The sequence below is a fragment of the Bacillus sp. V5-8f genome, assembly GCF_002863565.1.
In the GTDB taxonomy this organism is placed as follows: domain Bacteria; phylum Bacillota; class Bacilli; order Bacillales; family DSM-1321; genus Peribacillus.
In genome coordinates, this window is record NZ_PGUW01000022.1 from 1 (window position 1) to 57,671 (window position 57,671).

Sequence of the window (57,671 nt, forward strand, 5' to 3'; positions counted from 1 at the left end):
CTGAGCTAATCCTCCATAAATGGTGACCCCTACGGGATTCGAACCCGTGTTACCGCCGTGAAAGGGCGGTGTCTTAACCGCTTGACCAAGGGGCCAAATATCTTTCTTTTACTCATGTTCCTTCAAAGCTGGATAAATTTTTTTCATCGACTTGATCTATTATACTCTTATGTTTATTAAAAGACAATAGTTTTTTAACTATGTTTATTAATAAAAAGGCTGTTTTTGAAGCAGCTCATTTATAATACTACCGATAAATAATAAAATCAACACCTAAAAAAGAAATAATCCATTCCTTAAATTAGATCAAGATTAAATTGTGTACAAATAGAAAACAAAGAGTTTCATTTTCACTTTATTATTGTAGACAACAAGGAGGCCTGCATTTGCAGGCCCCAAGGTTTTTATCTCCACCAATCCTGAAAAACGTCAATTGCTGGATTACGTTTATGTTCTGTTTTCAGGTACCAGCCTTCGATTTTTGCTGCTGCCTCTTCGCTGATTTCTTTGCCTTCCAGGTAATCGTCGATATCATTATACGTGACTCCCAGTGCTACTTCATCAGGAATCAATGGCTTATCATCCTCTAGGTCTGCAGTAGGAGTCTTCAAATAAAGCCTTTCAGGCGCTCCTACAAATTTCAGGATTTCCCGTCCCTGCCTTTTATTCAAACGGTATAAGGGAACCAGGTCGGCGGCGCCGTCTCCATGTTTTGTAAAGAACCCTGTAATTGCTTCAGCAGCATGGTCCGTTCCTAACACAACGCCATGGAAAATTCCTGCAAGATCGTATTGTACCTTCATACGTTCCCGCGCTTTTACATTTCCTTTTAAAAAGTCAGAAAGTTTCTCTCCAGTGGCTTGTTCCACTGCCTGGACACTGGCGTCCACCGCGGGCTTGATATTAACTGTAGTATTGCGGGTTGGATTAATGAACTGCAATGCTTCCTGTCGATCCGCTTCGTCTACCTGGACGCCATATGGGAGGCTGACAGCAATGAACTGATATTCATTCGTTCCACTTTCTGTATTTAATTCATTTACTGCTGTCTGAGCCATATACCCTGCAAGGGTAGAATCCTGGCCTCCAGAAATCCCGAGTACCAGGCTTTTTAAGAACGGATATTTTTTTAGATAATCCTTTAAGAAGTCTACGCTTCTCCGGAACTCTTTTTCCGGGTCAATTGAAGACTGGACCAACAGTCTTTCGATAATTTCTTTTTGTAATGGGCGCATAAAGAACTCCCCCTTTTGTTTTATTAAGCACTTATTGGTAGTCTTGCTCTTTCAGTGCATCTACTTTTTGCTTTACTTCTTCAATGTTTCTCATTTTATTTTCCCAGCACTTTTCACTTAGATCGACAGGATATTCTTCCGGGTTTAATGCACGCTTGTACTCTGGCCATAACAACCGTAGATTTTCTTGTGTAAACTGGCGGATTTCATCCATGGATGGCGGATTGTATAGTAATTCTCCGTTATGGAATATGTCCTCATGGAGTTCAACCGCATCAAAATCTGTTACAAATTTGCTTAAGAACGTATGAACAGGATGGAACATTTTCAACTTTTTTTCGTTTCCCGGGTTTTCGTTCTCCAAGGTGATGTAATCACCCTCTGAGTACTTATTCGTTCTGTTAATGATTCGGTACACCCGTTTTAATCCTGGTGTGGTCACCTTTTCAGGATTGGAGGAAATTTTGATTGTATCTACCATATTCCCTTGTTCATCCTCGATTGAAACCATCTTATAAACCGCTCCCAGCGCAGGCTGGTCATAGGCTGTAATTAATTTCGTGCCGATGCCCCAAATATCAATTTTTGCCCCCTGAGCCTTGAGGTTGATAATCGTGTATTCATCTAAATCATTTGAAGCGACTAATTTTGTGTCTGTAAATCCCGCCTGATCCAGCATTCGTCTGCTTTCCTTCGATAAATATGCAAGATCTCCGCTATCAAGGCGGATGCCTTTAAAATTGATTTTGTCGCCAAGCTCTTTTGCTACTCGTATTGCATTCGGCACTCCTGAACGGAGCGTATCATACGTATCGACAAGGAATACACAATCTTTATGGGAACTCGCGTATTCATGAAAAGCTTTATATTCATCTTTATAAGTCTGGATCATGGAATGGGCATGTGTACCGGATACAGGAATTCCGAACAACTTCCCTGCCCTTACGTTACTTGTTGAATCGAACCCTGCGATATATGCGGCGCGAGCCCCCCATACAGCAGCATCCATTTCCTGAGCGCGGCGCGTACCGAATTCCAGCGCCGACTCATTTCCAATCACTTGTTTGATCCGGGATGCTTTCGTGGCGACTAGAGTTTGGTAATTGACGATATTTAACAGTGCCGTCTCAATTAACTGGGCTTCTCCAAGCGGCGCCTCAACGCGAAGGATCGGTTCATTGCCAAATACAAGCTCCCCTTCCTTCATGCAGCGGATGTTCCCGGTAAAACGTAGTTCACTTAAATACTGCAAGAAGTCGGGTTCATACCCCAAATCTTCCCTCAAATATTGGAGATCCGAAACTGAAAAATGGAAGTTTTGAATGTAATGAATAATTTTTTCGAGTCCGGCAAAAACACCATAGCCGTTTTTAAAAGGTAGCTTTCTAAAATAAAGATCAAATACGGCTTTACGTGTATGTACCCCATCCTGCCAATAGGTCTTTGCCATGTTCACCTGGTACAAATCGGTGTGTAATCCGTAGCTGTCATCTACATACTGTGAATACATGTGTTTTTTCCTCCCATTATAAACATCAAACTAAAGAAAAACTTTTCGATGTTACAATGTTGATTCCATATTGTTCTTGCAATTGTTTAAATTCTTCGTTTGTACTCTCTTCAAAGCCTGTTATCGGTGACATACAATCTTCCAACAAATAAATCCTTGAGGTTATTTCCTTGTTTGTTGCAAAATGTTCTAAAATTTGTTTTACGGATTCAAGTACACAATGGGATTTTGCTTCTCCAGCAACGATAATTTTGTCATATCCCTTTAGGGAACGTAAAAACTCATGATTGCAATAATCGCTGCGGTCAAATTCCGCTTTAATGATCCCGTACATTTCACTCATCGGGTCTAGTCCTTTAACGATCTTTTGTATCTTTGATTTCCTTGCAATGGAATGGAAATGAATCATGTTAGAGAATTGGCTCTCAAGAGCTGCCCCATTTGTGCCTTGAAGACAATGGTACGGCCATATGCATAATTGCTTCTTTCCTAATTTCTTAAGATTATGTACATACTGTCTGCTTTCGTCGTAATGTTCTACGGGCGTCCACTTGCCATTCTCAACATCTTCAGCTGTGATGATTGTTAGTGGGTCGGGATGGCTGCCATTCTTATCGACCCACCAGGACGGGTGAAAGATCTGCTGAGGCTCGTGGGTATCAATAGACACTGCTATAGTAGTTATTCTTTCCATATTGTCGTAAATGAACCTCGTAACATTTTCAACATCACGATAGGAATTAGGAACTGCAAGCCCGCCATTTTCCATGAAATCGTTTTGAAAATCGATGCCGAGGAATAAAACCTTGTCGGTATCATCAACTGAGGGTCTAAGATTCTCTTTGCTTGCGAGTGTTAATAACTCATGTATGTTTGTTGGATTTTGTCCACCAATGGCAGTTACATCAACAATGTTTTCAAAACTCGTCTTCATATTAATCCTCCAACTCACAATAGAGATTTTCTTACTAATACCCCCACTGCTACCTTGTCATGCATAAGTGAAGGATTGAACAATTATATGGAAAAATATACTATACTTCATTTTATTTTCAACTATTTTGTTTGCAATCATGCCAAAAAATGAATCCGGACCAAAAAGTAGAATGCCGTTATCCTTAACGATCAAGGAATCCCTTTTACTTTCTGTAACCGGATTCATAATTTTTATACGGGATAAACTCCGTGTTTGCGAGTTGTAAACATAAGCTGCTTGGAGATATATGCTCCGAACCTATTGATTAGTTCGTTGCGAAGTTCATCCGGCTGGACTATCTGGTCAATAATCATTTCAGAGGCTAACCGATAAATATCGATATCCTTTTTATATTCTTCCCGTTTTAACTCGATAAAAGCAGCTCGTTCTTCTGGTGGGAGTTCCTTGATTTTATTTGCATAAACTGCATTTACTGCCGCTTCAGGTCCCATAACAGCAATCGATGCTGACGGCAAGGCGAGGCAGCAATCGGGTTCAAACGCAGGCCCTGCCATAGCGTACAACCCGGCACCGTATGCTTTCCGCACTACGACAGAGATTTTCGGAACAGTCGCTTCACTCATCGCTGAAATCATTTTGGCCCCGTGGCGGATAATGCCTGCCTGCTCAACTTTCGTCCCAATCATGAAGCCTGGTATATCGGCCAAAAACAATAGAGGGATATTAAAGGCATCACATAGTGTAATGAACTTTGCCGCTTTATCGGCTGAATCTTGAAAAAGCACTCCACCTTTTACTCTGGGCTGGTTGGCTATTATTCCTATTGTATTTCCGTTTAAACAGGCGAGGCCTGTTATAAGTTCTGGGGCAAACATTTTTTTAATTTCACAAAACGTTCCTTCATCGATAATTCTTGCAATGAAATCATGCATATTAAAAGGTGCGTTTTGGTTGGCTGGAAGGAGCTCCTCAAGTGTTTTTTCAAATTCTTCCGGTAAACGGGGTTCTTTTACGGCTGGCTTTTCCTGGAAATTTGCCGGAAAGTATGAAAGATAGCGCCGGGCAAATGCAATGGCTTCTTGCTCTGTTTTTGCTAACACGTCACCGCACCCGGAAACGGAACAATGCATTTTTGCTCCGCCCATTTCCTCTTCACTCACCTTTTCACCGATGACCATTTCAGCCATCCGCGGAGAGCCAAGGTACATGGAAGCATTCCCTTCGACCATGACCACGATATCACAAAAGGCCGGGATGTATGCACCCCCTGCTGCGGATGGTCCAAACAATAAACAGACCTGAGGTACTTTACCAGATAGTTTCACTTGATTATAAAAAATCCGGCCAGCGCCCCTGCGACCTGGAAACATTTCAACCTGATCAGTAATGCGGGCCCCTGCAGAATCGACCAAATAAAGCATCGGAACCTGCAATTTTTCTGCCGTTTCCTGGATGCGGAGAATTTTTTCTACTGTTTTGGCTCCCCATGAACCTGCTTTTACGGTAGAGTCATTTGCCATCACACAGACTGTTTGTCCTTCTATTTTACCAATTCCTGTTACTACACCGTCCGCTGGCAAGCCTCCGCTTTCACAATTAGCAAAGAAAGCATCCTCGACTTCCAATCCTTCATCAAAAAGCAGCTTAAGGCGTTCGCGAACGAATAACTTCCCTTTTTCTGCATTCTTTTCATGGTATTTTTCAGGACCGCCTTTTTTTATCCTATCTGCGGTTTCATTCCATTTTTCTTTCAAAGACATGATGGTTCCCTCCCGGCATATCAGGTCATTTGCCTATGAAATTCGGCGTTCTTTTTTCTTTGAATGCGTTCAGCCCTTCTAACCTATCAGTTGTAGAAATTGTTCTTTCATAGCAGAGCTCTTCTATTTTCAAACCCGTTGCAAGGTCTGTCTCCATTCCTTGATTGATCGCCTGTTTTGCTGCCTGCAGGGCAACGGGTGCATTACGTGCAATTTCTTTTGCGAGGGAAACCGCCGTATCCAAGAGTTCGGCGCTATTTACAATTTTACTGATTAACCCTAGGCGTTCTGCTTCAGCGGCATCAATACGCCGTGCTGTAAATATTAGCTCTTTCGCCTTGGCAGTCCCTATGATTCTTGGAAGTCTTTGGGTTCCGCCTGCACCCGGTATAATTCCGAGTGATGTCTCGGTAAGTCCTATTTTGGCTGAATCGGCTGCAATCCGTATATCGCATGCAAGCGCAAGCTCTAGACCTCCGCCGAAAGCTGAACCATTAATGGCGGCTATCACAGGCTGCGGCAGCTCTGCAATCGAAGAAATTGTGAATCCAATTAATTTAACCGTCCTTTTTACTTCTGTCTCATTCATGCCTCTTCGTTCTTTTAAATCCGCTCCCGCACAAAATGCCTTTTCTCCTGATCCAGTCAATATAATGCATCTTAACGATGGGTCATACCGGAGTTGTTTCATCACCCCGTTCAATTCTTTTAACATGTCCAGGGATAAAGCATTAGCCGCGTGCGGCCGGTTCAATGTTATAATGGCGGTGCCCGTATTCTCTCTACTCATCTCAATCACTGAAGACATAGCAACACTCCTTTGAAAAAGTGTTAGGTCAATTGTTCTGAAAAGACAGCCATCTGATGGCTAGTGAGCTTCTTTCCGAGTGCATGCTGGATCTTTACCGCTGCATTGGCCAGCTTATTCTGATTTACACCTGTTGAAATCCCCATCTCTTCAAGCATGTGGACGAGGTCGTCGGTGGCGACATTACCGCTTGCCCCAGGTGCATAAGGACAGCCGCCAAGACCTCCAAGCGAAGAATCAAATGAAGTAATCCCATATTCTAAAGACGTCAGGACGTTGGCCAATGCCATACCTCTTGTATTATGAAAATGCATGGTTATCCTTTTAGTGTCATATCTTTTTAGTGCAAGGTCCAAGACTTCTTCAACTTGACGTGGATTGGCTACCCCGATTGTGTCCCCAAGTGACAGTTCTCCAATACCCATTTCAAAAAGTTTGTCGCATACCTTAAAGACTTGTTCGATAGGTACTTTGCCTTCATATGGGCAGCCGAATACGGTTGAAACATAGCCTCTAACACTCTTTCCCGCAGCAATCGCTCCATTAATAGTTTCCTGAAAAACCGGAAAGGTCTGATCAATCGATTTATTGATATTTTTTTGATTATGGGTTTCACTCGCCGACATGAACACAGACACTTCGTCTATATTAGACTCTAACGCTGATGCTAACCCACGCATATTTGGTACAAGTGCTCCATATTTGACACCTGGATATCTCTTAATCCCCTTCGCTACCTCTGATGCATCACAGAGTTGTGGAATCCATCTAGGATTTACGAAGGATGTGATTTCTATATATGGCAATCCGGTTTGGGATAAGTCATCAATCCATTTGATTTTTTCTGCGGAAGGTATAATTTCCTTTTCATTTTGCAGTCCGTCCCTCGGGCCGACTTCCTTGATTGTCACCTTATCTGGCCATTTCACCTGCATTCCTCCGCTTTCTATTCGATTATAGCTAATACATCACCTTCATTTACAAAGTCGCTTTCATTCACCCTGATCTCTTTTACTGTGCCATTCGCTTCAGCCGTAATTGGTATTTCCATTTTCATAGATTCCAGAATGACAATATCCTGGCCTTCTGTAACATTGTCACCGACCGAAACCACAATTTTCCATATGCTTCCTGCCATACTTGCTTTTACTTCTGCCATCTCTACTTCCCTCCGCAGCGCTTAAGTTGGTGTTGACTGCCTTTTCTGACACAAAATAAGTTTCCTTTTCTAAATTCGACATCTATTTGCTGCCTAAAAGAAGCTCTCCATAAGGGTTTTTCTAATAGTGCAACTTAACAAAATCAGTGGTTGTATCTCCCTGCTGAAACGCTTTACATGAAATAATGTCGTAAAGCATTGGTATATTGGTTTTGATTCCTTCAACTTTATAAGCAGCAAGTGCTGCACGCATGCGGTTGATTGCTTCTTTTCGCGAGGCCCCTGTCACAACCAGCTTGGCGATCATAGGATCATAGAAAGGTGATACTGTACTGGATCCGTTTACTGCTAACTCATGCCTTACCCCTTCACCCTTGGGAAGACGTAGCGCTGTAATGGTTCCTGGTGAGGGATAGAATGTGATGGGATCTTCTGCATAAATACGTGCTTCAATGGCATGCCCTGCCCGTTTCACATCTTCTTGAGTAAAAGAAAGGCTATCCCCTGATGCAATCAGAATTTGCTGTTCAACCAAGTCAAGCCCGGTTATTTCCTCAGTCACCGGATGCTCCACTTGCAAGCGGGTGTTCATTTCCAGGAAGAAAAAATTCTTGTCCTGATCCACTAAAAACTCCAGGGTACCTGCATTGGTATAGCCGATTTCCTTTACAGCCTTGACGGCGGCTTCACCCATTTTGTTCCTTGTTTCCTCATCCAGAAAAGATGAGGGCGCTTCCTCGATTACTTTTTGGTGCCGTCTCTGAATAGAACACTCCCTTTCCCAGAGATAAACGGCATTTCCTGCTTGATCGGCGAGAACTTGAATTTCGATATGCCGGGGCTTATCAATAAGCTTCTCAATAAACATATCTCCGTTGCCAAAAAACATTTGTGCCCGCTTTTGATTGCCTTCATAAGCCTTAATCAGCTCTTCTGTGCTATAGACCGCCTGCATGCCGATTCCACCTCCGCCGGAAGCCGCTTTTAGCATGACAGGATATCCGATTCTTTCAGCTTCCAAAATCGCTTCATTTACATCGACTAATGGGCGCGATAGCCCTGGCACTAGTGGTAGCCCGGCGGCCTCCATTGTCTTTCGCGCTTCAACCTTATTGCCCATTTTCCTTATGACGGAAGAAGCCGGACCGATGAACGTAATCTCTTCTGAAGCGCACCGGTCAGCAAAGTCTCCGTTTTCACTTAAAAAACCATACCCGGGATGGATGGCATCACAACCCGCTTTCTTTGCAATTTCTATAATCTTTTCCACATTCAGATAGCTTTCCTGAACTCTTGGCCCGCCAAGCAGGTATGCTTCATCAGCCATAGATGTAAAAGGTGCTTGTTTGTCCGCTTCTGAATAAACCGCAACGGCTGTGATCCCCATTTTCTTGCAAGTCCTGATTACCCGGGCTGCGATTTCACCGCGATTGGCAATAAGAATTTTATTAAACAAGCAAATCCCTCCCTATAGGATTTTTTCCGCCAACAGTTCGAGAGATTGTTCCCGCAGCTTATATTTTTGGATTTTTCCCGATGCGGTCATTGGGTATCGGTCTGTAAACCGGATATAACGCGGAATTTTATGACGGGATATCTTGCCTTGACAATACTCCCGAATTTCTTCAGCGGTTATCCTTGCCCCATCTTTCGGGATGATCCATGCCATAACTTCTTCTCCATATTTTTTATCAGGCACACCAATAACCTGGACATCCAGGACAGAAGGATGCTGATACAGAAACTCTTCAATTTCACGGGGGTATATATTCTCCCCGCCGCGAATGACCATATCTTTCAGCCTTCCTGTGATCCTGCAGTAGCCGTTTTCATCCATAACAGCGAGGTCACCGGTATGAAGCCAGCCGTCTTGATCTATTGCTTCCTTGGTCGCATCTGGGTTGTTGTAGTATCCCTTCATCACGTGGTATCCCCTTGTACATAATTCACCCTGCTCGCCAGCCGGCAGCTCCCGAGAGGTTCCCGGTTCGACGATTTTAACCTCAACATTAGGCAGTGCCCTTCCCACTGAGGAAACACGCAGCTCAATTGGATCATCCGTCCTTGTTTGTGTAATTACGGGGGATGCCTCTGTTTGTCCGTATGCGATCGTCACTTCTGTTGCCCCCATTTTCGCTACCACATTTTTCATCACTTCAATCGGGCAGTTGGAGCCAGCCATGATTCCTGTCCGTAATGAGTTTAGATTATAGGATTCAAAATTTGGCAGATTTAGTTCGGCAATAAACATAGTTGGCACACCATGGAGGCCAGTACATTTTTCTGCTTCAACCGTTTGAAGTACCTTTTCCGGATTAAATTCCACTAGGGGAACCATTGTGGCGCCAACCGATACACACGCCATGGTACCAAGCACGCAGCCAAAGCAATGGAAAAAAGGGACGGGAATGCATAAACGGTCATTTGAAGTCAGCTCCATACACTTTGCGATATTATAGCCGTTATTGACGATATTTGAATGTGTGAGCATGACCCCTTTAGGAAAACCGGTTGTACCGGACGTGTATTGCATATTGATCACTTCATCTGGATGCAGGGAGGCCATACGGGCTTCCAGCAGTTCTTCGGTAACACTTTCTTTTCCAGCCATCACGTCATCCCAAGAGTAAGTCCCGGGAAACCTTTTTTCTCCTAGTACGATCACATTTTTTAATTTTGGCAGTTTGTTAGATTGCAGCTTTCCTGGTGCACAGGTTTTCAATTCAGGCACTATCTCATAAAGCGTGTCAATATAAGAGTGATCTTTGAACTTTTCCATAAGAATAAGTGTAGAGGTGTCAGATTGCCTTAATAGATACTCTAATTCCGCCGCCCGGTAATTTGTGTTGACCGTAACGAGAACTGCTCCCATCTTTGCAGTGGAAAACTGGGTGATCAGCCACTCCGGTTTATTCGTTGCCCAGATGGAAATATGACCCCCCTTTTCAATGCCTAAAGACATGAACCCCCTTGCAGCTTCACGGCACACTTGTTCAAATTCTTTGTACGTGTATCGAAGTCCGAGCTCATGATAGACAACTGCTTCCTTTTCTCCCTCTCTTGATGCGGTTTCTTCCAAAAGCCCGCCAACTGTAACATGCAATAAATCAGACATTTCATTCCTCCTATATTGTAATAAGGACGAACGCTATCAGTTGTTTATACAATCATGTCATGCGTTCTTCAAAAGACATATAGCATGTTAACAACCTAGTTGCCTGGCAATGACGATCCTTTGAATCTCTGAAGTGCCTTCACCGATTTCAAGCAATTTCGCATCCCGCAAATACCGTTCGACTTCGTATTCACGCATATAACCTGACCCACCATGTATTTGTATCGCCTGATTGCTCGCCCTGAAGGCCATTTCCGACGCAAAGAGCTTTGCATAGGCAGATTCCTTCGTAAAAGGTTTGTTATGATCTTTAAGCCATGCCGCTTTATACACCATGTTCCTGGCTAGCTCTATTTCCATGGCCATATCAGCCAGCTTGAATTGAATGGCCTGGAAGTTAGATATCGGCTGGCCAAACTGCTTGCGTTCCTTGGCAAAGCTGAGTGCGCGATCGAAGGCAGCCTGCGCCACTCCTACAGCCAAAGCGGCAATTGAAATCCTTCCTCCGTCAAGCGTGTAAAGGAATTGCTTAAACCCTTTTTGTGAATCTCCTAAAATATTTTCCTTTGGCACGCGGACATCCTGTAAAATAATTGCGCAAGTGTTGGAAGCACGGACACCCATCTTCTCATAATTGCAATTAATCGTTACACCTGGTGTATCCGTCGGGACGATAAAAGCAGAGATAATATTTTTTCCTCGTTCATCTTTTCCTGATACAGCTGTTACAGTGACTGTCCTGGAATATCCGGCGTTTGTAATCCAGCATTTCTCTCCGTTAATGATATATTCATCTCCATCGAGAACCGCCTGAGTCTGGGTGCCGCCCGCGTCACTGCCGGCATTAGGTTCGGTCAGCCCAAAAGCTGCAAGTGTTTCCCCTTTGGCAAGCGGAACGAGATACTTCTGTTTTTGTTCCTCCGTCCCGAAATAATAGATTGGGCTAGCACCGAGAGAGACCGCTGCCGCATAGCTTAATCCCGTTCCACCACATGCTTTGCCAATTTCTTCAACAGCAATTGCATAAGAGATGGTATCACCGCCGGCTCCCCCATACTGTTCAGGAAAGGGGATTCCCATGATCCCAAGTTCCCCCATCTTTTTGAATATGTCTTGTGCAAAGCGGGATTCTGCATCAAGCTCGATTGCAATCGGCTTAATTTCCTTTTCTGCAAATTCGCTAACCATCTCTTTGATCATCTGCTGTTCTTTCGACAGTTCAAAGTTCATAAAAGCCCTCCTCGATTGTGTAGCAGACGGCCTATAGACCGACTGGTTGGTCTGTCCTGCACAAATGTAAGCGCTTTACATTGTATCTCTAGATGATTCGTATTTTAAAAAATAATCCCGGAATCTTACGTCCTGTTTGGCTTGGTCAGTTAGAAGTGAAGTCAAAATAAGGTCTACATAAATCGCCGCAATTTCCTCGATAGACTTATCACCGTCCTTTTTGTACCATTTATAGGACCAGTTCACCATCCCTAAAATAGACATACCTGTAATTTCAACAGGCAATTCGGAGCGGAATTCTCCCGTATTGATTCCTTCCCGGATGACAGCAAATATGATTTGCTTATAGGTTTGCCGCTTTTCTTTGATAACTTTGACATATTGGCGTTTTAGGTAGATGCTTTCTTGGGAAAATACTGAAATATGTGGTTTATACAGGTCAAATACTTTCAGAAAGGATGTAATGATCTCCTGCATTTTTTCTGTAGGGGTTTGGTTTGATTGTATAGCTTCCTTTGCTTTTTTGAGTGCATAAGAAATGAAGTAGTCGTGGATGACATAAAGAAGTTCGTCCTTGGACGCAAAATGATGGTAAAAGCCTCCCTTTGATGTGCCGCTTTCATGAACAATTTGGTTGACTGTAACACCATGAAATCCGTACTCCTCAAACAAAGTGAGTGCTGTTTCTATTATGCGGTTTTTTAAATCCGTAAGGCATCACCTTCCTGAAAAAGGCTTTACGGCTAAGAACCCGGTCGTAGCCGGACCCTCACCCTGATTTTATCAAATTTTTCCAAATTGTCAATTTTCGAATATTGATACTCTGTAACATTCCTTACTTCAAATCTAGTTATGATATCTTTATTTATTTTGTGAGCGCTGCTTTAAAGCCTGCCTTATTTTTCGGTGAAATGATCACTAAATCGCCGATGTTGTAGGAAATTTCAAGCCGGTCCAAGGGAAGTGCCGGACTTAACAAAGGCTTCCGCGTTTTCGAAGTTTCCTGATCGTTTTGATGTGTATCAGCTAATTAAGTTGGCCTGATCGAATATACAACGTATCTGCTTTTATTTCATAATAGGTTGTAAGCCAAAGCTAGCTGCGAACATAAGAATGACTAATTCAAAACTATTTGCTTCCCGTTTTCCTAAAAATAGCTGGTAAAGATTAGTTCCTAGACCTGCTAGTATAACGCCCCATATTATAACTGACATGAATGGTCCTTTTTTAATAAATCTAAACCTTTTGAGTACCCCACATCTATAGACTATATAAGAATGACAATAAAAAAGCTGATTCATGCTCTAGAATCAGCCTGTATTTTCTATACTTGAAGTGTATTCGCATGGGTGGGATTCTTTCCGTTGAGATATTTCCTTGGGGTACCGTATACAAGTAATTTCTGGTATTCCGGATAGATAGAGTCAAATTCTATTGTAATCGGGCTGTCCAGAAGCCATGGGAAATTTCGGAAGAATTCCCGGTCGCCATACATAATGGCTTCAAGTGCCAAATCAATGTCTTTTTTAAAAATCAGGTATCGAACCCTGGATATATTTTTATCAAACTCCCCTCCGCTAATGTATATTCGTACGGAAAGAATATACTCCCCCATATAAGGACCCCATTCTGCCAGCACTTCGTCCCTCATTCTCTCATCGATCTTCTCGCAGTCGTATTGATTTCCTATGCTTAAAAAAAGTTCTCCTGTTGTGTCCGAATGAGTAAGTGTATATCTTCGTCCTTCAACGGGCATGTTAGGCGTCGCAGGAGGAATAACAGTTACAGTCAAATTCTCGGGATTAAATGTAGACATGGCAGACATTCTCCTTTCAGACAAAACTTATTGCCTGCCTTATCATATGATTTATGCCTATTAGCTGTGAATCCAGCCTACAGGCCACGCATGGATTTTTTCGTAATTTCCTTCGTTTTTGTCTTAAGAAGCTGCCAATTTCCATCACGGTACTCCCATTCGGAATATATATCAGTTAGAGCATCTGCATGATAGGCCCCACTTACCCGCTGGACACCTTTTAGCCCCTTACGTTTACCAGAAATTTTGGTTATGTTGAATAAAGAATAGGGATCAACCATTACTTCTGTCGGTTCATTCAGCTTTCCATTCTTTTGGTACATCCCCAATTTTATATAGTCTTTTTTCCTGTTGCTTACATCAAGCACTAGGGGTTTCTGGAGAGGGACTGACATAACAATCTTATAGTTATCTAAAAACTGCCCGGTTATGGATACAGGTGGTGGCACGCTCAAATCCTTTGCTTTTCCTCCAGTGAAGGTGTAGGCATAACTGTTAATGAGCCCGCCACTTGATCCTGTTGAGATGGTCACATAAACATCCTTCAATCCATCCCCGTTAAAGTCTGCAAAGTGCAGCTTGGGGTCAAAGCCTGCATCAAGAGGGAGATTAACTTTTTTACCGTCTTTGACTTCCACTACAAGATTGATTTCTCTTAAAAACGCGCTGTCTTGTTCATAGGGAATTCCAACAATTGAAATCCGTTCCTTTTTTCCATCACCAGTCACATCACGTTTTTTTGTAACAATGATCTTTTCCTCTGGTTCTGAGTCAAACTGGGCCGATACCGCTCGATAGCCAAATACTGACAATGCTAAGACAATGAACATGATGATATTTATCAGCTTTTTGACTCGCAACATTCTTTAACCTCCTTTCAAGGGATTTTTCGATTGCTTCTTCTGTAAATAGTGTTTATCGTTCATAAACATCCTCCAGAAATAAACAAATCCCGGAAACAGAATTACGAAACCTGCAATATAAGTATAAAAAACGGCACGGAACGAATTAGGATCCGTGAATCCCGATTGAATGGTCATCTCGGGATATACCATATATGGCAAATGTGCCTTGCCATAAACATAACTGGCAATCAAATATTGAATCGTGATGGCTACTACTGCTGCCCGAGGCATCCCGGAGATATCATGTTTCGAAAAGAAAGGAAGGTAAAGCGCGACGCCCCCTATCAAAAAGAAACAAATGGAAGCAATTAACAAGGGCAGGTCATCCATCATATTTTCATAAATCCAATTCGCTTCTGTTCTAAGAGTCATCATGATCAAAAACGCCATTATCAATGAAATGGGACCAGCAATCATGGCATCTTTACGGTAAACCCTGTAAGCTTCAGGCTCATTGGAAACCTTTGAATAATCGGAAAGCAACAAAGAAGACAAAAATAAGGTGCTGCTGATTGCAAAACCGATAAATGCATATTCGTTCGGGCTGGTAAACAGCTTGCCTAAATCAAGGCTTACACGATCCTCGCCAAAATTCACATATTCTCCATGTGAGATAGGTAAGACGCTAATTAATAAAGCAGGTATTAGAATTCCGGCAATACCGGAGATGTAGGTAAGTATTTTCCGATATTCAAGTGCCACATTAGAAAATACAAGAAAGGCGCTCCGGAGAGCAAGCAATAGCAAAATCATGCTTCCGGGAACTAAGAGGATCGTTCCAAGTGTGTAGGCTGCTCCTGGAAACATGCTGTAGATTGCGATTACAAGAGCAACAATAAACGTATTCGTAACCTCCCAGGTAGGAGAAAGGTAACGATTTGCTATGTTCGTTGTACCCGTTTTTTCCCTATTGATATAAACCATTGACCAAAAGCCAGCGCCAAAGTCCATTGTAGCCATAACCGAGTAAATAAACACAAATCCCCACAGTACGGTACTGGCAATTATTGCATCCGCCACTTAATCTCCTCCTTTATGAATTTGAACCGAATAGTTGCACTCCTTTTTGTTCTGCCCGATGAATATCATCCAACACAGTATTTCTCTTAAAGTAATAAAGCAGTACAAACACGACTGCAGCCCCTAAAATAGCATAAACAATGATAAATAATGTATAAAGGATCCCAAGATTGCCGGTTGCAGTAACCGAGTTTGCAGTGGACAGCGTCCTATATATGCTCCACGGCTGTCGTCCGCTGCAGCCCAAGATCCACCCGCTTTCAATAGCAGCAACAGAAGCCGGTCCAGACAATACAAAAATCCATAATAAAAATTTCGGGAACCTGTCTTTTTTTAGCCATTTATCCCAAATCACAGCAACAATGGCCAGTAAGATTAACAGCGATCCTGTAATAAACATGATATTAAACATGGTATGGACCCATAGTGGCGGCCACAGCTCTTCGGGATAGTCGTTTAACCCTTTCACTTCAGTGTCAAAGCTGTTCCCTGCCAAAAAGCTTAAAAGCCAGGGAATTTCAACGCCCCATTTCACTTCGCGGTCCTCTCTATCGGACCATCCCAGTACCGTTAACGGCGCATGGGTTTGGGTTTCAAATAATCCTTCTGCAGCAGCCAGTTTTTCAGGCTGATCTTCAAATACGTGCTGTGTCGTAGCGTGTCCGTTGAGCGCTGTAAGTAAAGCGAAAATCCCTCCGGTTATAACCGCCATCATCAATGCTTTCTTGTGAAATCCATACAACATCGAGCCTGCACCTGCTTTTAGCATTTTAAATGCAGCAACCGATGCCACTACAAACGCGCCTGTTGTATAGGCAGAAAGCGCAACATGGCCAGCGGTAACAAGAAAGCTTTTATTGAAAAAAGCTTGCCATGGTTCAACATCGACAATGCGTCCATTCTCTACCCTGAAACCTGCAGGAGTTCCTTGAAATGCATGCACATTGGAGATCAGCACAGCTGAGGCAACAGCCCCAAATGCCACCAGTGTTAAGCTTATGATTCTCATCGAAGGGGGAATTCTGTCAGCTGCGTAAACATAAATCGACATAAACAAAGCTTCGATAAAAAAGGCATATATTTCAATTTGAAAAGGCAACGCCATAACGCGTCCGATTACCTCCATAAAACCTGGCCAAAGCAGAGAAAGCTGCACACCGGCAATTGTACCGGTTGGAATGCCAACACCAAGCAGAACTGCGAAGGCCTTTGTCCAACGCTTCGCCATCACTGCGTAGTGAAAATCATTTGTTCGCTGGTACATCAGTTCAGCCAGCAGCATCATAAGCGGCAATCCGACCCCAATTGTTGCAAAAATAATATGAAACCCCATCGTCGTACCAAACATCGCGCGGGCTATAACTACTTCATCCATAATATCTTTCCTTCCCTAATTTTTTTCTTAGTATTTTCCAAAGGAAAAGAAATTATTGAGGAAGTTTCCACTATTTATGATGAGAGTGTGGGAAAATTAAAAAATCAGCATGGCCTAAGTTGCTTTTACGAGGAATAAAGCACAAATTGGCAGGATGTACTCATAAATGGAAAGTAGTAAGTAATGAGCTAATGTCGGGGGATAAAAAGAAAAGCCTGTTATCGATAAAATAACAGACGTTTTACCATCAAAATCGCTATAATTTTAAATCAGGATATGTAACATTCAAAGAAAATAATACTAATTACCTATAAACTAAATATTTATTAATCAAATGCCTTTTCAACAACCATAAAAGAACGGTTATGCTACAGATTAAGAAATATTCTACCCTAACTCAAAAAGTCCCCTCCAAGTATGCTTTGTACTAAAGGGGACCAATTTTTAAGTCGTTTATTGTTTTTGTCTTAATTTGGCTCTATACGATAGGAAGCCAGCCTGGAATACTTGTATAGTACTCCCACATTTGATCTGAGATCGCCAACTCTTTCTGATCTTTTTTCGATAGAGTGGTACGAATATTTTCTTCTTCGCCAGCTTGGACTTTTTGTACCCATTTTGGTTCCATTATCAATTCGCGGCCTAGCGCAATTAAAGGAACACCCGATCCAAAAGCCTCCATTACTTCATCAGGTGTCCGCAGCATGCCAACACCGATCACTGGAACTTTGTCGCCTACACGCTCGTGAATCATTACTACGCGTGACGTTTTATCATTCTCATCACGTATGGATCCGTTCCAAAATGCACCCACAGAAATATGGAGATAATCCAGTTCTAGATCAGCTAATCTATCTACTAATTGAAGGGTGTCGTCCATGGTGATTCCAGGATTTTCTCTTTCTTCAGGAGATAAACGATAACCAACTAAGAAAGGTTTTGTTGCATGATCAGCAACTGCTTTCTTAACAGCGTCTACAACGGCCAGCGGGAAAGCCATACGCTTTTCGAGTGTTCCACCCCATTTGTCTTCCCTTCTATTGGAATGCGGGGAAAAGAATTGCTGGATTAAATAAGTATTGGCGCCATGGATTTCAACTCCGTCATAACCCGCTTCAATGGCTCTTCTTGTTGCCTCGCCAAACGCATTAACCATATCAGTGATCTCTTCAGGCGTCATTTCTCGCGGCACCATAGCATCCTCGCGTTCAGGTGCTACTGCGCTCGGCGCTATAGTCTGATGGTCAAGCAATTCCTCGGGGGGACACATTCTACCTCCATGAAAAATTTGCAGGATGGCCTTGGATCCTCTATCCTGGATTGCTTTCGCCACCCTCCTGAGGCTCGGAATTAATTCATCAGAATCCGCTCCAAATTCACCAGGAAAACCTTTTCCGTTCCTTCTAACGTATGTACAAGCTGTGATTACCGCTCCAACACCGCCCGCACGTTCCTCATAGTAAGCAATTTCTTCATCTGATACTTCACCATTTTCATGGGATGCAGTATTCGTCATAGGTGCCATTACAATACGGTTCTTTATTTCAATACCTGAACGGAAAGTAAATGGTTTAAAAGCAGCTTCATATTTAGAATTCATTGTTTGATTTCTCCTTTTTTCAAATAATTTCTTAGGTCTATATGCTATCTGATAACTATTGTTAATGAGGGGCTTAGGGAAATCAGGACCCTTTCTAGACTTCCCTCTGCAGGCATAATGATACCTGTTCCCCTGTCCCCTGCAAGATCTAATCTTATTAATTAGGTTACAACTGTAATCAATGGCAGCTGTGTTTCTAAAAAGACTAATCGGCTTAAACTGGTCTATTCACTTTTGGTAATATCCGCCAAAATTTCATAAGAACGCAGGCGGGCACTGTGATCATAAACCTGGGCTATTGCCATGATTTCATCGTAATTACTGTCTTTTATAAATTTCTCCAGCTTTTGTTTCACAGTTTGAGGACTGCCCACAATAGAAGTTCCTAATTGATTCTGAAGAGCAGCTATTTCGTAATCGCTCGCTATGTCATGAATGTTATCAACTGGCGGCTGAAGCGGCACTTCATTACCGCGCATCAGATTCAAAAATTGTTGCTGCAAGGTTGTAGCCAGGCGCTGTGCCTCTTCGTCCGTGTCTGCTGCAATAATGTTTAGCCCGACCATTGCATATGGCTTTTCCAATGCTGCAGAAGGCTTAAAGGAACGGCGATATAACTCAAGAGCTGGTTTTGTATTATGCGGTGAAAAATGGCTGGCAAAAGCAAATGGCAATCCAAGCTCTCCTGCCAGTTGGGCACTGAATCCGCTTGAACCAAGCAACCATATTGGAATGTTTAACCCTTCACCTGGAACTGCCTTAACATGATTGTTTCCTTGTCTTAAAGCCGGGTCGAAATAACCACGAAGTTCAGCAAGCTGTTCAGGGAAGTCATCTCCGGTACTTCTCAGGTCGCGTCTTAATGCACGGGCGGTAAGCTGATCTGTACCAGGTGCCCTTCCAAGACCAAGATCGATCCGGCCAGGGTATAAGGATTCAAGAGTTCCAAACTGCTCAGCGATTACGAGTGGTGCGTGATTCGGCAGCATGATTCCACCTGAACCTAACCGGATTTTTGATGTACCTGCTGCTACATGCCCAATAACTACAGAAGTAGCGGAGCTTGCGATAAACGGCATATTATGATGTTCAGCCAGCCAATATCGGTTATAACCAAGTTTTTCCGCAAGCTGTGCAAGCTCCAAGGTATTACGAAAAGAGTCAGCTGGGGTACTTCCCTCAGTAATTGGAGAAAGATCCAGGACTGAGAACGGAATATCACTAAGTTTTATAGGGTTTTCATTTTTGGACATACATTCATCTTCTTTCTCTAAAAATTTTTGTAATAATCTAGGTCGTCATATTTCCCTTCAGTAACTGGGATCAATGTTTAACTTTTTGCAGCTTGTCCCAAAATTTCATAAGAACGCAGCCGGGCCTCGTGATTAAAAATTTCTGTATGGGCCATTATTTCATCGGCACCCGTCTTTTCTATTAATTCATGTAATTGCTGCTTTACACCGGCAGGATCCCCAATAATGGAAGTGAAAAGCTGTTCTTCTACAATCTTGCGTTCCTGCTCGCTCCAGTGCTGATCCATATCATCAACAGGAGGCAAAATAGGAGACGGCTGTCCACGGGTAAGTAATAGAAATTTTTGGTACATTGATGTCGCAAGCCTTTGTGCCTTCCGCTCATCGTCGGCTGCCACCACTTGAACAGCCAACAACACATACGGTTTTTCCAGAAAACTGGATGGTCGAAAACGTTCCCGGTATAGATTGATGGCCTCCATCATATTTCCTGGGGCAAAATGGCCTGCAAAAGAAAAAGGCAAACCAAGCATCCCGGCCAATTCCGCACTATACAACCCAGATCCCAAAAGCCAGATCGGCACATTTGTTTTTTCGCCAGGAATGGCGTGAAAACTATGTGACCCATTTCTCATGGTTGTGCCTGAACCATATAAATATGCGATAAGCTCTTGCAGCCGTTCATCAAATTCAGGTTCCCCAGCCACCCGTTGCCGCAAAACATTTGCCGTAAATTGATCGGTACCAGGTGCTCGTCCCAAACCAAGATCGATCCGTCCTGGAAAGAATGCTTCTAGTGTCCCGAATTGTTCAGCTACGGAAAGCGGTGAATAATGGGAAAGAAGCATCGCTCCGGACCCAATACGCATTCTCTCTGTAACAGAAGCTACTCGTCCAATCACGATGGGTGATGCGGAACTGGCCATCCCCACCCAGTTATGATGTTCAGCCAGCCAATACCGATTATACCCCCACTTTTCGGCCTTCTGTGCCAAATCGAGCGTATTATGAAGGGAAAGTTCTGCCGATCCTCCTTTTAGGATCGGTGATGGATCAAGTACAGAAAGTTCTATTTTGTTCGTCATAAGTCATCTGCCTTTTCATAATTTGAATGTCTAAGATTGATCCGTACCTTGATGAGTTGGAAAATGTGGCAGTACAAATTCTCCAAGTTCCTGAATTACTTCAGCAGGAGGGCGTTTTGAAAAATACAAGACAAATGCCAGATGATTAACACCAATCGATTGGAATTCATAAAGCAAATCCACTAAATGATTTCGTCCCACTGCAAAACCAAGGGGTATGGGTACCGGTAACGCATCGGGATTTTCCGATAAGTCGATAAATAAGCTCTGGGAAAAAGGTTTAAATATCCCTGGCGCATGGAATTCAGTTAATGTCCTGTAATCGTTTATCAGTCTAGCTTGCTGTTCTATGCTTCTCGGATATTGAATCCAGCCGTCCCCGTGCTTGGCAATCCATACCATTGACTGATTGCTGAACCCGGTCACCATGGTTGGTATCGACGAAACAGGCTTTGGGATCAATCTCATATCTGTGCCATTTATGACACCAGAATCACTATGGATTGTTGGCCGATCCTCTTTTAATAGCCTATCAAGGTCTTGAAAATGCTGTTGAAATAACGTGCCACTTTCACTTTTGTCTACCCCCAGAGCGATGAAGTCTTTTTCCCGGTCACCTGATGCCACTCCCATAATCAAACGCTCTGGAAACAGTTTATCAATAGAGGTTGCTTCCTTGGCCACTCGTACGGGATGCCGCAGAGGAAGAACTACGCTTCCTGTCACTAGTGCAATTTTCTTTGTATGTGCAGCAAGATATGTTAAATAAATCCATATATCATACATTTGACCGTTATCATCGATATTTAGATTCTGGATTGTAACATCCCGGAGCCATAGTGAAGCGAAGCCATATTCCTCGATTTTACGGGCAAGCTCCAGTTGATTCTCCATAATGGGATTTTTGGACATTCTAGCAGTGGGGAGGACAAATTCAAGTGACATTTTGTCTTTTTGGTAGATGCTGTTATAAGCACGGTGATGTAGTAAGCTCACTCTCATCCTCCTTTATTAGTGGTTATATTTTCAATCCGATATACTTTTCAAGCTGTTTTATTGTTTCCTCATTGCGACGATAGTATGTCCATTGACCAATTCGTTTCATTTCCACTAGACCGCTTTGCAGCAGGATTGTTAAATACTGTGAAGTAGTGGACTGTGAAATGCCTATTTTGCTTCGAATATCACTTACACAAATCCCTCCTTCAAATCCTTCATCCTTAGTGACATGGGCCTGTGATGAAAAATTGTTTTCAGGGTCTTTTAACATTTGAAGAATACTAACTCTTGTCTGGTTTGACAGAGCTTTAAAAATTTCAATCGCCTGTTCATCATCTATAGGAGTTAATTCCTGATTCAACTTGGCTGCCCCTTTCTACTTGCTATAAGGATGTTCAATTGATTGGAGGGTGAATGCATATCTATAATTTGCGATATTTCTATATTATCCTATCGCTGTTTATTTATGAAATCAAATGAAGTGCTTGCAGGATTGATAAATAAGAGGCAGGTATTAATAGTGGTGACCCATTCATAATAATTTGCTTGTATTAATTGGTTTAGTCTTGGTAAAACTTCCATGTTACATAATTTTTCATATGTCCTCCCCTCCAATCTTACACATCCCTAACAAAATCACAGCGCGTATGGCGAAGTGTTAAAAAGGGACGGTGAATTTTTTTCTTCAATCGATGAACCCAAACAAGACTTAAGCATAAAATGAATAATGGCCTTTATTTGAAACTGATTATAATCTAACGGAATCTGAATGGATGAGTACAAGCTTTTTTGATGGACGACAGTCTTTTGTGTTGATAGAACTGGTATTTAGTCCATATGGCATCAGAACTTGTAAATATAACTTGTATTGATATCTCCTATGAATTAATTGAAATATGTTGTATTTGAAACTATCTAAGGTGCATTTTTAAAGTATTTTATTAAGTTTGTCGTATTTTTGCAGCCACATGGAATATGTATGATGTATAGCAACTGATTGGCACTTTAAGAACCGTATAAAAACCGTTTTAATTTGAGGAGGAGTTAATCCATGTTTTTTTATACACCAATGATAATCAATCTTATCGGATTTAAAATTAATACGGTTGATAACGCATCAGTGGTGAATTCAGGATCCCTTCAGTTTGTTGACCAGCTTATTTCCTATAAGAGGAATCAGGCAGTAGGAGAACAGAATGGCGATTTCTCACCGATTAATATACCAATTGCCACCATTACCGACCAAGATGGAGTTGATAGCAATACGAATAAAAACAGTGGTGTATAACGTTTCAATCATAATCTTGCTATAGGGGCCGCGCCTAAAGGTATTGATGCAGTCGGGGTTCACTCTTTTCATAAAACTTATTCAGGTGGTAGTCTTTTAGGCTACCACCTGAACTTATTAATCTCCTCTTTTATAGCACTTCATAAAAGAAGGAGAGCAGAAATAGTTTGATATAAAATAGAAAAAAGCCCCAAATGGAGCTCCTCGCCATGTAATATTTATACTCTGGGTCCAGATCCAGAAACGAATGAGGAAGGTGCGTCTACCTGATCACGGTCGTCCACGAAGCTTCGTGTTCCAATAAACCCGCTGCCATCTCCCATATTTTGGCCAAGGCCCATTGTTTTCTTATCTGAATTATGCCATTCCGCCAATAAATTTTGGCCGATATTTACCGCCGAAGCATTCTCAAACGAATTAATCTTTATGATATTTATATTGATATTAATGTAAGGTACAGGTGATGGCATACGAATTCCCCCTTGATAAATTCCCGAGCAGAGGTTACGAAGATTTCATTTCTGAATAAACATCTAAAAAATCATCATCTAACATTATCTTAAAGGAAGACGCGACAACGGTATGATCAGACAATTGCTGCCCAAATCCCTGGCTCTTCTTAGCTACCACATTTCTATCTATTTTTGATGTGGATCCATAAGAAACAGAGCTTAAATGGTCTGCATTGTTGATGATAATATTTCCAATATTAACTTTTGACGGGATGAAAGACATGTACCTACCTCCTTATTCTTTAAATCTACTAGTTGGAATGCGTTTAAATCACACTGTTTTTGATGGTAGGGCTGTCGCTTAAATCCGCATCAACCAATAAACAAAATGGGAGAAAATAAGGTGAAAAATCGCCATTTTGTTCACCGACTCCCTGGTTCCGTTTATAGGAAACAAAAAAGTCAAGCTGCTGGATAGGACCCATATTCACAGCGGCACCATTGTCAACTGCATTGATTTTATATGCTAAAATATTCACCACCATCGGCGCGAAAATCACCATGATCACTCCCCATTACGTAATGATGGATCAGCAGTATAGTTTTAAGTTTATTCTGGCTATCTTATAAAAGAATAAAATTATCACAATTCCATAAAACTTTTTTTCACTCAGCTTGAAAGGTCGGGACCGTTTTCTATATTGATCTCTGTGTAAAAGTTATCAGGTTCATCAGAATCTGTCTCTGTCCCGCCTTGAGGAGCTTCCTCAGGATAATCTCCTGAACCTGTTACGGAGCTGTTTTTTATCTCTTTTAGCTCCTCCATGTCCTGTTTCATTTTTTCATTAGCTTCCATTGGCACATGACCCGTCCCGTATGTAGCACCAATATTTAAAGCTCCGCTAAGTTCTTTGATGCCCAATTGGGAAAAAGTATTGTTCTGTTCATACTTGTCTACAAAAAGCTTGTCTATATGAAGCGCTTTAATAATTACATTTTTTTCGCTATTTAGTAAACTGTCCTCGAGAGTTGTTCCGCCATTATCCGGGCTATTAGAATCTGGCAAAAATTCCGGATTGTGACTGGCTTTTATTTCCTGTAAAGAAGTATTGTTTTCCAGTGAAGTAATTCTACTATCCAATTCTTCCATTTTATGAAAGTAAAAGGAAAGTTTATTCAATAAGGCAGACGACTCAAGGCCCTCAGCCGGATCATGGGGATCTTGTCTGACGTTTGATATTGTTGATTCGCTTTTCGTATACCTAACATGATCTTGATTGTAAAGATTGACCAGTTTTTCTTCCATGTTGTTTATTCTTTCATCTAGTTGCGATAATTTCTGACTATATGTAGACCGATGTGCGGCCTCTTGGTATGGTTGCTGCACATTATTTTGCTCAAGTATGGAGATCTTTTGGGTTAACTGATCCAGTCTATTTTGGTATGAATAAAGCAACTGAAAAATTTTCTGCTCGGAAACCATTTTTTTCTGCTGCCGTTCCCTTAAAGTCTCATTTCCATCAGTTGTATTTTTAAAAAAATCTTCAATCTGATTTCTTAAGAATAGAAGCGGCTTTACATTGCTCTCGAGCTTTAAAAAACGCTCCATATGCACTTCAAGTGTATTGATTCTCCTGACCTGTTTTTCTAATTCCATCAATGTATGATGCAGCAATTCATTATTCGATCTTTGGTTGAACATTCCTTTTAAAGGCATGGACCATCCCCACATTTTTAAGTTGTTTTATTCCCGGACTTCGCAAAAGAGTTTTAAAAATAAGAGATATTTATAGAAATAAGCGAGCGTGTTAAGGTTAAGGTTTGGTCAAAAATGTTTACAGGATATTAACCGGTTGCTCTTCATTAAATTGCCTTCTATATGTCAATATTAGCAGCCCATTCTCAAATTTCGCCTGTATCAGGCTTGGTTCCGCAGGTTCAGGGAGTGTTATAATCCTTTGGAAATCTCCATGGTTTCTTTCTTGAATGATAGGCTGCCCGGTTACATATTGTTTCAATGAACCTTTCAGCATAAGTTTATTTCCTGAAACAGACACCTGGAGATCTTCTTTTTTATATCCCGCTAAATCAGCGAGAAGAATAATATCCTCTTCATTCATATAAATATCAATATAAGGAAAATTCTGATTCCGAGATGAATTTGGAGACGGGTTAAATGGTGTGCCATTTTCGCCCGAATCATTCATGAACTGAGACATGGTGGATTGATCGAACACGCTATTCCAGAAATCCGTAGTTTGATATTTTTTGGCTAACTCCATCCATTGCATTATCTTTTCAAAATCCAAGTTGCTAACCTCCAGTAAGTTCCTAGAATATTGGATTGGCATAACCGGGAGTTTTCTGGAACGGAAAGAGCATTTACAATACTATATGTCCGAAAATGAAATAAATTACCAGGAACAAGGGTGGCTGGGAAGATTTGAAGAATAGACAGAACGAGCCAAAAGCGTACTCTTGGCCCTCTTAGCTAGCTATAAATTGTCTATAGGGTGTTAACTCTTTGTTCCCGCCCTATAATCCTCATACGCTTTAAGCATAAAGTGGAAATAATGTTCGAAATTCTGTACCCGACGGTTTATAATTTGCTCATACGTACTTTGATCTGGAAGGAGTGAGAAGAGATGCCGATCAGGGTTGCTCAGTGCATCGTCTGTATTCACTTCGATTAACCATAATTCTCCATTTTTATCCACCCCGTAGTCAATGCCTACCTCTACAAATGGGTGGTACTCATCCAATTTTTCACAAATGCTTACGGATGCATGAGAAATGCGTGTATTAAACAATTCATGTTTCTCTCCAGGAAACAAAGCAGTTAGCACTCTATCTGTTGGAACAACGGAACCATTGCTAATCTTTACGTTTGAAACAATGGAACCTTCCCCGCCAACCCGGACTAAACTACCTTCATAAATCCATTTTCCCTCTAGATCACGCTGTATATGTGCCCGTATATCAAAAGCATGACCGTTAAAATCCATTATAGGGGCATGTTGTTGGACGATGACTTGTTTTTCACCATAGATATAGTCAAGTTCTTCATAGAACTGCTGAAATTTAGGGAAATGTTTGGTAGCTCCATTCTGAAGCTTCCAAACATAATGGCCCTGTTGTAAACGGACCGTACTAATGAGTTCTCCACCCCATGTTGATACCGGCTTTATATAGATATTTGTATGCTTTTCTAACAAACTCCTTATTGACTCTTCTGAAAAAAGCTCTGTTTCAGGCAGATGAAATGCCAAGGATTCTAAGGAATTGAATATTTTGTACATCTCCCATTTGTTAATAAACGCCCTTTCCGGGTCGACGATTGACGACAAACTAATCACCCCACGCTTCTGTTAGTTCGTTTTCCCAAATTTTCACTATTTCGTTTAAATTGTTTACATGTACGATCTTAGTTCTTAATCGCTTTAATTCTTCCTCATCAAATACTCCCATACTTAAAATGATCACCAAATCGTTTTTTTCAAACAGAAGGGCCGGCGGGCCGTTAAGGCAGATCACCCCTGAATTGGCCTCACCGGGAATTGCATATGTTTTCCACCTTGCTGCATTACGTAAATTTGTGACCTGAACGATTTCATAAGGTAAAATATCAGCCGCTTTCATCAGCACTTTATCAATTGTTATGCTGCCGGGATAATCAAGCTCCGCCATCGTAACAGTCGCTCGATGGATTTTGCCTTTACACATATAACGCTGCATCCTGCACCTCCAAAATCATGGGCTTATAACTTTAAGTATGCGACTTATCGGAAATTGTGCATCATTTTTAACTTTTTATGGTAGGAAAAGAAACTGGAAAACAGGAAGCCCATAGCTTGCAGGCATGTAATTTATCGCGCACCCTGAACGCTGTGTGGTTAGAATGCTAGGATTATTTTTAAAAAAAGAAGTTTTTTATTCACTGAGACATAAAGGACAAGATTTCTGAATCATGCAAGTAAATTGTCCTTCATAGCGGATATGAGAACGAAATTTTTGAATCAACCAAGTGAAATGTCCTTCAGCGCTCTAAAGTCATGCGCTGCAGTTACTAAAAAACTGCATCTTAACATTCAGCGCTTTTCATAGTCTTTTAATCATGAAAAAGGCCAAACCCCGTAGGATTTGGCCGCTTATCATTACCTGCTTATGAATCTTGGGAACCGGTATCTTCTTCGATACTGACTTTCCAGATTTCCTTTGCTTTGCCGCTTTCACTTTCATCAACTACAAATGATCCGTTTGTATAACGGTCACTGTATTTAAGTGCAGAAACATGAATGGTTTCAATATTTCCTTTTTCTGTTTCAATAAAAATGGAATCTGACATTCGTACCGTTTTAAATCCAATAATTCGGTGAGGGTTCGATTTTAATTCTCTTAATACAACAACACCGCGTTTTGCCCTGCCGGATTTTTCAAATTCGGAGAGCTTCATTTTTTTGACAGCTCCGCGTTGGGTAACAATTAAAATCGCTTCTTCGCTATCCTTCGTTAGGACCTTGCCTCCTATGACATGGTCTCCCTCTTTCAGGTTAATGCCCTTAACACCTGCCGCCCGGGCCCCTACAATGCTGACTTCTTCTTCATCAAACCATAGGGAGAAGCCAAAATGAGTAACCAGGAATACTTCGCCCTGTCCATTTGTCAGGTGGACATCGATAAGCTCATCGTCCCCTTTTAGGTTTAGCGCTACGAGTGACTTTGAATAACGCTGGGCCTTGTACGACGCAAGCTCCGTTTTTTTGACCATGCCGTTCTTGGTAATAAATAATAAAAAGCCCGGCTGTGTAAAGTCTTTGACTGGGATCGCTCCCACAATTTGTTCATCACGCTCGATCGGAATAATATTAGCAATATGCTGCCCCGTTTCCTTCCAACGGATATCCGGAAGCTGATGGACCGGGCAGTATAAATAATTCCCTTTATTAGTAAACAGGAGGAGCACATCAGTCGTGTTGATTTCAAACTTCTCCAAGAGACGGTCCGAATCCTTCATGCCGAAATCGAGCCCGCCGGATGCTGCGTAAGACCGCAGTGAAGTTCGCTTTACATACCCTTCCTTCGTGACCGTAACCATAACATCTTCACTTGCGATGAGAACTTCCATGTTGATCTTGATTTCTTCGATTTCTTGCTCGATTTTAGAACGGCGGACATCATTGAATTGCTTTTTTACCTGTTTTAGCTCTTTTTTAATGACTTGGAAGAGCACCTTTTCGCTCTCAAGGATCGCTGTAAGCTCGGCGATTTTGGAGTTTAATTCCTCTGCTTCAGCCTGAAGCGCTGTAATATCCGTATTGGTTAAGCGGTATAACTGCAATGATACAATCGCTTCAGCCTGAGGTTCTGTAAACTGGAACCTTGCAATTAAATTATCTTTTGCGTCCCGCTTGTCATTGGAAGCGCGGATTACCGCTATTACTTCATCCAGAATGGATAGTGCCTTCATCAAACCTTCAACGATATGGGCACGGTCATGCGCCTTTTTTAATTCGTAGCGAGACCGGTTTAATATGACTTCCTTGCGATGCCCGATATATGCATCAAGCATCATGGGCAGTGTCATTAAAGTCGGGCGTTTTTTATAGATGGCCACCATATTGAAATTATATGGAACCTGCAAATCCGTATTTTTGTATAGATATTGCAGTACACCGTTTGAGTCCGCATCTTTTTTCAGCTCGATTACAATCCTTAGTCCCGTCCGGTCGGTTTCATCCCGGACCTCCGCAATCCCTTCCACCTTTCGATCAATACGAAATTCATCAATTTTTTTAACGAGATTCGCTTTATTGACTTCATAAGGGATTTCAGTGACTACGATTTGCTGCTTTCCGCCCCGAATTTCTTCGACCTCGGCCTTCCCTCGGATAATTATTTTACCCTTTCCGGTTTCGTAGGCCTTCTTTATTCCATCTACACCCTGGATAATCCCGCCTGTTGGGAAATCTGGACCCTTAATCACCGTCATCAGTTCATCAACAGTAGCTGCAGGCTTCTCAATGCGCATAATCGCTGCATCAATCACCTCACCTAACTGGTGCGGCGGTATTTCGGTCGCATAACCAGCAGAAATGCCGGTAGACCCATTGACGAGCAAATTGGGGTACATAGCAGGAAGGACAACAGGTTCATTGGAAGTATCATCGAAGTTTGGAACGAAATCAACCGTATGCTTTTCGATATCTCGCAGCAATTCAGATGCAATCGCAGAGAGCCGGGCTTCCGTATAACGCATGGCTGCAGGTGGGTCTCCATCGACGCTCCCGTTGTTTCCGTGCATTTCAATCATGACATTTCTCAGCTTCCAGTCCTGGCTCATCCGCACCATTGCTTCATATACGGAAGAGTCACCATGCGGGTGGTAGTTACCTATTACATTCCCGACCGTTTTTGCCGATTTCCGAAAAGCCTTCTCATGTGTATTTCCTTCCACATGCATCGCATACAATATCCGTCTCTGTACAGGCTTTAGCCCGTCGCGGGCATCCGGAAGTGCCCGGTCTTGGATGATATATTTGCTGTAGCGGCCGAACCGGTCGCCGATTACCTCCTCAAGGGGCAGGTCCCGGAATTTTTCACTTAATGACATTAGTTAGCCTCCTCTGCAACCGACATATTTTCATTATCTAAAATATTCGATTCTTCTTCGAGACCAAACGCAACGTTTGCTTCAATCCACTTTCTCCGGGGTTCTACCTTGTCACCCATTAACGTGGTGACGCGCCTTTCAGCACGTGCCGCATCATCGATTTTGACGCGGATTAGCGTTCTGGTCTCAGGATTCATCGTTGTTTCCCAAAGCTGGTCGGCATTCATTTCACCAAGGCCTTTATAGCGCTGAATCATATAGCCTTTGCCGACTTTCTTGATCGCTCCTTGGAGTTCGTCGTCACTCCATGCGTATTCCAGCACTTCTTTCTTCCCCGTCCCCTTGCTCACTTTATATAAAGGCGGCAGCGCAATATACACTTTACCACCCTCGATCAACTGTTTCATATACCGATAGAAAAATGTTAAAAGCAGAACCTGAATATGTGCTCCGTCCGTATCTGCATCCGTCATTATGATCACCTTGTCGTAATTTGTGTCATCCAAAGCAAAGTCCGGTCCCACGCCAGCACCGATTGCGTGAATAATCGTGTTGATTTCTTCATTTTTGAAGATATCGGCAAGCTTTGCTTTCTCCGTATTGATCACTTTTCCCCGGAGCGGGAGCACTGCCTGAAAACGCCGGTCACGGCCCTGCTTCGCTGAGCCTCCAGCTGAATCCCCCTCCACGAGGTATAATTCATTTTTTTGTGGATTTCTAGATTGAGCAGGTGTTAGTTTACCAGATAGGACCGCCTCGGATTTCTTGCGTTTCTTGCCGCTTCTTGCATCCTCCCTGGCTTTTCTTGCAGCTTCACGGGCCTGGAAAGCCTTGATTGCCTTTTTTATGAGTAATGTAGCGGTCTCTGGGTTTTCCTCCAGGAAATACGCGAGATGTTCAGAAACGATAGAATCAACCGCGGAACGAGCCTCGCTTGTCCCGAGCTTGCCTTTGGTTTGGCCTTCAAATTGCAGCAGTTCCTCCGGTATTCTTACGGAAATGATTGCAGCTAATCCTTCTCGGATGTCAGAGCCTTCCAGGTTCTTATCCTTCTCCTTAAGCAGCCCCGTTTTTCTAGCGTAATCGTTGAATGCACGGGTCATTGCCGTCTTGGATCCAACCTCATGCGTGCCTCCATCCTTTGTCCTGACATTATTCACAAAGCTCAATACATTTTCTGAATAGCCGTCATTAAATTGGAAGGCAAACTCCATTTCAATGTTATTTTGCTCACCTTCAAAGCTTACTACGGAATGAAGGGAATCTTTTTCTTCATTTAGGTATTGCACAAATGCCTCAATGCCGTTTTCATAATGGAAGACCTCTTGCTGTCCATGACGTTCGTCAATCAGTTCAATCTTCATGCCTTTTAAAAGAAACGCCGACTCCCTCAATCGTTCACATAAAGTTTCATAGTTATAAGTTGTTGTTGAAAAAATGGATCCGTCCGGCTTGAAATGGATTTTGGTACCGGATTGATTGGTTTTACCTTGCTTTTCAAGGGTCGTTTCGGGTTTTCCGCCGTTCTGGAACCTTTGTTCATAAATAAAGCCATCACGTTTGATTGTAACAACTAGCCATTCGGACAGGGCATTGACGACCGAGGCACCTACACCGTGCAAGCCTCCGCTTGTCTTATATCCGCCCTGGCCGAATTTACCACCAGCATGGAGGATCGTTAAAATGACTTCGGGGGTAGGCTTACCGAGCTTATGCATTCCGGTAGGCATCCCCCTGCCTTTATCAGCCACGCTGATGCTATTGTCTTTATGGATTTTTACGATGATATGGTCTCCGTATCCGGCCAATGCCTCGTCAACCGAGTTATCAACAATCTCATACACTAGATGGTGCAGGCCCCTGGCATCGGTGCTCCCAATGTACATCCCCGGGCGTTTCCTAACTGCTTCAAGCCCTTCCAGAACCTGAATCGCATCATCGTTGTATTCAATTGGTTTTGCGTTTTTTGCCACAGAAATTCCCCTTTCCTTGCAACACACAATTTCCGGGCCAGATCATTCTTATGATATGACTCTTTTGCTATTCGCAGGAAATATGATATTTAGTTATACTTTATATCTTAAGTATAAATGATATGCTAACAAAGAACAAATGTTCGCTTTTTTGCGTTGTTCTTCCAATTACAAGCTGAAAATGGTGTAATGAAAAAAATATACATTCAGCCCTTTAGTGTCTATGACTTATTGTAGCGATATTTTTTTATTTAGCAAATACCGATTTACAAAACAAAGTAATTTCTATCAGTCTGCTGCTCTTTTTTACCCATTAAAAAAAGGAGCTCCAATGCTCCTTTTCTCTCCTATTTTACCTGCTTAGCGCATGCTCCACTTTAATGCAACGGTCCATGATCACGGTGTAGCCCTTTTCCTTCAGGAAATTGTAAGCTTCTTCATTTTCCAGACCAAGTTGCGCCCAGAAAACATCAGCATCAATTTCCGTAAATTCCCTTGCTACCTCAGGCAGATATTCGGACCTTCTAAATACATTTACGATATCGACATGACCTTCTACTTCTTTGAGAGATGGTACCGCCTTTACACCCAGGACTTCGTTCACAGAAGGGTTGACCGGTATGATTTCATATCCATTATCCCGCATTGCCTTAGAAACCATATACGAGGTACGTTCCGGATTGTCGGAAAGCCCGACAACCGCTATTCGTTTTGCTTTTTTCAAGATATCCCTAATTTCTTCACGGCTTGGGTTTTCAATAGTCATTCTGCCATCCCCTTATTCATATTTTAATTTCTTAAACTTGCTTTGCTATACTTATACATACCCTTAGTCTATAAATTAAATCAACAAAAATGATTTATACCGCCACGTCCTTCTCGGCAACTTTTTCTTTTTTCGCAGCAAAATAGCGAGTAAACTGGTCTGTGATGATTGCTACGATTGACCCAAAAATCAGCCCATTGTTTAGGAGAGAAGCGATGATGGGAGGTAGACCGGTGAAGGCCTCAGGCGGAACGAACATCAACCCGACACCACTTATCAGCGATACACCCAGCACAGTCCGTATTCTTGAGGTTTCTGTTTCCCTGTCAATCTCAGAGAAAGCTATACCAATCATAGTTGTAAAAACGGCAAACATAACCGCATAGCCCACAGGCACCGGCAATGCTACTAAAAAGCCCATTACACCAGGGATAAAGCTTGTAACGATGACAAGTAGCGAACCTACAAGAAACGGAAGCCTTGCTGAAGCCCCCGTTGCCGAAATAAACCCTGCGGCTCCGGATATTGGCACAGGCCCAATTGCCCCGAATGCCCCACCAATCATTTGGTTGATTCCGGTTACGAATCCGCTGGCCTTCAAATTTGCTTTTATGGGCTTCTTTATCTGATGATTTACAACAGACTCAACAACACGTATGCTTGCTATCATATTTGTTAATAGGAGCAGCGTGACAAAAACTGCAGTCATTGTCATTCCGGCATCAAAAATAGGCGGGCCGAATGCAAACAGCTTTGGCAATGAAATGACGGTACCGTAATCCATTGAGACCGGTTTTGTTTCACCAAAAACCGCGAACAAAATCCAGCCTCCAGCTATTGCGATCAATACACCAAATTGGCGGATGAAACGATTCCTATGCCTTGTTAAATAAAATGTGCATACAACGGTAATAATGCTTAATCCTGCTATTTTTAAATCTACTTTGCTGCCAGTAAATCCGATGCCAAGCATTCCAGCTAAAAAAGATTTGCTTAACTGTAAAACAAGCAGCAGCAAATAGGCTCCCGTTACAACTGGGGAAAACAGCCTGCTAATTTTTTCAATTAGACCGGCCGCACTTAAGAGTATAAAAATGACGCCGCTTACAAAAAGGGCCCCTTGTAGCACCCTAAGCGTTTCTGCTTGCGAATTGAACAGAGTTTCGCTCAAACCTGCATACAAGGCAAAAACACCCCACCATAAGCCTGCAGGGCCTTCATTGACAGGAAGCCTATGGCCCAGAAGGATTTGCAGTAACCCCGCGACACCCAAAACAAACATGGTGCGCTGCACAAACCCAGCCGCTTCCGTACCTGATAATCCAAACAACGAAGCTACAGCTATGGGCGCAACAATCGAAGAAGCAAAGATAAAAGCTGTCCACTGGATTCCCGCCAATAAAATTTTCATAGTTTCGACTCCCCACCGTCATTATATGACTATTTATACATCACAAGGATCCCGTATGTTTTTTCCATTTTAATAGCGTTTCCTATGCCAGGGTACTTTTTAGAAAGTTTATTTGTTTGAAAAAGCAACTATTGATGGAGCGAAAATTTTTGCAGCTATGGAATGGTTTTTTCTCGTTAACATGTTAAAATAAACTCGGAACTTATAAAAGAGGTTTGTTATATCTATTTAGTTAAGAAAGGGCAATTTTATGAGTATTATTATCATTACGATTCTTTTGGCTTATCTTATTGGTTCGATTCCATCGGGCTTGATTATTGGAAAGGTTTTTTATAAAACCGATATTCGCGAGCACGGCAGCAAAAACCTAGGCGGTACCAATACTTTTCGCACACTCGGTGTGAAGGCCGGGTTAGTAGTCACCGTCATGGATATCCTGAAAGGTACGCTGGCAACAAAACTACCCGACATCCTTGATGCCGACATCCATCTGCTGATAGCCGGCGTAGTGGCTGTAATCGGCCATATGTACCCAGTCTTTGCGGGCTTTAGAGGCGGAAAGGCCGTTGCGACATCTGGCGGCATTTTACTGGCATACGAACCCTTGTTGTTCTTGCTGCTGGTATTGGCTTTCTTCCTATCCCTATATCTGACAAAATACGTATCTTTATCTTCTATGATTGTTGCGATTATCGCTTTAGTGTATACCCTGATTACAGACATAACTGACATACCCTTGCTAATTGTGCTAACAGTACTTGCAATCTTTATTTTTTATAGGCACAGAGCAAATATTAAACGGATCATCGATAAAACTGAACCTAAAATTAAATGGCTGTAAAAAACGCGGAAAGCCCCTGGATGGGACTCTTCCGCGTTTTTTATACCTTTAGCAAGACAAATTTCTTTTTCCCAAAAATGTCTTCTTCTACATCTATTTTTGTATCCTGGAAATACGGTTCATCCCGTTTGTGAATAAGAATCTCGATATCCTCGAAACTATGGACCGTATCTTCATTTAGCGGCTTCTCTTCCAGAGAAAGCTTTAGTTGGGGTCCGCCTCAGCCAATTCCCATCGATGCGCGCAGGTATAATTTATCACCTGGATGCTGTTCACTTTCCATAATGGAGCGGATTTTGTCATAAGCGACGGCAGTTAGTTTTACCATTTGAATTCCCTCCCTTTTGTAACGTTTAAAACGATATAAAAATATCATTTCCTTTGGCCTATTGCAATTAAACCGCCTTTAAATAGTGACGAGAATTATCCTATTGGTATGTAAAAAAGGGGAACAAAAAATCGCCCTTTTTTCTCAAAACTTTTGACAAAAAACTACAGTTGAATGAATTCAGGCCATGTTCAATAGTTATCTTTAGCCCCTGAAAGATACATTTCATGCAATTCCTGATCTGTTTTTATGACAGTCTGTCCATCCTTTTCTAATTTTTGATAATGTTCAGGCTTGAAGCTTGAATTTCTTGCCTTTGTGGATGCTTTGCCCATCTCGGAGCGATTTGAATAAGGATGATTTCTCATTGCTATCGAACTCCTTTACATTTATCTTTTTATATGGTTATTATCCCTTTCATCCAACTGCTAAACATGTTCCCTACAATACCAATCTGTTAATGACCATGTTATATTGTTAACAATCGCCCCCGGATAAAAGCTAAACGACCAATAAAGATTCCAGTTCTTTTTACATTAAAAGTCATTTACGAAGGAAACAGCCTTTTCCATAATTGGCAAAAGGCTGTATATTTCTGCTTATATTAAGTCATTCCCAACTCTTGATTTCTACTCCTCTTGGTACGCACAACATCTGCAGTTTGCTTAGTATCAAGTTCCAATTTTGTTAAGGCTTGATTAATCGCGGAACTTGTTCTGGAATAGAAATTGCTTTCACCTATCAAAGCAAATAAACCAGTCTTTTTAAATAATTCTTTGGGCTGTTTTTGCAGACCGGAAATCATTACTAGCCGCTCTTGTTGCTTGAATTGGGTTACTATTTTAGTAAGCAGTGCTTCTCCCGATGTATCTAGAAATGAAACTCTCCCCATTCTTAAAAGGAGAACCTTTGGCTTAGAACGAAGAATTTCATCTACTTCTTCTTCAAGACGTTCAGCTGAACCAAAGAATAGAGGCCCTTCCACAGAATAAATAGTCATCTGTGGATGCTTTGATCCTTTTTCAACGATTTCAGGCTTTAGCAGTTGATCGTTCGGGTCCGTTAGACCCTTTGATACCTTAAGCGTACTGCTCATGAGTTTCACAAATGCTAGCAGAGCTAACAAAAGGCCTACCCCAACACCCGTAGTAAGGTCGATAAAAACTGTCAACAGGAAGGTAACAACCAATATAAGTGAATCCATCGTTTTCGTTTTCAAAATATGTGCAAATTCCTTGCGCTCACTCATGTTCCATGCGACGAACATCAGAATAGGCGCCATGCTGGCTAATGGAATCGCGGAAGCATATGGGGCAAACACCAGCAAAATTAGCAATACGACAATGCCATGTACTACACCGGACAACGGAGAAGCGGCATTATTTTTAATATTTGTTGCGGTGCGTGCGATTGCACCAGTAGCCGGTATCCCTCCAAATAGTGGAGTGACCATATTAGCTACCCCTTGGGCCATAAGCTCTTTATTACTATTATGCTTAGTGCCCGCCATATTGTCTGCCACTAAAGCCGATAATAATGATTCAATTCCTCCAAGCATAGCGATAACCAAAGCAGCGGGGAGCAATTCAATTACCAGGCTTGCTGTGATCTCTGGAAACTGAAAGCTTGGCAGTCCGTTTGGAATAGCCCCGTAGGTAGATCCAATGGTTGCGACCTGAGATGGAAAAAATAACGCAGCAACCAAGGTTGATACAATCAAAGCAAGAAGAGCACCAGGAATTTTCGGGAAAAATTTAGGTGCCAATATTACGATAGTTAAACTAATGGATGCTACTACTAAACTGTAAATATTCAGGGTATTTAAATTCGAAAAAATCTCTTTCATATTTAAAAAGAAAGCTTCTTCTTTTTCCAGGTTCCGCAGCCCTAAAAAGTTGGCGATCTGCCCTGAAAAAATAATGACCGCAATTCCGGCAGTAAAACCGATGGTAACAGGACGAGGGATAAACTTGATAAACCTGCCTAACTTCAAAACACCCAAAAGGAAAATAATGATGCCTGCCATAAAACCGGCAATCAATAATTTTTCATATCCGAACTGGAGCACAACTCCCAGCAATACAGGTACAAAAGCTCCCGTTGGGCCTGCAATCTGAAACTTTGATCCCCCAAAGAGAGAAACGATAATCCCAGCAATAATCGATGTGTAAAGTCCATATTCCGGTCTTACTCCCGATGCAATCGCAAAAGCCATCGCTAAAGGAATCGCCACAATTCCAACTATCAAACCAGCAACGAGGTCTTTTTGAAAATGGCTAAGGCTGTATCCATCGAATCTGCGAGTAATATTCAATTTAGGTTCCCTCCCTTACACACTCAAAATTTGAGAGCTGTTACGTTCTGCACAGTTATATCCATCTAGAACAAGATCTAATTTCCCTGTTTCTGGATCGATAACCATACCATGAACAGCAATATTGTCCGGCATTAAAGGGTGATTTTTGATTAAATCAACACTATTCATGACACTCTCTTTTACACATGGAAAGCCCGATAACCATTTAGATAAATCAATACCTGCGTGATTTAAGGTATCGATCCGTTCCTGGCTTACTCCCCTTTTCTTGGCAGCTTCAAGTAATGGGGATGGCTGAAGGCCAATCATGCCGCACCCATGATGTCCAACTACACAAACTTCTTCCGCTTTTAACTCATAAATAGCAACAAGTATGCTTCGCATAATAGAACCAAAGGGATGAGAAATAACCGCTCCAGCATTTTTAATGATTTTTGCATCTCCGTTTTTCAAACCCATGGCCTTTGGCAGCAATTCCAACAAGCGGGTATCCATGCAGGTTAAAATGACAAGCTTTTTCTCGGGAAACTTTGTCGTTTGAAATTCTTCATACTTATTTTCGTTCACGAACTTACTATTAAAATCCAGTATTCCAGAAATAATTGACATACTATAATCCCCTTTCATTTCGCCGTTTTGCAAGATTGGTATATTTACTGATTTTATTTGCGGAGTCCCTACCAGAAGGAAGATTCCAAGATTCTTATTGTTTTAGTGTGCTTGCTAATATATTGCCACCCTGTGAAGAAACCCTCCCCCCATGTCACCTAACTAGATATCGAAGAACTCCTTTCTGAATTATTTAAAAACTTATATTAAAAGCTAATCGCAAATTTTGTAGAAATTGTGCAGATTTTCTAATTTGAATCTTTATACCTAACCCTGCAAAAACCTAACAGACCGAACGCTTTAATAGGACAATGTGCATAATTTTTTCAAATTTATAGATTAAAGTTTTAGAGGGAACGTATAATATAATCTATTAATTTCCCCATCCAAAAAGAGGCAACGGAAGCATTGTATACCAATTGTGCTTTCCACTTTTTGTTTGTGGCTTTTCCAACCGGAATGAACATCAGGAGGTAACAATGAAAAAAATATTGATAATAGATGATGAATGGAATATGAGAAATCTTATAAGAATCTATTTACACGGGGATTATCAAATCATGGAGGCCGAAGATGGTTTAAAAGCACTAGCTTTGATTTCGGCAGGCCACTTCGATTTAATCATATTAGATATTATGCTTCCCACTCTTGATGGATGGGAGATCTGCAAGGAAATTAGAAAAGAGAAGGATATACCCATTCTCATGCTCACGGCACGCAACGAGTTAAGGGATAAGATTTATGGGCTGGATATCGGGGCTGATGATTATTTAGAAAAACCCTTTGAGCCTGAAGAACTTGTTGCCCGGATTAAAGCGTTATTGAGGCGCTCTGTTATTAATAAGAACCACACAGAGAACGTATTAATGTTTGGGGACCACTTAATGATTATCAAACCTAAAAGCAGAACAGTGTTAGTAAAGGGGAAGAAAATAGATTTTACTCCAAAAGAATACGATTTGCTCCATTTATTAGCAACCCAGCCCCAGCTAGTTTTCACACGCGAACTATTGCTAGATGCCATTTGGGGGATCAAAGACGTAAGAGACACCAGGACTGTTGATTCACATGTTAAAAATATTCGTACAAAAATAAAGGAAAAAACACCTACATATAACCCAATTGAAACAATATGGGGGGTCGGCTATAAATTTAATGCAGCGGCGGATGGCGAGCTATGAGAAAAAACAGTATTGTGTTAAAGCTAGGAATCACGATTTTCATCATACTACTTAGTGTGCTTTTACCCTTGATTTTAATGATAGATCAATTATTTTCACGCTCCTTTTATAAAGAGGCCCACCTTAAGCTGGATCATTTTGCGGCAGAATATGCAGCTGCAGTTTCTAAACATGACCATTTACATTCCCTGCAAACCATTTCAAATCTGACAGAAACTGAAATGTTCGTAATTAATCCAACAGGAAAAATCCTGATTACATCCAACACGGAATTGTTCAAGCAAGGGTCCTACATGTCAAAGGAATTAGTAGAAGCCGTTAATATAAAAAAAGCCGGTCATATCGAGTACCAACCTACCGCAAATCATCCCACCTACTTTGTTTCAGGTAAAAATTTACTTATATCCAATCAAACAGCTAGTGGATTAATCGTATTTTCCAATGCTGAAAAAATCAAAAATTCTGTTCGCCATATCGAATTATTGGTGTTGGTGTCGTTACTCGGAGCCCTTTGTATGGCATTGATCTTTACATATATCGCCTCAAGAAAATTTGCTTCCCCGCTATTGCAAATGGAAGCAGTTACGAGAGCTGTTGCAAAAGGAGAGTTCTACCCGAAAGTAACTATCTCATCAAACGATGAATTGGGTTCATTGGGTTCCGCCATCAATGATTTAGGACAAGAAATAGAAAGATACAGAAACAGGCAAAGAGAATTCTTCGCTAATATATCGCATGATTTAAGAACTCCAATATCTTATATAAAAGGCTACACACGGGTCGTACGTGATAAATTATACAAAAATGACAAGGAAAAAGAGCTGTATTTATCCATTATCAACGATGAAGTCGATCAGTTGAATGTATTAATTAGAGATTTGTTTGAGTTATCCAAAATTGAAGGCGGCCACTTTGAGCTCCATTTCAATTGGATCAATATTCATGAATTAATAGAAAATTGTTTGATTAAGGCTTCATTAAAGGCGAAACAGCAAGGGATACATCTGTGTAAAAAGATAGATGATAATATCCCTATGATCTATACGGACGGAACCCGCTTAGAACAAATCATTATGAATTTAGTGGAAAATGCCATTCGCTATAACAGAAAACACGGAACGATAAAATTAAAAGCATGGGCTGATAAAAAGAAGGTGCACCTCGCCATTGAAGATACTGGAGTCGGCATTCCGGAAGACGACCTCCCCTTCATATTTGAACGCTTTTACAAGGTTGATAAATCCCGATCAAACCGATTAGGCAGTACAGGCCTTGGATTGTCGATTGTCAAACATCTTGTTGTATTATTAAAAGGAGAAATAAAAGTAAAAAGCAAACTGGAGAAAGGGACGATTTTTCATATTACACTCCCCTTTAAAAAATAAAGATTTTTACCCCATTTGTTTACTACGTGGGATTATCTTTAGGAAAAAGCCGACACTTCAGGATGTTTAAAACTACTAATAGTAAACTGGAGAAAAAATCCTCTCTGCCTATCATCTGAATTCAGTACTTTTTTACTGTTACTGTCTTTTCATACGCAGTCCGAAATGAATCCCTTTTGGATTATCTTTACCCTATTACTTGCTATTCCTTTTTTTAAGGAAAAAGAACGATTTCTTATCTGGGTAATTCTGCTTATTCACTAGGTGACGCTTAGCATCAGTTTAATCATTATCGGAATTATGTTGTCAGCATTGACGGTCATGAAAGAGAGTGCACTTCCATCTGCCATCTTGTATTTCAGCGTACTGGGCGCGTTCATTTATCTCGGGCTTTGAACGACATACCAGTTGCGGCCATGGTATAATGAAATAAAATATAGAATACAAGGTGATCTAAATGCGTCCTCTACAAATCTCAGCCGATACCGCTCAAAAGCTAGCAAAATCATTAAACATGCCCCTTGAACAAATCATGCATATGCCCCAGCATATCTTGCTGGCTAAATTGGCTGAAATGCAGAAAAAAGAAGAAGACAAATAAATTGGAAGCTGCCTTTACTAAAACTGAAGGCAGCTTTTATTTTTGCATACTCCTGTTCTAACTAGATAGGATTACTATATAGTTAAACAAAGACAATTTTATGTTTCATATTCTGTAATCAGCTTTATTTTTTGCTGGAATTCCTCCCATTGAGTTACATAGGTATTATATTCTTTGAACCCAGCTTTTGTAATGTAGTAATACTTCCTTCGAGGCCCTTCGAACGAGTCCTTCCAATAGCTTTTAACCAGTCCTTTTTCCTCAAGCTTCTTCAAAGCAGGATATAGCGTGCCTTCTTTCAACTGGAAATAATTTTCACTTAATTGTTTCAATAAATCAGTCAGTTCATATCCATACATATCCTTTCCTCTTAACAGGGAAAGCAAGATCATCTCAGTGGTTCCTTTTAGAAGTTCCGTTTTTCTCATCTGTCTCACCCTTCCACTTCTATTCTTGAATGATATATACTACTTACCACTCTACCCCTGAATTAAAAGTAGTAAATTGAGAGCTAATGCTATCCTCTTGTTACTATTCAGCATCCATAAAAGATTTCCTTCTTTACAATAAATTCACGTTGTTCTTTAAAATGAACATCACTTTTATTGAGATGTTATTCTTGAATAATATATAAATTATGTTCCTTCAGAGCCCCATCACTCTAGGCCGATACATTCGCTTCTTCCTGTTATTTGCTCTATAATAGGAATATCTCTTAGGAAAGAAGGAGACTAGAGTGAATTTAACAATCTCTGATGAAGCAGCAGCATGGTATATAAATGAAATGAACTTAAAAAACGGGGACACTGTTCGTTTTTTTGCCCGTTACGGCGGATGCAGCACCGTCCAAAGCGGTTTCTCCCTGGGCGTTAGTACAGACAAGCCGATCAACGCGGCAACACAAACGGAAAAGAACGGCATCATGTTTTTTATTGAAGAAAACGACGCGTGGTATTTTGATGAAAATAACCTTTCTGTGACATTAAACGAAAAGTTCAATGAACCTGAATATCACTATAAAAAATAAAAAAGGCTGATAGCGTTCAGCCTTTTTTGTCTCACCCAGAGTGGAGTTTTATCTTCCGCTTCATCACTACATCGGATTACAATGTAATAAAAATTTATACATCGCATCTATATCGTAATTCTATATAGCTTAAACTACAGTTTATCGTTTCAAAAAATAGCAACGTACCCCACCGTATTAGTCCACTAATCTCTCCTGAATGCCTTCTTTTTCAAGAATCTCTTTCTGTTTATCTCCTAGTAGATCAAAGTGGGAATAACCGTCTTTGCGATGGTCGATCCACTCTTTCTTGAGACCATATTTCCTGCCCCACTCCACCAGTCGATCCAAATCGCGACAGCCTACCTTCGTAACGGTTTTGCAACCGGGAAACCGGTCATCAAGCCAATAATGGGTCAGAAAGGCAATTTCCCCTCTATCGATCTTATTTTTCCATTCTTGGAGCTGATTTCTGTTAATTCCAAAAGCCACGGATTACTCCTCTTTTCCAGAAAAAAAGGGCGTTCCGAAGTTCGCCCGTTTCTTTTATCCTTGTTTTTTATTTGTTTCATATGCTTCATGCCATTCAGGATAAAGCCGTTTTATGGAAATTGGGCGGAAGCTGTCTTTTTTTACGCATACATGGACGGATGTCCCTGTGACGGATACTTCCCCTGTTTCAGCCACAATTTCGTACCCGTAAGCGACCCTTAATCCATCATAACTTTCTATCCACGTTCTCACAGTAGCTGTTTCTCCATATCGGACAGGTTTTTTATAGGTCGCCTGAATGTCAAGAACAGGCGAAATGATTCCATCTTTCTCCATTTCGGCATAATTAAAACCGAGATCCTTGATTAATTGCGTCCGCCCGAGTTCCATCCAGATAATATAGTTAGCATGATAAACCACACCCATCTGGTCTGTTTCCGCGTATCGGACTTCTATCTTTTTCTCTGCAATAAGCACTATATTTCCCCTCTTTCTAACTTCTCTGCCGCTCTTTTTATATCTTCCTCCGAAATGCAATTGATATCGTCACGTAAATCTTCTGGCCCGTTTTCCGCCATCAATCTCATCGCCTGGACCTGTATCGCTTCATCAACAAGATTTGTCGCATAGCGGCCATTGCCTTCAATTTCATTAGCTTCAAGGTACTTTTCCATATAAGCAAAGGCTTTTTCAGCGATCGTATAATGGTAGCCGGACGCGTAAGCCTGAATAATTTCCAGGATCTCCGCATTTGTATAATCTTGAAAATGGAAGAATTTCTTAAACCTTGAACGCAGTCCGGGATTGCTTTCTAAAAGCAAGGCCATTTCGTGCGGATAGCCAGCCAAAACGACAACCAAGTTTTCATTATGCTTTGTCATTTCATCAACAAGGGTGTCCACCGCTTCTTTTCCGAAATCCCCAGAGGATTGGCTTGATAATGAATAGGCTTCATCAATAAAAAGCACGCCCCCGAGTGCCTCGCGGATTTTTTTCTTCGTTTTGATCGCAGTTTGCCCTACATATCCTGCTACAAGGTCTGCACGGCTTGCTACAATAAGGTGCCCCCGCTTTAATAATCCGGTTTCCTTTAGCATTTCCGAGTAAATCTTTGCAACCGTTGTTTTACCGGTTCCTGGATTTCCGGTAAACACCGAGTGAAGTTGGATGGGTACGACTGGCAGCCCCTTTCCCCTTCGAATTTGCTGCATTTTCACAAAGGATATGAAGCCCTTGACTTCTTCTTTGACATGCCTAAGACCTATTAGCTTCTGTAATTTCTTCTCAGGCGGTACTTCCGGAGGGATTTCATTTTCCAGAAAGTCCTCTTTATTTAGCAGGGTAAAATCAAGGATATTTTCTCCATCAGCATATTCCTTCGCGCCTTTTTTAAAAATGGCATCCAATACAATCGAGCGGACAGTGCGCGCGTTGCCAAAGGTATCATCAACCTGTTCTTTTTCAATCCTGGCTTCTAGCACCTTCTTAGCCTCATCCGAGAGAATATAATCATTTTCGGCAGCAGTATGCTCAGCTATCAACAAAAGTTCGTCTGTTAAATAATCCGCTAGGAAAATATGGTTCGCATTTGGAAATCTGCTTCGAAGGCCGGGGTTTGCATCCAAAAACCGCCGCATTTCTTCCGGATATCCAGCTAAAATGACAGCAAATTTCCCTGCATACTTTTGGTTTGTCATTAATGAAACCAGTGTGTCGATCGCGGTTTGTCCATAATCATTGTCTGTTTGCCCTTCCCGCTTCAGGCTGTATGCTTCATCAATAAACAAAACCCCGCCTAAAGCACGCTCGACTATGTTTCGAACGTTTTCTTCAGTCTGCCCAATGTATGCACCGACAAGCTGGGATCGGTCTACCTCCAGCACTTCCTGCCTTGGCAGAACGCCGAGTTCATGATAAATCTTCGCTAAAAGCCGCGCAAGCGTGGTTTTTCCTGTTCCCGGATTCCCGGTTAGGACCATATTGAGGCTTTGTTCGTCTCTCGATTGCAATCCGAGTTCCTTCCGTCTATTCTGGTACTTCAAAAAACGGTAAAAATCATCAATACGAGTTTTCACTTCTTCCATCCCGACCATTGCATGGAGTTCAGCAAGGGGACTTTCCTTTTGGTCAACACCTTGATCATGATCAGTAAATAGCGAATACCATTCTTTCTTTAATTGTTCGATATGCTCGAGATGGCTGCGCATATCCCGGGAATGGGTGGAAGTGTGGAATACCCCTGAAATGGACTCCTCGTATTCCCGTGATGCTTTCAATAAGCCAATTAGTTCCTCCAAGATCTCTGAAATACAATTGATGGCTTTCTCATACTTCAAAATCTGTCCGGCATCCAGATAGCCTGATGAAGCAAACTTGGAGTCCTTCAATTCTGCTAGGCGATCCTCCAGAATTTCGATATGTTCTTCACTCATGCTGATATATTGTTCAGCTATTCTTTTTTTTGCAGTCCTGTTATCCGTTTCTCGAATATGAGGGAAGGATAATTGGTCCAGTAAAGTGCTATTGCCATTCCATTTGGAAGCTGCCATTAGACTATTTGCCCGATTGTTTGCAGGGTTTGTTTTTATTGATTCCTTAAGCCAAGTTTCATATAAAGAATCTTCTCCTGCCGTGACCTTTCTTGAGGTGGCAAGTATACTGTATAACTCACTGGTTAAACTCAGTTTATCTTCACTAGAATCTGGCAAATTCCCAACAAGAGATAAGACCTGTAAAACGTTATTTATATTATCTATGTAACCTTTTAATTCAAGTTCATCAGATAAATTCTCTATTCTTTCTTTTATTGAAAAATTCACGTTGTTTATTGAATTCATTAACCCAGTCATCATCCATTCAATCTTTTTCATCACTATTTTATCATAAATTCGATATATATCATGTCAAAGTGATTTACTTATGACCAAACAGGTAGAATACAAAAGAAGAGGAAGAACAATCATTGTTCCCCCTCTTCATTTTGTAGCTCAAATTACTATGTGTTATCTTCCCTCAAATCCATTTCTTCTCGCAGCTGCTTCGTCCTGTATTTCATTACGGAAGGCTTCGATGCTCTCTTCCCTCCGATGATTTTTTTCCTTGATCTGCTGGCGCTGTTCCCCGGTTGCAAATTCAAGCGAATCATTTGCTTGCTCAATATTTTCGATGGTATTTTGAACCATCTCCTGCAATTTTTCAACATTATCGTACCGGTTATCAGGGTTTGGTGTAAACTTGTCCATAGCCATCCTCCTTAGTTCATAATTTCTTGTATGCACTAATCAAAAAAGGAACGAATAATTAGTTAACATAATAAAATTATGTTAAAAACTAATTTTGTTTATTCACCTTTTGTTTGAATGACCTGGGCATGATGCCCTGATGTATCCTGCATCTTTTTTCCGTTGTTGCCGGAGAATCCTCGTGGCTGTGTCCCTAAATGGCTTGGAACAAAATGTTTAGAGTCTCTTTTTGGATTTCCCATGATTTATCCCCTCCTGCTTATAATCTTTACAAGAGGAGAGGAAACATGAATGCCACATTTTGAAAGGATTAATCCGCCTTTTTTAAATGCCTGTTTTCAAGCCGTTCTTCTAGCTTCTCCATTAATTTCATATCCTTTAGGAGCTCCTGCTTGTTTTCGTTTACTAAATCCTCAAAAGAACGCTTTTTTCTCTTCATTTTTTCACCTTTTCCATATTGATTATAAAAACATCATTTCCAAATTGACTTAAAATTATGACATTGTATGGCGATTTTTTTCGAAACAAAAAAACGGCCCATGGGGGGCCGTTACTCTACTTTATCCATTGTGAGTTCCATTTGTTTTAAACTCAAAGCACCTATAAACTTATCGGCAATTACCCCATTGGTGTCAATAAAATACGATGTTGGGATGCTTAATACCTGATACAGTTCGTTCACCGGATCTTTAGATTGTTGACTGTCCAACAGGATCGGGAAAGTAACACCCATCTCTTTTGCAAATGCTTTTACATCATTTTCCGGATCTATATTCACTGCTAGTATAATTATGTCACTGCCTGCTTTTTTCTGAAACTCCTCCATTGCCGGCATTTCTTCCTTGCAAGGAGGGCACCAGGTTGCCCAAAAATTTAAAAGAACCTTCTTTCCCTTATAGTCGGAAAGCTTCGCTTGTTTTCCATCAAGTGTCTGCAATTCAAAGTCCGGGGCTTTCACTCCGGTTCTTAGCCCGCCAAGATTGTCATTACTGGCTTTTTTATCCTTATGGTCCATCGCTTGGACGACCGCAACACTCAATAAAATGATAAGAGCCGCTGCTGAAACAATCTTTTTAACCATATACTTGTCCTCCTAACCTGATACCTACTGTGAAAAATAGCTTTGTTTACGTATGTTTATTTTTAGAATATCCCAATAAGAACATATTACAGGAATCAATACACCGTTTTCAATATAACTAAAAAACCTTTTACAAGCATTAAAAAAGAGACAAACCCGTGAAGGGCCTGCCTCTTCTGAAAAGTAAATTATTATGCAGTTACTGTTTTAAGCTTGTCACGTAATACCATTTGAAGGATACCACCGTGGCGGTAGTAGTCGATTTCTACTTCACTGTCAAAACGGACAAGTACTTCAAATTCCTTTTTCTCGCCATTTTCATCAGTAGCAGTTACCTTTACGATGTCACGTGGTTTTACGTTTTCGTCAATCTGTACATCAATAGCTTCTTTACCTGTTAATCCAAGTACTTCCGCATTTTCTCCCTGCTTGAATTGTAGTGGAAGAACACCCATCAGCACAAGGTTAGAACGGTGGATACGCTCAAAGCTTTCTGCAATGACTGTCTTGATTCCAAGAAGGTTCGTACCTTTCGCAGCCCAGTCACGGGAGCTACCCATACCATAGTCTTTTCCGGCAAGAACAGCAAGTCCAGTACCGTCAGCTTTATACTTCATGCATGCATCATAGATTGCCATGACGTCGCCTGTTGGCCAGTAAGTAGTGAAGCCGCCTTCTGTGCCAGGTGCGACTTGGTTACGGATACGGATGTTTGCAAATGTTCCGCGCATCATGACTTCATGGTTACCACGGCGGGAGCCATAAGAGTTGAAATCGCGAGGCTCTACGCCATTTTCACGAAGATATCTGCCAGCTGGAGTTTCCTTGCCGATCGCACCCGCAGGAGAAATATGGTCTGTTGTTACAGAATCGCCAAATTTACCTACTACGCGAAGTCCACTAAGAGCAGTTACCTCGCCAGGTTCTGGTGACAATCCTTCAAAGAATGGAGGGTTTTGAATATAAGTTGATTGGTCATCAAACTGATATAACGCCTCATTGCTTGTTTGGATTTCGTTCCAGCGCTGGTTACTGTTGAATACTGTGTCATATTCTTTACGGAACAATTCTGGTGTAACCGTTTGTTTAACCACTTCATAAACTTCTTCATGAGTTGGCCAAATATCGTTAAAGAATACCTCGTTCCCGTCCTGGTCCTTGCCAAGCGGATCCTTTTGAAGGTCGACATCAACAGTTCCAGCCAAAGCATAAGCAACTACCAATGGCGGTGATGCAAGATAGTTAGCTTTCACCAACGGATGGATGCGTCCTTCAAAGTTGCGGTTACCAGATAGGACAGATGTTACAAGAAGGTCCGCTTCAGCTACTGCTGCTTCGATTTCAGGCTCTAATGGACCTGAGTTACCGATACATGTTGTACAGCCGTAACCAACAAGGTTAAATCCAAGCTTATCCATGTATGGAAGCAGTCCTGAATCGCGAAGATAACCACTAACAACCTTAGAACCAGGTGCAAGTGATGTTTTTACATAGTCAGGTACAGTTAGGCCTTTTTCAACAGCTTTCTTTGCCACAAGTCCTGCTGCAAGCATTACGTATGGATTAGATGTATTTGTACAGCTTGTAATTGCCGCAATTGCGATGGCACCAGTTTTCATGTTGGTTTCACGGCCATCAGCAAACTTAACTGTTACTTCTTTATTGATTTCTTCAGGCTTCAAGCCGAATCCCTGGTTGCCCATTGGAGCATCGATTGCTTCCGTGAATGATTTTTGCATCTGGGAAAGCGGAATCAAATCTTGCGGGCGCTTTGGTCCTGAAAGATTAGGTTCGATTTCTGATAGGTTGATTTCCACAACACTTGTATAAGTCGGATCCTCTTTATCAGCTGTGTAGTACAAACCGTTTTCTCTGCTGTATGTTTCTACGATTTGGATTTGTTCTTCATCGCGGCCAGTCAAACGCAAGTAAGCGATTGCTTCTGAATCAACAGGGAAGAATCCGCAAGTTGCCCCGTATTCAGGTGCCATGTTTGCGATTGTTGCACGGTCAGCTAACGGTAGGTATGAAACCCCTGGACCGAAGAATTCTACGAATTTACCTACAACGCCTTTTGCTCTCAGAACTTGAGTAACTTTTAAAGCAAGGTCTGTTGCAGTTGTTCCATTAGGTAGCTTTCCAGTAAGCTTTACACCGATTACTTCCGGAACCGGGAAATAAGATGGCTGCCCCAGCATACCTGCTTCAGCTTCAATGCCGCCAACACCCCATCCAAGAACACCGATACCATTGATCATTGTAGTGTGGGAATCCGTACCGAAAACTGTATCCGGGAACACTTCATGGTCGCCGTTTGGAGTTTCCACCGCGTGCACAACGTTTGCTAGGTACTCAAGGTTTACCTGGTGGACGATACCAGTTGCAGGCGGAACCGCACGGTAGTTGTTAAACGATTTTTGTGCCCAGCTTAAAAATTGATAACGCTCTGTATTACGCTGGAATTCAAGGTCCATGTTCACATCTAGTGAATCTGCAGTACCTGCTTTATCAACTTGAACAGAGTGGTCGATAACCAGGTCAACCGGAATGTCAGGATTGATTGCATCAGGATCCCCACCCAATGCAGCCATTGCATTGCGAAGTGAAGCTAGGTCCACTACCGCAGGAACCCCTGTGAAGTCTTGCAGGATAACGCGTGATGGCTTGAACGGCACATCGATATCCTTCTGTTCGTCTGTTCCCCATTTAGCAAGATTGTCGACATGCTCTTTTGTGATTACTCTGCCGTCGACCTGGCGGAGTACAGCCTCAAGCAAAACTTTAATGGAATATGGCAAACGAGAAACGTTTGCTACACCTGCTTTTTGCAAAGCCTCCAGACTGTAGTAGTTGTAGCGTTTTCCATTGATTTCAAAGGAAGAACGCGCTTGATAAACATCATTTTTCGTCATCAAATCCTACCCCCTATTAAACTGTCAGAAAAATTCTGAACATAAGAAGTAAAACGTGGCAAGTGGTTTCACAAAGCCAAGTCTACTACATATAAATAAACCCTTTTTGTCGAAAAGTTTGAATTTTCTCCCATCCTAACTTTTCTCACAATTCAATATTAATATAGAAATAGCTATAAGTAAATAACAAGAAAGTTATTATATTTTATAAGTTTTTCTTATGTAATTTTCTCGTTAGCTATTACTCTACAAGAAAAATATACATTTTATCGGAAACGTTTACAACTAAAAACCATTGGATTATTACCAATTGTTATTGTAAAAAAGTTAATCTGCTTTCTGGGCAGCAGAAAATTAATGTTTCAATATAACTGCATAATTCGCTGCTGCTGTTCACAATCTAAATATGGAGGTGTTGGGTATGGCAAACGGAAACCGAAAGGCTAACTATGTCATTCCGGGGATGAACGCTGCAAAAGCACAGGGTAAAGGCGCCGGGTACAACGAAGAGTTCTCCAATGAGCCACTAACTGAGGAACAAAGGCAGAATAACAAATAGCGCAAAAAGAATCAGTAATCCACATATTTTTCGTTAATACATACAAAAAAATACAATTCCGGCCTTTTAAGGACTCCCTCATCGGTAATTCCGGTCCTGAAAAGGCCGGTTTTTTTCTTCCTCGGGTTCAAATATTTGGTTATAATCTATTAAAATGAATCATTAGGCGGGATACTATGAATGTTAGCGGTGTTTCACATGCTCTAACCGGCTCGCATAATCTACATCGTCATGAATAAGGAGTAAAAAATCGGCCATGGCTTGATTTACACTACCCTGTGCAGCCTGAAATGCCTGTTGTTTATTTTTGGGGTACGGCATGGCCTCTCAGCTCCCTTTCATGTTGTGCAAGATTTTTAGGGGATGCCAGGATCCCTCAGCTCCCCTGTTCGTGTTGTACAAGCGTAGAGTCTGCATTTCCGGCTTCATTATGCAAATGAAAGCTTGAAAGAGAGTGAATAGATAACAAACAACGATGGCACCTTACTAATGTAAGCCCTTTAAACATCTAGGGACTTGCTCAGTGTCTATTGTTCATACGGAATTCAAGCTTTCTGGATTTGCTGCTTTTTTTCTTCTCAGGTAAAAGCACCTGCGTGAGAACAAGGACGTTAATCAGGAGGTATCTGTATGCATAAATACGGTACGAAAGCCATGCGCTACAACGCGGCCAGAGGACGGCATTTCAGCCAGCCAGAACCACTCTCCGGCTCAAAAAAAGTGAAAAACCGTAATCACAGCCGTCAAAAGCACAACAGCCACCATGATATGTAAAACAAAAGCAGGAGTCCTATAATAGGATTTCCTGCTTTGTTTACACAATTATATGCTTGTAACTTTAGTTTGCATTGAAAACCCATGTTGGAACATTTAATCCGCAAATTTAGGCCAAGGATAAAGTTAGATTTCTGTCAAGGCAGGACCATTTTAGTTTGCCGAAAAACATAGGGCCTCTGTTTTCCTAATTATCATCCAAAAGTATGTTTTGCTTTTAAATATTTACCTTATGTAGTTGCTCTACCATCTCTTCGATTTCCTCTAGTGTGACCGTTCTCATGTCAAACAAAATCTCTTCCTGCTTAATCCTCGTTATGACAGGCGTAGTGCCTAACCGAAGCCTTTGATGCAGTTCGTTAGCAGACATGCCGCTATGTCGGACAGCCACTGTATAGGTTGGAATTTCAACCCCTGGCATCGTCCCGCCACCAATCGTGCTCATTTCCTTAACGATTTGATATGAACAAGAGACCCCTGATTCTTTTATTAAATGTAGAAAATGTTCTGCCTTCTTTAGAAGATCTTCTTCTTTTTGAATAATATCCCTTATCGTTGGAATAGAATCTGCTGCGGTCCGTCCTCTTAGATAGTCAGCCAAGGTTGCCTCTAAAGCAGCCAATGTCATTTTATCCACCCTTAGGACCCTGGCGAGCTGGTGCTTTTTAAGAATATCTATATACTTCTTTTTACCGGCAATAATACCAGCCTGAGGTCCACCAAGCAGTTTATCTCCGCTGAACGTGACAAGGTCCGCTCCTTCGCGAACAATGGCTTGAACTAACGGCTCTTCCCCTATGCCTTCTTTTTGGAGGTCAAGCAATACTCCGCTCCCAAGGTCTTCATAATACAAGATGTGCTCATGTCTTCCTGCAAGGGATATCAGTTCCCCCGCTTCTACCGTTTTCGTAAAACCAACCATTTTAAAGTTCGAAGTATGTACTTTCAATAACATTGCAGTCTCTTCCGTTATAGCTTGTTCATAATCCCACAAATGCGTTTTATTCGTCGTACCGACCTCGACAAGCTTTGCCCCGCTCTCCTCCATAATCGAGGACACACGAAAAGAACCACCAATCTCGACTAGCTGGCCTCGGGATACGATGACTTCTTTATTGTTAGCCAAGGCTCTTAATACAAGGAATACTGCTGCAGCGTTGTTGTTGACGACCATGGCAGCTTCTGCACCTGTAATTTGAGTGATCCAGCTTTCTATATGGGAATGCCGTGATCCCCTTTCTCCTTCCTGAAGCTTGTATTCTAAATTTGAATAATTCCTTGCCACATTCACAACATGCTCTATGGCTGATTCACTCAATCTAGAACGGCCCAGGTTCGTATGTATCACAGTGCCTGTTGCGTTAATCACCCTTTTCAGTCGATAGGAATATTTTTGGCCGGCCCTAAGTTTTATGGCGTCGAACAAGTCTTCCAAAAAAGCAGCTGTTCCAGGTTCCGCTTTTTCCCATCGGCCTTGAATTAGTAACTCACGAACTTCCTGAAGCACCTCTTTTAAAATAGCTGTCAACATGCTCTCATCATAACCAGAATCAACTGTCAACGCCTTAAATCGATCATGCTTTTGTAATTCATGGACGGGGGGAATTGATCTTAATAAATGCTGTACCACATTATCCCTCCTAATAATTAGCGATTTTCCCATTATATCATTCTCACTTTATCTAGGGAAATACATAGAATATTTCAAAGGCATTATGGAGGGTTTTAGAATGTCGGACAATTGTCATTATAAGGAAGAAAGTGACGAATATGACCGCTTTGATCAATTTATGGAAAACTACTTTCTTGATCCAAATACCGGGTATCTAGACCAGCTCACATTTAGGGTGGATATATATGAGTGCAATGAGGAATATGTTGTAGAAGCCTTGTTTGATGATAGACAGCCAAATAGAATTACGATTCAACCCAATAACCAAGATTTAAACATTACCGCTTTGTTTTTAACACAAAAGAGTACGGAATCATTGGAACCAATAGAACGTACGATCCCTTTCCCTTTTATAATTAACAATAAAAATATAACTGCCAGCTTCAGCAACAATATATTGGAAATCAAAATATCGAAAGAAGAAGACAAAATGGCAACCGGGAAGGGGTTGACCATTTTCTGTTAAAAAAATTCATCAAGACAGAGGCATTGACACAGGAAAATGTGTGTTTACACTGTATTCTTCTTTATGAATATAAGAAAGCTCTATAGCGCCAAGTAAAAAAGGATGGTCTTCCTCCATCCTTTTTTACTTCATCGCGTCCATACTGTCAATAATCTCCTGGTTTTTTGGAAATTTTCCTGTATCTTTTTTTGAATAGATAAGCGCTCCATTGACAGTGACCTCAAAAATGCCTCCAGAGGCAGGTATCAATTCCATTTTTGAAAGGTTTCCACGATAGTTCGTAAAAAGGTCTTCTGCGAGACTCGCAGCTTTTGGTGCATAATTTCACATCATGCAGAATTCGACTTTTACTTCAAATGTCATTTCTTACAACCTCCATTTTCTTTGTCATTGTAGTACATATAATATTCATAGACAATGAAAAAGCTTATCTATAGCGTATAACGAAATAAATGAATTATACTAACGTAACGGAGGTGGAACAACTAATGACTGACCAAGAAAAAATCCGTCTCACAGCGATGTCAACAAAAGCTGGCTGAGGCTGCAAAATCGGTCCAGAGGACCTGGCGCAAGTTTTGCGCCTTTTACCAAAACAAAAAACTGTTCCTGAATTACTGGTAGGGAACGAAACAGCGGATGATGCAGGAGTTTATCAAATTACTGAAGATATTGCCCTCATCCAGACAGTGGATTATTTCACTCCTGTTGTGGACGATCCATACCTATTTGGCCAAATTGCTGCTGCAAACTCACTAAGTGACGTATATGCCATGGGCGGTGAACCGAAGACGGTGATGAATATTGTCGGCTACCCGATTAAAAAGCTTGGCGGGGAAATGCTTGCTGAGATTCTTAAGGGTGCCCAGGATAAAGTCGCTGAAGCAGGTGCCATTACCGTTGGCGGGCATTCTATTGATGACCAGGAACCTAAATTCGGGTTATCTGTAACTGGCCTCGTTCATCCAGAAAAAGTTTGGAAGAATGTCGGATCAAAACCAGGAGATTTGCTGGTTCTTACAAAACCGATCGGAGTCGGCATCCTGACTACTGGCATTAAGCGCAATGCTGTCACTCCTGAACAGGAACAAGCAGTTACTGAAACAATGGCCATGCTGAACAAAACAGCGGCTGAACTATTGATGCCATTACATCCAAATGCGGTAACGGACGTTACAGGATTTGGATTACTTGGACATGCTAGTGAAATGGCAAGGGGTAGCGAGGTAAGCTTCGATATTTACAGCAAGGAAGTACCAATGCTTGATGGTACCCGTGAGCTTGCGGAGGATGGAATCATACCGGGAGGCACAAAGTCCAACTATTCTTGGCTTGCGGATAATGTTACTTATCCGGAAAACATGCCTTTAGAGGAACGCCTCATCCTTTGTGATGCCGTCACATCAGGCGGGCTTCTTGTAAGCCTCCCGGAAAGTGAAGCAAAAGAATATGTCACGAAGTTAAACGAATCCGGCCTGCATCATGCCACTGTTGTTGGTGCTGTCACGGAAAAAAAGGAAAAAGCTATAAATGTATTGTAAGAAAAAAATCCGTTTGATTTGATCAAACGGATTTTTTCTTATCACTCCCACATTCTGTTATTTCCTTCACGCCGGGTAATCTGTTCACTATCCAGCTTTTCCAGGAAAGGAATGATGTACTTCCTTGAAAGGCCAAGTATATCCTTGGCTTCCCCCACTTCAAACGAATCAGCTGTTTGGCTCTTTAGCTTAGAAATGGCTTCATTAAACCTCTCAGTAGAAACATAGAATTGCCCATCAAGCGGTATTAATAGTTTTTGCTCCACTAAAAAATAAGTCAATTCCATCCTGAGTGAACCAGGGATTCCCGCTTCCTCAAGATAGTTATCCAAATACTTTACCTGCAGGTCATCTTCTTTTATTGCATTAAGCATGTTATCCACGCGTTTGCGCCAATTCGCCGGTACATGCGGGGAAAAATCGGCAGTGGAAACAAATTGGCCGTTTCTTTTCCACGTGCCTTCTTCCTCTCCCCGTTTCAATACAAAATCAAGCAAGGTTTTCGGGTGAATTTCCTGTAATGCCTGGACTGCCTCCGCTTTATTTCTTCCTGGCTTCATTGGAAATTCCTGCTGGTACTCCAGAAGCCTGTCATAAATTTCTTCCGTGACATGTTGAACAATAAGTTGAGAGGTATAAAATCCAGAATTATAAGAAAGAAATTCCTCATCCTCCAAAACAGTCGTTATTTCTGATTCATTAAGAGACGTCCGCTTTATCAAATCTTGGATGGAAAGCCCCTTTTCCTCCATTAGCGCTGAACTGATCCGTTCCTTTGGGTTTCCTTCTTTTTTCTTAGCCAGCTCTTCGATCGTTTTGGAGCCGAACCGGTATTTATTTCCCAGTGGATCAATAACCCACCCGCCCCCGATCGTTTCCTGTGGACTTGGACGGCGCAAAATAAACCGGTCGCCCCTTTTCGTGACGATTTCTTCTTCCAACCGCAGCTGGCAAAGAATTTCTTCCTGTTCCTGGCCGATTTCGTTTCTGTCAAAAAACACGATTCGTCCCATCACTTCGGAGGTCCCAATGTAACATTTAATTGGGGTTCTTTGTTTAACGAGATGGTCAAGGGCAGTCGAAGCCTTGAGTGAAACATCCAGGCACTTCGATACGTTGAAATGTTCCGATGACACAAGAACGTCTCCGCGCTCGATTTCTTCCCTGGTGATACCAGAAAGATTCACCGCTGCCCTTTGCCCGGCAAACGCCTGAATTGCGGGCTTATGGTGAACCTGTAGCTGGCGGGCCTTTGTCTCAAGACGGCTTGGCAGGATGAGTAACGATTGCCCCTCTTTTACTGAGCCTTCATAAACCGTTCCACGGACTACCGTACCTTGGCCTTTAACAGTGAATACCTGATCAATAGGCAGTCTGAACGGGCCTTTTGTATCTCGTGCTTCAAGGCTGTCCAACTCACTGAGGACTTGCTGTCTTATATCGTCAATTCCCTTTCCGGATAAACTGTCCACCATAACTACAGGGGAATTTTCAAAAACGCTGCCCTCAAGCTCAAGGACGATTTCTTCCTTTACTAAAGAGAGAAAATCTTCTTCCACCTTGTCTATCTTTGTAATGGCCACGATGCCCTTTTTGATACCCAGGAAACCCAAAATTTCCAGGTGCTCCTTTGTTTGCGGCATAACACCCTCGTCTGCTGCTACCGCTAATACAACTAAATCTATCCCTGCTACTCCGGCAATCATCTGGCGAATAAATCGCTCATGCCCCGGAACGTCAACGACCGATACCTGCATTTCCTCATCTTCATACAAAGGAGCAAAACCAAGTTCAATCGATATCTGCCTTTCTTTTTCTTCTTTAAGCCGGTCTGTATCAACATTGGTAAGCGCCTTTGTCAACGAGGTTTTTCCATGGTCAATATGCCCGGCCATGCCAATGGTAAAGTGCTTTTTCATACAAACATCCTTTATAAAATTACTTTCGGCAACATACTCTGAAATTATTGCTGAAGGAGCGCCCCTACTGCCCCGCTATATTCACCTTTATCAAGAAAAATAGGGCGGCAGCCAAAAGCCTGGGTAGACTCGGTTAAATATGATTGAAGCGGCTGGTTGCCAGCCACCGTCCCTCCAATATAAACGATATCCTCTATTTGGCGTGAAGAAGCAGCCTGCACAGCCAGCAACATGACAGTTTCCGCAATCATACCGGTCAAAGCAGCCAACAAATCTTCTTTACCTGCTGCATCCCCATCCGCTGCTTTTCCAAAATTGCTTGCAGTAAAATGACCCGGAATTGGGGGTTCCAACGGTTCGTATATATCCTTCACCTGAAGGTCAATCACTGAACGGTTCCCCTTGTCAGCTAGGGATACAATTTCCCTAAAAGTATGA

Annotated in this window: 56 protein-coding genes, 1 tRNA gene and 3 pseudogenes (1 of these 60 running past the window's edge); 10 read left to right on the plus strand and 50 right to left on the minus strand. The window is 41.7% G+C overall.

Annotation, left to right across the window (positions count from 1 at the left end; translation table 11 throughout):
- Positions 1-20 precede the first annotated feature (20 nt).
- The 22 genes and pseudogenes from CUU64_RS18275 to CUU64_RS18380 form a co-directional block, all read right to left on the minus strand.
- Positions 21-95, minus strand: a tRNA-Glu gene (locus CUU64_RS18275).
- A gap of 309 nt (positions 96-404) precedes the next feature.
- Complete coding sequence (gene nadE / locus CUU64_RS18280; protein WP_101635110.1) at positions 405-1,235, minus strand: ammonia-dependent NAD(+) synthetase; 831 nt, start codon at positions 1,233-1,235, stop codon at positions 405-407.
- 31 nt (positions 1,236-1,266) lie between these two features.
- Entirely contained in the window at positions 1,267-2,745 is a 1,479-nt protein-coding gene (locus CUU64_RS18285) for a nicotinate phosphoribosyltransferase (RefSeq protein ID WP_101635111.1), read from the minus strand.
- Positions 2,746-2,770: 25 nt separating this feature from the next.
- Positions 2,771-3,679 carry a cysteine hydrolase family protein gene (locus CUU64_RS18290; RefSeq protein WP_101635112.1) on the minus strand — a complete coding sequence of 303 codons (909 nt, stop codon included), beginning with the start codon at positions 3,677-3,679 and terminating at the stop codon, positions 2,771-2,773.
- A 233-nt stretch (positions 3,680-3,912) separates the two neighbouring features.
- The gene (locus tag CUU64_RS18295) at positions 3,913-5,442 is read right to left on the minus strand and encodes an acyl-CoA carboxylase subunit beta (protein WP_101635113.1); all 1,530 of its coding nucleotides are present in this window, start codon (positions 5,440-5,442) and stop codon (positions 3,913-3,915) included.
- A gap of 25 nt (positions 5,443-5,467) precedes the next feature.
- Positions 5,468-6,250 carry an enoyl-CoA hydratase gene (locus CUU64_RS18300; protein ID WP_101635114.1) on the minus strand — a complete coding sequence of 261 codons (783 nt, stop codon included), beginning with the start codon at positions 6,248-6,250 and terminating at the stop codon, positions 5,468-5,470.
- A 23-nt stretch (positions 6,251-6,273) separates the two neighbouring features.
- A complete protein-coding gene (locus CUU64_RS18305) occupies positions 6,274-7,185 on the minus strand; it encodes a hydroxymethylglutaryl-CoA lyase (protein WP_101635115.1) in 912 nt (303 codons plus the stop codon).
- A gap of 11 nt (positions 7,186-7,196) precedes the next feature.
- Positions 7,197-7,409: an acetyl-CoA carboxylase biotin carboxyl carrier protein subunit gene (locus CUU64_RS18310; protein ID WP_101635116.1), complete on the minus strand. Its 213-nt coding sequence runs from the start codon at positions 7,407-7,409 to the stop codon at positions 7,197-7,199.
- A 121-nt stretch (positions 7,410-7,530) separates the two neighbouring features.
- Positions 7,531-8,865 (minus strand): acetyl-CoA carboxylase biotin carboxylase subunit, encoded by a 1,335-nt coding sequence (locus CUU64_RS18315; protein WP_101635118.1) that lies wholly within the window; start codon positions 8,863-8,865, stop codon positions 7,531-7,533.
- Positions 8,866-8,877: 12 nt separating this feature from the next.
- A pseudogene (locus tag CUU64_RS18320) lies at positions 8,878-10,527 on the minus strand (AMP-binding protein); the annotation flags it as partial.
- Positions 10,528-10,611: 84 nt separating this feature from the next.
- A complete protein-coding gene (locus CUU64_RS18325; protein ID WP_101635120.1) occupies positions 10,612-11,754 on the minus strand; it encodes an acyl-CoA dehydrogenase family protein in 1,143 nt (380 codons plus the stop codon).
- A gap of 75 nt (positions 11,755-11,829) precedes the next feature.
- Positions 11,830-12,447, minus strand: coding sequence for a TetR/AcrR family transcriptional regulator (locus CUU64_RS18330; protein WP_101635121.1), 618 nt, complete (start codon positions 12,445-12,447; stop codon positions 11,830-11,832).
- Positions 12,448-12,619: 172 nt separating this feature from the next.
- Positions 12,620-12,739, minus strand: a pseudogene (locus tag CUU64_RS23230) (PH domain-containing protein); the annotation flags it as partial.
- 339 nt (positions 12,740-13,078) lie between these two features.
- Entirely contained in the window at positions 13,079-13,570 is a 492-nt protein-coding gene (locus CUU64_RS18340) for a staygreen family protein (protein ID WP_101635123.1), read from the minus strand.
- Positions 13,571-13,647: 77 nt separating this feature from the next.
- Complete coding sequence (locus tag CUU64_RS18345) at positions 13,648-14,433, minus strand: hypothetical protein (protein WP_101635124.1); 786 nt, start codon at positions 14,431-14,433, stop codon at positions 13,648-13,650.
- Positions 14,434-14,436: 3 nt separating this feature from the next.
- On the minus strand, positions 14,437-15,495 hold the full coding sequence (locus CUU64_RS18350) for a cytochrome d ubiquinol oxidase subunit II (RefSeq protein ID WP_101635126.1): 1,059 nt from the start codon (positions 15,493-15,495) through the stop codon (positions 14,437-14,439).
- A 13-nt stretch (positions 15,496-15,508) separates the two neighbouring features.
- Positions 15,509-16,870: a cytochrome ubiquinol oxidase subunit I gene (locus CUU64_RS18355; RefSeq protein WP_101635127.1), complete on the minus strand. Its 1,362-nt coding sequence runs from the start codon at positions 16,868-16,870 to the stop codon at positions 15,509-15,511.
- 478 nt (positions 16,871-17,348) lie between these two features.
- A complete protein-coding gene (locus CUU64_RS18360; RefSeq protein WP_101635128.1) occupies positions 17,349-18,470 on the minus strand; it encodes an NADH-dependent flavin oxidoreductase in 1,122 nt (373 codons plus the stop codon).
- A gap of 224 nt (positions 18,471-18,694) precedes the next feature.
- The gene (locus tag CUU64_RS18365; protein WP_101635129.1) at positions 18,695-19,723 is read right to left on the minus strand and encodes an LLM class flavin-dependent oxidoreductase; all 1,029 of its coding nucleotides are present in this window, start codon (positions 19,721-19,723) and stop codon (positions 18,695-18,697) included.
- 77 nt (positions 19,724-19,800) lie between these two features.
- On the minus strand, positions 19,801-20,808 hold the full coding sequence (locus CUU64_RS18370; RefSeq protein WP_101635130.1) for an LLM class flavin-dependent oxidoreductase: 1,008 nt from the start codon (positions 20,806-20,808) through the stop codon (positions 19,801-19,803).
- Positions 20,809-20,838: 30 nt separating this feature from the next.
- On the minus strand, positions 20,839-21,804 hold the full coding sequence (locus tag CUU64_RS18375) for a TIGR03571 family LLM class oxidoreductase (protein WP_101635131.1): 966 nt from the start codon (positions 21,802-21,804) through the stop codon (positions 20,839-20,841).
- 22 nt (positions 21,805-21,826) lie between these two features.
- Complete coding sequence (locus tag CUU64_RS18380; protein WP_180954678.1) at positions 21,827-22,147, minus strand: ArsR/SmtB family transcription factor; 321 nt, start codon at positions 22,145-22,147, stop codon at positions 21,827-21,829.
- Positions 22,148-22,858: 711 nt separating this feature from the next.
- Here CUU64_RS18380 and CUU64_RS18385 point away from each other — a divergent pair.
- Entirely contained in the window at positions 22,859-23,095 is a 237-nt protein-coding gene (locus tag CUU64_RS18385; protein ID WP_101635133.1) for a hypothetical protein, read from the plus strand.
- A 218-nt stretch (positions 23,096-23,313) separates the two neighbouring features.
- Here CUU64_RS18385 and CUU64_RS18390 read toward each other — a convergent pair whose 3' ends face one another.
- The 11 genes from CUU64_RS18390 to CUU64_RS18440 all read right to left on the minus strand — a co-directional run bounded on the left by CUU64_RS18390 (position 23,314) and on the right by CUU64_RS18440 (position 34,307).
- The gene (locus CUU64_RS18390) at positions 23,314-23,565 is read right to left on the minus strand and encodes a hypothetical protein (RefSeq protein WP_101635134.1); all 252 of its coding nucleotides are present in this window, start codon (positions 23,563-23,565) and stop codon (positions 23,314-23,316) included.
- 34 nt (positions 23,566-23,599) lie between these two features.
- Positions 23,600-23,830, minus strand: coding sequence for a hypothetical protein (locus CUU64_RS18395; protein ID WP_101635135.1), 231 nt, complete (start codon positions 23,828-23,830; stop codon positions 23,600-23,602).
- Positions 23,831-23,873: 43 nt separating this feature from the next.
- The gene (locus CUU64_RS18400) at positions 23,874-24,107 is read right to left on the minus strand and encodes a hypothetical protein (RefSeq protein WP_101635197.1); all 234 of its coding nucleotides are present in this window, start codon (positions 24,105-24,107) and stop codon (positions 23,874-23,876) included.
- A 110-nt stretch (positions 24,108-24,217) separates the two neighbouring features.
- On the minus strand, positions 24,218-25,264 hold the full coding sequence (locus CUU64_RS18405; protein WP_101635136.1) for a hypothetical protein: 1,047 nt from the start codon (positions 25,262-25,264) through the stop codon (positions 24,218-24,220).
- Between the two features lie 118 nt (positions 25,265-25,382).
- A complete protein-coding gene (locus tag CUU64_RS18410; protein ID WP_101635137.1) occupies positions 25,383-25,856 on the minus strand; it encodes an Hsp20/alpha crystallin family protein in 474 nt (157 codons plus the stop codon).
- Positions 25,857-26,063: 207 nt separating this feature from the next.
- Complete coding sequence (locus CUU64_RS18415) at positions 26,064-26,894, minus strand: YheC/YheD family protein (protein WP_101635138.1); 831 nt, start codon at positions 26,892-26,894, stop codon at positions 26,064-26,066.
- A gap of 1 nt (position 26,895) precedes the next feature.
- Positions 26,896-27,282, minus strand: coding sequence for an aspartate 1-decarboxylase (panD, locus tag CUU64_RS18420; protein WP_101635139.1), 387 nt, complete (start codon positions 27,280-27,282; stop codon positions 26,896-26,898).
- A gap of 427 nt (positions 27,283-27,709) precedes the next feature.
- Positions 27,710-30,157 (minus strand): DNA topoisomerase IV subunit A, encoded by a 2,448-nt coding sequence (parC, locus tag CUU64_RS18425; RefSeq protein WP_101635140.1) that lies wholly within the window; start codon positions 30,155-30,157, stop codon positions 27,710-27,712.
- Entirely contained in the window at positions 30,157-32,109 is a 1,953-nt protein-coding gene (gene parE / locus CUU64_RS18430) for a DNA topoisomerase IV subunit B (protein ID WP_374702738.1), read from the minus strand. The genes parC and parE overlap by 1 nt, the downstream gene beginning before the upstream one ends.
- 373 nt (positions 32,110-32,482) lie before the next feature.
- Positions 32,483-32,896, minus strand: a complete 414-nt coding sequence (locus CUU64_RS18435) for a CoA-binding protein (protein ID WP_101635142.1) — start codon at positions 32,894-32,896, stop codon at positions 32,483-32,485.
- Between the two features lie 94 nt (positions 32,897-32,990).
- Positions 32,991-34,307 carry a purine/pyrimidine permease gene (locus CUU64_RS18440; protein WP_101635143.1) on the minus strand — a complete coding sequence of 439 codons (1,317 nt, stop codon included), beginning with the start codon at positions 34,305-34,307 and terminating at the stop codon, positions 32,991-32,993.
- Positions 34,308-34,557: 250 nt separating this feature from the next.
- Here CUU64_RS18440 and plsY point away from each other — a divergent pair, with 250 nt between their 5' ends.
- Positions 34,558-35,148, plus strand: a complete 591-nt coding sequence (gene plsY, locus CUU64_RS18445) for a glycerol-3-phosphate 1-O-acyltransferase PlsY (RefSeq protein ID WP_101635144.1) — start codon at positions 34,558-34,560, stop codon at positions 35,146-35,148.
- A gap of 519 nt (positions 35,149-35,667) precedes the next feature.
- Here plsY and CUU64_RS22190 read toward each other — a convergent pair.
- From CUU64_RS22190 to CUU64_RS18455, 3 genes are all read right to left on the minus strand, one after another.
- Complete coding sequence (locus tag CUU64_RS22190; protein WP_180954671.1) at positions 35,668-35,844, minus strand: hypothetical protein; 177 nt, start codon at positions 35,842-35,844, stop codon at positions 35,668-35,670.
- 236 nt (positions 35,845-36,080) lie between these two features.
- Positions 36,081-37,790, minus strand: a complete 1,710-nt coding sequence (locus tag CUU64_RS18450) for a SulP family inorganic anion transporter (protein ID WP_101635145.1) — start codon at positions 37,788-37,790, stop codon at positions 36,081-36,083.
- A 15-nt stretch (positions 37,791-37,805) separates the two neighbouring features.
- The gene (locus CUU64_RS18455; RefSeq protein ID WP_101635146.1) at positions 37,806-38,402 is read right to left on the minus strand and encodes a beta-class carbonic anhydrase; all 597 of its coding nucleotides are present in this window, start codon (positions 38,400-38,402) and stop codon (positions 37,806-37,808) included.
- A gap of 479 nt (positions 38,403-38,881) precedes the next feature.
- On the opposite strand from CUU64_RS18455, the gene CUU64_RS18460 reads away from it, so the two are divergent.
- The 3 genes from CUU64_RS18460 (at position 38,882) to CUU64_RS18470 (ending at position 41,569) form a co-directional block, all read left to right on the plus strand.
- Positions 38,882-39,583, plus strand: coding sequence for a response regulator transcription factor (locus CUU64_RS18460; protein WP_101635147.1), 702 nt, complete (start codon positions 38,882-38,884; stop codon positions 39,581-39,583).
- Complete coding sequence (locus CUU64_RS18465) at positions 39,580-40,968, plus strand: sensor histidine kinase (RefSeq protein WP_101635148.1); 1,389 nt, start codon at positions 39,580-39,582, stop codon at positions 40,966-40,968. The genes CUU64_RS18460 and CUU64_RS18465 overlap by 4 nt, the downstream gene beginning before the upstream one ends.
- 457 nt (positions 40,969-41,425) lie before the next feature.
- A complete protein-coding gene (locus CUU64_RS18470; RefSeq protein WP_101635149.1) occupies positions 41,426-41,569 on the plus strand; it encodes a YycC family protein in 144 nt (47 codons plus the stop codon).
- A 98-nt stretch (positions 41,570-41,667) separates the two neighbouring features.
- Here the strand turns inward: CUU64_RS18470 and CUU64_RS18475 are convergent, their stop codons facing one another.
- Positions 41,668-41,997, minus strand: a complete 330-nt coding sequence (locus tag CUU64_RS18475; protein WP_257985591.1) for a PadR family transcriptional regulator — start codon at positions 41,995-41,997, stop codon at positions 41,668-41,670.
- A 308-nt stretch (positions 41,998-42,305) separates the two neighbouring features.
- Between CUU64_RS18475 and CUU64_RS18480 the strand changes: the two genes are divergently transcribed.
- The gene (locus tag CUU64_RS18480; RefSeq protein ID WP_101635150.1) at positions 42,306-42,596 is read left to right on the plus strand and encodes a HesB/YadR/YfhF family protein; all 291 of its coding nucleotides are present in this window, start codon (positions 42,306-42,308) and stop codon (positions 42,594-42,596) included.
- Between the two features lie 177 nt (positions 42,597-42,773).
- Here CUU64_RS18480 and CUU64_RS18485 read toward each other — a convergent pair whose 3' ends face one another.
- The 8 genes from CUU64_RS18485 to acnA form a co-directional block, all read right to left on the minus strand.
- Positions 42,774-43,067, minus strand: coding sequence for a hypothetical protein (locus CUU64_RS18485; RefSeq protein WP_101635151.1), 294 nt, complete (start codon positions 43,065-43,067; stop codon positions 42,774-42,776).
- Positions 43,068-43,121: 54 nt separating this feature from the next.
- Entirely contained in the window at positions 43,122-43,544 is a 423-nt protein-coding gene (locus CUU64_RS18490) for an acyl-CoA thioesterase (RefSeq protein ID WP_101635152.1), read from the minus strand.
- Complete coding sequence (locus CUU64_RS18495) at positions 43,544-45,937, minus strand: AAA family ATPase (RefSeq protein WP_257985592.1); 2,394 nt, start codon at positions 45,935-45,937, stop codon at positions 43,544-43,546. Before CUU64_RS18495 ends, CUU64_RS18490 begins: the two co-directional genes overlap by 1 nt.
- A 132-nt stretch (positions 45,938-46,069) precedes the next feature.
- Positions 46,070-46,309, minus strand: coding sequence for a small acid-soluble spore protein Tlp (tlp, locus tag CUU64_RS18500; protein WP_257985593.1), 240 nt, complete (start codon positions 46,307-46,309; stop codon positions 46,070-46,072).
- 98 nt (positions 46,310-46,407) lie between these two features.
- On the minus strand, positions 46,408-46,551 hold the full coding sequence (locus CUU64_RS18505; protein ID WP_101635154.1) for an acid-soluble spore protein N: 144 nt from the start codon (positions 46,549-46,551) through the stop codon (positions 46,408-46,410).
- A 68-nt stretch (positions 46,552-46,619) separates the two neighbouring features.
- Positions 46,620-46,748 (minus strand): FbpB family small basic protein, encoded by a 129-nt coding sequence (locus CUU64_RS18510; RefSeq protein ID WP_101635155.1) that lies wholly within the window; start codon positions 46,746-46,748, stop codon positions 46,620-46,622.
- 111 nt (positions 46,749-46,859) lie between these two features.
- Positions 46,860-47,390, minus strand: coding sequence for a TlpA disulfide reductase family protein (locus CUU64_RS18515; protein WP_101635156.1), 531 nt, complete (start codon positions 47,388-47,390; stop codon positions 46,860-46,862).
- Positions 47,391-47,581: 191 nt separating this feature from the next.
- Complete coding sequence (gene acnA, locus CUU64_RS18520; protein ID WP_101635157.1) at positions 47,582-50,302, minus strand: aconitate hydratase AcnA; 2,721 nt, start codon at positions 50,300-50,302, stop codon at positions 47,582-47,584.
- A 421-nt stretch (positions 50,303-50,723) separates the two neighbouring features.
- Here acnA and sspO point away from each other — a divergent pair, with 421 nt between their 5' ends.
- On the plus strand, positions 50,724-50,861 hold the full coding sequence (gene sspO / locus CUU64_RS18525; RefSeq protein ID WP_101635158.1) for a small acid-soluble spore protein O: 138 nt from the start codon (positions 50,724-50,726) through the stop codon (positions 50,859-50,861).
- A gap of 183 nt (positions 50,862-51,044) precedes the next feature.
- On the opposite strand, the gene CUU64_RS22195 is transcribed toward sspO, so the two are convergent.
- Positions 51,045-51,182: a hypothetical protein gene (locus CUU64_RS22195; RefSeq protein WP_180954672.1), complete on the minus strand. Its 138-nt coding sequence runs from the start codon at positions 51,180-51,182 to the stop codon at positions 51,045-51,047.
- A 309-nt stretch (positions 51,183-51,491) separates the two neighbouring features.
- Here CUU64_RS22195 and CUU64_RS18530 point away from each other — a divergent pair, with 309 nt between their 5' ends.
- Positions 51,492-51,635, plus strand: a complete 144-nt coding sequence (locus CUU64_RS18530; protein WP_101635159.1) for a small acid-soluble spore protein P — start codon at positions 51,492-51,494, stop codon at positions 51,633-51,635.
- 217 nt (positions 51,636-51,852) lie between these two features.
- Here the strand turns inward: CUU64_RS18530 and selA are convergent, their stop codons facing one another.
- Positions 51,853-53,265: an L-seryl-tRNA(Sec) selenium transferase gene (selA, locus tag CUU64_RS18535; protein ID WP_257985594.1), complete on the minus strand. Its 1,413-nt coding sequence runs from the start codon at positions 53,263-53,265 to the stop codon at positions 51,853-51,855.
- A 100-nt stretch (positions 53,266-53,365) separates the two neighbouring features.
- Here selA and CUU64_RS18540 point away from each other — a divergent pair, with 100 nt between their 5' ends.
- A complete protein-coding gene (locus CUU64_RS18540) occupies positions 53,366-53,773 on the plus strand; it encodes an Hsp20/alpha crystallin family protein (RefSeq protein ID WP_101635161.1) in 408 nt (135 codons plus the stop codon).
- A gap of 123 nt (positions 53,774-53,896) precedes the next feature.
- On the opposite strand, the pseudogene CUU64_RS18545 reads toward CUU64_RS18540, so the two are convergent.
- A pseudogene (locus CUU64_RS18545) lies at positions 53,897-54,085 on the minus strand (SelT/SelW/SelH family protein); the annotation flags it as partial.
- Positions 54,086-54,261: 176 nt separating this feature from the next.
- On the opposite strand from CUU64_RS18545, the gene selD reads away from it, so the two are divergent.
- Positions 54,262-55,314: a selenide, water dikinase SelD gene (selD, locus tag CUU64_RS18550; RefSeq protein ID WP_101635163.1), complete on the plus strand. Its 1,053-nt coding sequence runs from the start codon at positions 54,262-54,264 to the stop codon at positions 55,312-55,314.
- 41 nt (positions 55,315-55,355) lie between these two features.
- Here selD and selB read toward each other — a convergent pair whose 3' ends face one another.
- Positions 55,356-57,233: a selenocysteine-specific translation elongation factor gene (gene selB, locus CUU64_RS18555; protein ID WP_101635164.1), complete on the minus strand. Its 1,878-nt coding sequence runs from the start codon at positions 57,231-57,233 to the stop codon at positions 55,356-55,358.
- Positions 57,234-57,277: 44 nt separating this feature from the next.
- Positions 57,278-57,671 carry the final stretch of a type II pantothenate kinase gene (coaW, locus tag CUU64_RS18560; protein WP_101635165.1) on the minus strand. It continues 416 nt past the right edge of the window, so the window shows 394 of its 810 coding nt (coding positions 417-810); its start codon lies beyond the right edge, outside the window — the gene reads right to left on this strand; the stop codon is at positions 57,278-57,280.

What these genes read in the sequence shown, in the direction of transcription:
- nadE (WP_101635110.1), bottom strand. Translation starts at nt 1,235, where the DNA reads ATGCGCCCATTACAAAAAGAAATTATCGAAAGACTGTTGGTCCAGTCT.
- CUU64_RS18285 (WP_101635111.1), bottom strand. Translation starts at nt 2,745, where the DNA reads ATGTATTCACAGTATGTAGATGACAGCTACGGATTACACACCGATTTG.
- CUU64_RS18290 (WP_101635112.1), bottom strand. Translation starts at nt 3,679, where the DNA reads ATGAAGACGAGTTTTGAAAACATTGTTGATGTAACTGCCATTGGTGGA.
- CUU64_RS18295 (WP_101635113.1), bottom strand. Translation starts at nt 5,442, where the DNA reads ATGTCTTTGAAAGAAAAATGGAATGAAACCGCAGATAGGATAAAAAAA.
- CUU64_RS18300 (WP_101635114.1), bottom strand. Translation starts at nt 6,250, where the DNA reads ATGTCTTCAGTGATTGAGATGAGTAGAGAGAATACGGGCACCGCCATT.
- CUU64_RS18305 (WP_101635115.1), bottom strand. Translation starts at nt 7,185, where the DNA reads ATGCAGGTGAAATGGCCAGATAAGGTGACAATCAAGGAAGTCGGCCCG.
- CUU64_RS18310 (WP_101635116.1), bottom strand. Translation starts at nt 7,409, where the DNA reads ATGGCAGAAGTAAAAGCAAGTATGGCAGGAAGCATATGGAAAATTGTG.
- CUU64_RS18325 (WP_101635120.1), bottom strand. Translation starts at nt 11,754, where the DNA reads ATGAACTTTGAACTGTCGAAAGAACAGCAGATGATCAAAGAGATGGTT.
- CUU64_RS18340 (WP_101635123.1), bottom strand. Translation starts at nt 13,570, where the DNA reads ATGTCTACATTTAATCCCGAGAATTTGACTGTAACTGTTATTCCTCCT.
- CUU64_RS18345 (WP_101635124.1), bottom strand. Translation starts at nt 14,433, where the DNA reads ATGTTGCGAGTCAAAAAGCTGATAAATATCATCATGTTCATTGTCTTA.
- CUU64_RS18355 (WP_101635127.1), bottom strand. Translation starts at nt 16,870, where the DNA reads ATGGATGAAGTAGTTATAGCCCGCGCGATGTTTGGTACGACGATGGGG.
- CUU64_RS18360 (WP_101635128.1), bottom strand. Translation starts at nt 18,470, where the DNA reads ATGAATTCTAAATATGAAGCTGCTTTTAAACCATTTACTTTCCGTTCA.
- CUU64_RS18365 (WP_101635129.1), bottom strand. Translation starts at nt 19,723, where the DNA reads ATGTCCAAAAATGAAAACCCTATAAAACTTAGTGATATTCCGTTCTCA.
- CUU64_RS18370 (WP_101635130.1), bottom strand. Translation starts at nt 20,808, where the DNA reads ATGACGAACAAAATAGAACTTTCTGTACTTGATCCATCACCGATCCTA.
- CUU64_RS18385 (WP_101635133.1), top strand. Translation starts at nt 22,859, where the DNA reads ATGTTTTTTTATACACCAATGATAATCAATCTTATCGGATTTAAAATT.
- CUU64_RS18390 (WP_101635134.1), bottom strand. Translation starts at nt 23,565, where the DNA reads ATGCCATCACCTGTACCTTACATTAATATCAATATAAATATCATAAAG.
- CUU64_RS18395 (WP_101635135.1), bottom strand. Translation starts at nt 23,830, where the DNA reads ATGTCTTTCATCCCGTCAAAAGTTAATATTGGAAATATTATCATCAAC.
- CUU64_RS18405 (WP_101635136.1), bottom strand. Translation starts at nt 25,264, where the DNA reads ATGCCTTTAAAAGGAATGTTCAACCAAAGATCGAATAATGAATTGCTG.
- panD (WP_101635139.1), bottom strand. Translation starts at nt 27,282, where the DNA reads ATGCAGCGTTATATGTGTAAAGGCAAAATCCATCGAGCGACTGTTACG.
- parC (WP_101635140.1), bottom strand. Translation starts at nt 30,157, where the DNA reads ATGTCATTAAGTGAAAAATTCCGGGACCTGCCCCTTGAGGAGGTAATC.
- CUU64_RS18435 (WP_101635142.1), bottom strand. Translation starts at nt 32,896, where the DNA reads ATGACTATTGAAAACCCAAGCCGTGAAGAAATTAGGGATATCTTGAAA.
- CUU64_RS18440 (WP_101635143.1), bottom strand. Translation starts at nt 34,307, where the DNA reads ATGAAAATTTTATTGGCGGGAATCCAGTGGACAGCTTTTATCTTTGCT.
- plsY (WP_101635144.1), top strand. Translation starts at nt 34,558, where the DNA reads ATGAGTATTATTATCATTACGATTCTTTTGGCTTATCTTATTGGTTCG.
- CUU64_RS22190 (WP_180954671.1), bottom strand. Translation starts at nt 35,844, where the DNA reads ATGAGAAATCATCCTTATTCAAATCGCTCCGAGATGGGCAAAGCATCC.
- CUU64_RS18455 (WP_101635146.1), bottom strand. Translation starts at nt 38,402, where the DNA reads ATGTCAATTATTTCTGGAATACTGGATTTTAATAGTAAGTTCGTGAAC.
- CUU64_RS18460 (WP_101635147.1), top strand. Translation starts at nt 38,882, where the DNA reads ATGAAAAAAATATTGATAATAGATGATGAATGGAATATGAGAAATCTT.
- CUU64_RS18465 (WP_101635148.1), top strand. Translation starts at nt 39,580, where the DNA reads ATGAGAAAAAACAGTATTGTGTTAAAGCTAGGAATCACGATTTTCATC.
- CUU64_RS18470 (WP_101635149.1), top strand. Translation starts at nt 41,426, where the DNA reads ATGCGTCCTCTACAAATCTCAGCCGATACCGCTCAAAAGCTAGCAAAA.
- CUU64_RS18475 (WP_257985591.1), bottom strand. Translation starts at nt 41,997, where the DNA reads ATGAGAAAAACGGAACTTCTAAAAGGAACCACTGAGATGATCTTGCTT.
- CUU64_RS18495 (WP_257985592.1), bottom strand. Translation starts at nt 45,937, where the DNA reads ATGAAAAAGATTGAATGGATGATGACTGGGTTAATGAATTCAATAAAC.
- tlp (WP_257985593.1), bottom strand. Translation starts at nt 46,309, where the DNA reads ATGGACAAGTTTACACCAAACCCTGATAACCGGTACGATAATGTTGAA.
- CUU64_RS18505 (WP_101635154.1), bottom strand. Translation starts at nt 46,551, where the DNA reads ATGGGAAATCCAAAAAGAGACTCTAAACATTTTGTTCCAAGCCATTTA.
- CUU64_RS18510 (WP_101635155.1), bottom strand. Translation starts at nt 46,748, where the DNA reads ATGAAGAGAAAAAAGCGTTCTTTTGAGGATTTAGTAAACGAAAACAAG.
- CUU64_RS18515 (WP_101635156.1), bottom strand. Translation starts at nt 47,390, where the DNA reads ATGGTTAAAAAGATTGTTTCAGCAGCGGCTCTTATCATTTTATTGAGT.
- acnA (WP_101635157.1), bottom strand. Translation starts at nt 50,302, where the DNA reads ATGACGAAAAATGATGTTTATCAAGCGCGTTCTTCCTTTGAAATCAAT.
- sspO (WP_101635158.1), top strand. Translation starts at nt 50,724, where the DNA reads ATGGCAAACGGAAACCGAAAGGCTAACTATGTCATTCCGGGGATGAAC.
- CUU64_RS22195 (WP_180954672.1), bottom strand. Translation starts at nt 51,182, where the DNA reads ATGCCGTACCCCAAAAATAAACAACAGGCATTTCAGGCTGCACAGGGT.
- CUU64_RS18530 (WP_101635159.1), top strand. Translation starts at nt 51,492, where the DNA reads ATGCATAAATACGGTACGAAAGCCATGCGCTACAACGCGGCCAGAGGA.
- CUU64_RS18540 (WP_101635161.1), top strand. Translation starts at nt 53,366, where the DNA reads ATGTCGGACAATTGTCATTATAAGGAAGAAAGTGACGAATATGACCGC.
- selB (WP_101635164.1), bottom strand. Translation starts at nt 57,233, where the DNA reads ATGAAAAAGCACTTTACCATTGGCATGGCCGGGCATATTGACCATGGA.